This window comes from Streptomyces sp. NBC_01707 (genome assembly GCF_041438805.1).
Taxonomy (GTDB): Bacteria; Actinomycetota; Actinomycetes; order Streptomycetales; family Streptomycetaceae; genus Streptomyces.
Genome location: NZ_CP109190.1, coordinates 7112521 through 7168869, shown reverse-complemented (window position 1 = coordinate 7168869; position 56349 = coordinate 7112521). Strand labels below are relative to the sequence as shown.

Genomic DNA, 56349 nt, shown 5'->3' with positions numbered 1-56349 from the left:
GGGCTGGACAGCGGTCCTGGTGCAGCCCGGGGCCGATCTCGCCCAGTTGTGGCAGCTGGCGGGGCAGCAGAGCGCCGTGACGCAGTCCGCCCTGTCGGGCGGCTCCATGGGCGGTACGACAGGTTTCACCGGGGGATGGTCATGAGGGGACGGGCATGAGCGGTCGTGGTCGGCTGGCGCTGTGCGCCTTTGCGGCGACGCTGTTGGCAGCGGGTTCGATGCTGCCCTTGGTCGACCCGGCCTCCTGGATCGTGCAGGCCGCGTTCCTGCTGGCGATCCAGAGCGGAGTGGGCGCACTCGCCCGCCGGGTGCCGTTGCCCCGGCTGCTGATCATCACGGTGCAGTTCCTGCTCACTCTGGTGATGCTGACCGTGGTGTTCGCCCGGGGGCAGGCCCTGGTCGGTTTCCTCCCCGGTCCCGAGGCCGTCCAGCGGCTCGCCGACCTGCTCATCGCAGGTGCGGACGACGTCGGGAGGTACGCCATCCCGGCGCCCGCGACGGACGGCATCCGGCTGATGCTGGTCGGCGGTGTGCTGCTGATCGGTCTTGCCGTGGACACCCTCGCGGTGACGTTCCGCAGCGCGGCTCCGGCCGGCCTGCCCCTCCTCGCGCTCTACTCGGTCGCCGCGGGACTGTCCGGTGGTGCGGGGCGGCTGTGGTTCCTGCTGGCGGCCTCCGGCTATCTGATCCTGCTGCTGGCCGAGGGCCGGGACCGGATCTCCCAGTGGGGGCGGGTCTTCGGCGGCACGGGCCGGTCACCGAGCGGTCTGGCGGCCGGTCTCGAAATGTCGAGCGGGCGGCCGCTCGCACCGGTCCGCACCGGGCGGCGGATCGGTGCGCTGGCGCTGGGTATGGCCCTGGTCGTACCGACGTCCGCGCTCAGCGGTGGTTGGCTGACCGGTTCGGGGAGCGGCTCCGGCAAGGGCGGAGGCGGCGGCACGATCTCCGCGGTGAACCCGCTGGTCTCGCTGCAGAACGATCTGAACCAGCCCGAGAACCGGCAGGTGATGTCGTACCGCACCAATTCCGGCAGCCCGCAGGACTTCTACCTGCGGATCCTGGCGCTGGACCAGTTCACCGGGAGCGAGTGGCGGCCCTCGCGGCGAAGCCTGCAGGACGTGCCGAAGCGGCTCCCCGACCCGGACGGCCTGGCCGCGGACGTCGCCGTCACAGAGATCAGGTCGAACATCTCCGCGTCCCGTTCGTACCAGCAGACCTACCTGCCGCTCCCCTACCCCGCGACCGAGATCAAGATCGGCGGGAACTGGCGTTACGAGCGGACGGGACGCACCCTCGTCGGGGATCGCGGCCAGACGACCCGTGGGGCGCAGTACACGGTCTCCAGCCTGGTGGTGCAGCCGACCGCGGATCAGCTCGCCGCGGCGGGCCCGGCGTCGGCATCGATGCGGCGGGAGTACACCCAGGTACCCGGCTCGCTGCCGAAGGTCGTCAAGGAGACGGCGGAGCAGGTGACGAAGGGTGCCACCGACAACTACGAGCGAGCGGTGAAGCTGCAGAATTTCTTCGCCCTGGACGGCCGCTTCACCTACGACACCTCGGTGACCTCCGGCACCGGCTCGGCCGCGATCGGCCGGTTCCTGAAGGCCAAGCGGGGTTTCTGCGTCCATTTCTCGTTCACGATGGCCGCGATGGCGCGGACGCTGGGCATTCCGGCCCGGGTCGCGGTGGGCTTCACGCCCGGCACCGGGCAGTCGGACGGTTCGATGTCGGTGGGGCTGCGCGATGCGCACGCCTGGCCGGAGCTGTACTTCGAGGGCATCGGCTGGACCCGCTTCGAGCCGACCCCGACGCGGGGCAGCGCGCCCGAGTACACCCTGCCGGACGCCCCCGCGGGCGGCTCGGCCAACCCGAGCCGTCCGCAGGCGAGTGCTTCGGCCGCGCCGTCGGCCGCGCCGTCCGCGTCGGACAGCTGCCCGCCGCAGCTTCGCAGGCAGGGCGAGTGCGGCTCGTCGACGGCGCCGGGAGCAGCGGCTCCGCAGGACCCGGGCACGCCGGTGGGCACCGTCGTCCGGGTGGTTCTGGCGGCCCTGCTGGTGCTCGCACTGCTGCTGTTGCCGTTGTTCTGGCGGGTTCGGGTACGTACGCGCAGGCTGAACTGGTCCGCGGGGCGTACGCCGGCGGACGCGACAGCCAGAACGCTGGCGGCCTGGCGGGAGATCACCGACACGGCGTGGGACCACGGCATCGGCCCCGACGACTCGCTGACCCCGCGCAAGGCGGCAGCGCGGGTCGTACGGCTGGGGCGGCTGGACCCCGACGAGGCCGCAGCCGTGCACCGGGTGGCAGGCGCCGTGGAGCAGGTGCTCTACGCCCCGCAGCCCCGGGCGGCCACCGGGCTCGCCGAGGACGTGGAGACGGTGCGGGACGGGGTACGGGCCTCGGCCGACCGCTTCGCCCGGATCCGCGCGGTGGTGGCACCACGTTCGGCCGTTCGGGTGATATGGGCGGCGTCCGAAAGCTGGTCCGCGCTCATCGACCGGTGGGCGGCGCGGTGGCGCGGGTTGCCGCGGTGGCCGTCCCGCCAGCGGGGCTGAGCAGGGGGCGCGGTCACCGGCCGCGCCTCTTCCTCCTCACCGGACGTACGGGCTCGGTTCTCGGCCCGCCCCGGGGTTGGAGAACGCCGTGAGCGGCAGGGACCACTGCCCGGGGGAGTGCCTTCGCCTGCCCTTGGGCAGGGGGAAATCGAAGGACGGTACCGCCAGGGGCGGCAGGCGGTACACGGACATGGGTGAGGGGCGGCCGCGATGATGCGGCCGCCCCTCACCAGCACACGTTCAGAAGCGCTTACTGACCCTGCTCGTCACGGCGGCGCTGCCACCGCTGCTCGATCCGGTTCATCACGGTTCGGCGTTGCTTGGGGTGTCGGCGCTCGCCCTTGCCCCCGGACGCCTGCTGCTCGCCGGGCTTGGGAGCCTTGCGCCAACCGGTGACCGCAAGGACCGCGCAGCCCAGCATGACGAGGAACCCCACCACGCTGATCCAGATCTGCTGGGCGACCATTCCGGCCATGAGGAGCGCGATACCCACAAGGAAGCCTGCGACCGCCTGGTAAACCCGTCGCCGGGTGTACGTACGCAGCCCGCTTCCCTCGAGCGCTGTCGCGAACTTGGGATCTTCGGCGTACAGCGCTCGCTCCATCTGCTCGAGCATTCGCTGCTCGTGCTCCGAGAGCGGCACGGAGTCCTCCTCGTCGTCGGCCGCGGGGGGCGGCCGGTATGCGGCCCTTCCAGGATAGGCAGGGATTCGCCCCCGTGAAACCCGCCCTGTTCGCCAATCAGCCAGTCCGGGCCGCCACAACGGCTCAGCTGCTGAGGCGTAGATTCCCCAACATCCGATCCGTCATGCCGGATGGTGTCCCCCGATCATACGGTGACTGCGCCCCGATCGGGGGGCCTGTGGCGTACTCCATCTGCAGCTGCGTCGCTGATCAGCCGCGCTGCCGCCGCACTTCGGCCCGGCCCGCACCGCTCGCGGCCGGGCCCCGGCCGTGACTCAGGCGCGCTTCGTGCCCAGAACGTGCAGCTGGGTCGCGACCGAGCGGAACGCCGGGAGTTCCGCAACCGCGGTCTCCAGCTTCAGCAGTGCCTCCATCGCGCCGGGCTCGGTGTCCACCAGAACACCCGGTACGAGGTCGGCGAAGACCCGTACGCCGTGGACCGCGCCGACCTCGACGTCGGCCGCGGAGACCAGCTCGGTGAGCTGTTCCGCGGTGTACCGCCGGGGCACCGGGTCGCCCGCCCCCCAGCGGCCCGCCGGGTCGCTGAGCGCCTGCCGGGCCTCGGTGAAGTGACCCGCGAGCGCCCGGGCAAGGACGGCGCCGCCGAGGCCGGCGGCGAGCAGGCTGAGCTCACCGGACGGGCGGAGCGCGTCGACGGCGTTGCGTACGCCCTCGGCGGGGTCGTCGACGTACTCCAGGACGCCGTGGCACAGCACCGCGTCGTAGCCGCCGCGCTCGACCACCTCGAACAGGCCGAGGATGTCGCCCTGGACGCCTCGGACGCGATCGGCGACCCCGGCCTCGGCGGCGCGGCGCTCCAGCGCGAAGAGCGCGTTGGGGCTGGGGTCGACGACGGTGACCCGGTGGCCGAGGCGGGCGACCGGCACCGCGAAGTTTCCGGTGCCGCCGCCGGTGTCCAGGACGTCCAGGGCGTCCCTGCCGGTCGCCTTGACCTGACGGTCGAGAGCGTCCTTCAGGACCTCCCAGACCACGGCGGTACGGAGGGAGGCGCGGGGGCGCAGCTGATCCGACACGGCAGTTGACTCCTCGGCACGGTGCCGCCACTGACGGCGGAGCGTGAACGGTGCAGGTGATACAGGCGCTGTCCACCCTATTGCCTCGGGCCACCGCAGCCGTCATCCCGCGTCGGGCCGCCCCTGCCGGGCCTGAGGGAGCGTCGGTTGGAGCACCAGGAGCCGCTCCACCAGGCGCAGGAACATGGCCGCGTCACGCAGCAGGTCGTCGGCGTCGCGACTGCTGGCCGCCCCCGGTATGCCCGCTTCCGCCCGGGCCCTGCGGCGGGCCCCTGAAGCGAACAGGGCGCTCCATTCGGTGAGCTCGGGGGCGATCTCCGGGAGGACTTCCCAGGCGCTGCGGATCCTCTCCCTGCGTCGCCTGGTCGTTTCGGGCCGGCCGCGGGCGGCGAGCACGGCGGCGGCGGTGCGCAGCGCGGCGAGGTGAGCGGTGGCATAGCGCTCGTTCGGCACGGCGAGCACGGCGGCCTCTTCGAGGCCATCGCGGGCCTGGGCCAGCAGATCGAGGGCGGCGGGCGGCGCGGTGGCCCGGCGCAGCACCGGGTGGACGTCGTTCGCCGGTCCGCTCGAAGACGGGGCGGGGCCGGTCGGTGAGGGGGCAGGGCCGCCTGCGCGGCGCCGAGAGGCGGCAGCTGCGGACGAGTTGGCCATGACGAACCTCCTGTCGTCGTGTGACGGCTCCGTGGCCGTATGCATCCATCGTGGGGCCCACCACTGACAATCGACCTCGATCGCCCCCTGACCTGGCCTTTTGTGTCGCGCGCAAGTTCGAGCTATCTTTTTGTACTGACCAGTCAGTTCAAAAGAGGAGGGTCTGTGGACAGCCCGCACGGGGCAGCTGTCACCGCCGAGGACTTCGGGCTCAAGGGACCGCGCGGCTGGGCCTTCCGGGGCGTACGGCTCGACGCCCCGCCCGGCGCCCTGGTCGCGATCGAGGGTCCGTCCGGCTCCGGCCGCACCTGCCTGCTGCTGGCCCTGACGGGCCGGATGCGCCCGTCCGAGGGCCGGGCCGAGGTGGGCGGCTTGCGCCTGCCGCGCCAGATGGCCGCCGTACGCAGGATCAGCGCGCTCGGCCCGGTGCCGGGCGTCAGCGAACTCGACCCGGCCTTCACGGTCGCCGAGCACCTGCGCGAGCGCGCCCTGCTGCAGCGCCGGTACGACGGCTCGCTGCGCGCCCTGCTCCGCCCCCGCGCCGAGCGCGCCGCCACGGCCCGCAACCGGATCGAAGCCGCACTGGAGGCCGCAGGACTCGACTTGGCGACCCTGCCCAAGGCCGAGCGGACCTCCGTACGCGATCTGGAGCGGCTGGAGGCGCTGCGGCTGTCCGTCGCCCTCGCGCTGATCGGCCGGCCGCCGCTGCTCGCCGTGGACGACACCGATCTCAAGCTCTCCGACGCCGAGCGCGCCGAGGCCTGGCAGCTGCTGCGTTCCGTCGCCGACGGCGGCACGACCGTGCTCGCCGTGTGCAGCCAGGCGCCCGGGAACGCCATCACCGTCCGCACGGACAGCACGGGTACCGCGGACATCACGGCGGCGGACGCCACGGACGCGTCCGAGCCCGCAGAGGCCCCCGAGGCGACGGCCGAGAAGACCACCGACGAGAAGACCATCGATGAGGGGACGGCCGATGCGTTCGCCGAAACTGGCCGCGCTTGAGCTGAAGCGTTTCGGCAGGGGCAGGCTGCCCCGCGCCGCACTCGTCGCGCTCCTGCTCCTGCCCCTGCTCTACGGCGCCCTGTACCTGTGGTCCTTCTGGGACCCGTACAGCCGCCTCGACAAGATCCCTGTCGCCCTGGTCGACAACGACAAGGGTGCCACCGCCGCCGGAAAGCGCATCGAGGCCGGGGACGAGATCACCGGCGAGCTGCTCGACTCCAAGATCTTCGATTGGCACGAGGTCAGCTCCGCCCAGGCCGACCGGGGCGTCGAGGACGGCACGTACTACCTCTCGCTGACCGTGCCGACGGACTTCAGCGAGCGGATCGCGTCCAGTTCGGGTGACTCCCCCGAGACCGGTGCGCTCCAGGTGCGGACGAACGACGCCAACAACTACATCGTCGGGCAGATCTCCCGGACGGTGTTCTCCGAGGTCCGCACCGCCGCCTCGGTCCATGCCTCGCGCGGCTTCCTCGACCGGATCTTCATCTCCTTCTCCGACCTCCACGACGCGACGGCGAAGGCCGCCCAGGGCGCCGACGACCTCAAGGGCGGGATCGGCAAGGCGAAGAAGGGCTCGAAGGATCTCGCGGACGGGCTCAAGGACGCCAAGTCCGGCAGCGGTCGGCTGGAGAGCGGAATAGCCAAGCTGAACAAGGGCGCCGGTGACCTCGAGACCGGGTCCCGACAGGTCGCCGACGGCACCCAGCTGCTCGCCGACAAGGTCAACGGGGTGGCGGCCGACGTCCGCCCGTTCCTGAAGGACAACGGCAGGACGATCGGCGACACCGCCCGGCTGGTCGCCGATTCCTCGCAGGCCGTACGGGACAACCTCGACCTTCTGGTGAAGACGGCACCGACCGCCGCGACCGCCGCCCACGAGGCCTCCGACGATCTGGCCGACGTCTATCGCACCCGCTGCACCGAGCAGTTGCTCCCCGACCCCACCGTCTGTCCGCCGCTGAAGCGGGCCACGACTGCCGCGGCCGATGTCGCGAAGGTCGCCGACGATGTGAACGTACTGGTCAAGGACCAGAACGGGGATCTGAAGAAGCTGCGCGGACAGCTGGCGACCCTGCAGAAGCAGGCCGACGCCCTCGCCGAACGCTCCCCGCACCTGGACGAGGACCTGAAGTCCGCCGTCGCGAAGGTCAACGCGCTCAACACCGGTGCCCACAAGGTCGCCAAGGGCGCGGACGAGCTGCACACCGGCCTGGCCACCGCGAGGACCGGATCCGTCGACCTGAACACCGGCGTCGGCGAACTCAAGAAGGGGGCCACCAGTCTGGACGGCGGGCTGATCCGGCTCGGCGACGGTTCGGCCTCGCTCGCCCAGGGGCTGAACGACGGGGTCGGCAAGATCCCCGACTACGACAAGCAGGACCGCGACCGGCGCACCGATGTGATGGCCGACCCGGTGAAGCTCGCCTCCCAGTCGTTGCACAAGGCCCCCAACTACGGCACCGGGTTCGCCCCCTACTTCATCCCGCTCTCCCTCTGGGTGGGCGCGATGGTGGCGTACATGCTGATCCAGCCGCTCAACCGGCGGGCGCTCGCCGCCGGGGCCTCCGCCTGGCGGATCGCCCTCGCGGGCTGGCTGCCGGTGGCCGCGATCGGTCTGCTGCAGGTCGCCGCTCTGATGTCCGTGCTGCACTGGGGGCTGGGACTGCAAATGGCCCACGCCGCCGGAACGATCGGCTTCCTCGCGCTTGTGACCTGCTGCTTCGGCGCGATCGTGCAATGGCTGAACGCACGGTTCGGCGCGGCGGGACGGATTCTCGTACTTGCCGTGCTGATGCTGCAGCTGACCTCGGCCGGAGGTACGTATCCCGTCCAGACCAGCCCCGGCTTCTTCGGTGCGATCCACCCGTATCTGCCGATGAGCTACATCGTCGAGGGGCTGCGCCGGCTGATCACGGGCGGCGGGCTCGGTCCGGTCTGGCAAGGCTGTGCGGTGCTCCTGGCGTTCACCGCGGGGGCGCTGGCCCTGACCGCGGTCGCCGCGCGCCGCAAGCAGGTGTGGACGCTGGACCGGCTGCATCCGGAGCTGAGCCTGTGAGCGCGCCGGGACCTGTGAGAATCGACCGCATGGACAGCAGCAGCACCACGCGTCGCCAGGCCACCCGGCAGAAGCTCTACGAGGCGGCCGTCACGCTCATCGCGGAGAAGGGCTTCTCGGCGACCACGGTCGACGAGATCGCCGAGCGCGCCGGGGTCGCCAAGGGCACGGTCTACTACAACTTCAAGAGCAAGACCGAGCTGTTCGAGGAACTGCTGCGGCACGGCGTCGGCCTGCTGACCGCGTCACTGCGGTCCGCGGCCGAGCAGACCGAGGAGCGCGGCGGCACCCGGGTCGAGGCCCTGGACGCGATGATCAGGGCCGGTCTGGTCTTCATCGACCGCTATCCGGCCTTCACCCAGCTGTACGTCGCCGAGCTCTGGCGCACCAACCGTGCCTGGCAGGCGACCCTCCTGGTGGTGCGTCAGGAGGCCGTCGCCGTGGTCGAGGACGTGCTCCGGGAGGGCGTCGGGAACGGCGAGCTCAGCCAGGAGATCGACATCCCGCTGACGGCGGCCGCACTGGTCGGCATGGTGCTGGTGGCTGCGCTGGACTGGCAGGCGTTCCAGCCCGAGCGGTCCATCGACGATGTGCACTCGGCGCTGTCCCTGCTGCTGCACGGCCGGGTCAGCGGACGCTGATACGCGTTCCTCCCCGAGAGCGTCCGCACGCACAGAAGCGCCGGTCCCACGAGGCTCGATCCCCCCGAGCCTCGTCCGACCGGCGCTTCCCGTGCTGCCGGAGGGCCTTCCCTGACCCCCGTGTTCCCCCGTGGTCCCCGGGCCCTCCGTGGTGCACCCCCGTACCGGAGGGAGTGCCGTGCCTGTTCCGCCACCCCGTGTCGGCGGTACCGGCGCTGCGCCCTTCCGTGGTCCCCACTCTGCCGCCTGCGCAGGTGGCAGCCCATCCGCGTACCTACTCATCTCGTTCACTAGGTACGGATACTCAGAGCTGCGCACCCGACTCCATCCGCAGCGCCGCACCGCCTGGTTACGATCACGTCCGTGTCCGTACTCCCCCTGGTGTTCACAAGTGGCTGGGCGAGCGGGATCAACGCCTACGCGGTGGTCCTGCTGCTGGGCGTCTTCGGCGCGACCGGCGTCAGCGACGAGGTGCCCGCCTCGCTGCAGCGCACCGATGTGCTCGTGGTGGCCGGTGTGCTGTTCCTGTGTGAGGCGGTGGCGGACAAGATCCCTTACGTGGACTCGCTCTGGGACTCGGTGCACACCGTCATCAGACCGGTCGCCGGAGCCGTCGTGGCGGCGCTGCTGGCCGGTGAGAGCGGTTCGCTGCCGGAGCTCGCCGCCGGGGCCGTCGGCGGTTCCACCGCGCTGATGAGCCATCTGGTGAAGGCGGGCACCAGGATGGCGGTGAACACCTCACCCGAGCCGTTCAGCAACATCGCGGTGAGCACCGCCGAGGACCTGGGCGTCGCCGGAATCATCACGTTCGCGATATTCCATCCGCTGGCTGCCGCGATCATCGCTGCGACGCTGCTGGTGCTCGGCATCGTGATACTGGCCTTCCTGGCCTCCCGGATTCGCCGGTTCCTGCGCCGCAGGGCCCAGCGGCGCGAGGAGAAACGCCTGGCCGGGACGGGTTCGCACTGGCCTCCCGGCTGACTCGTCAGCGGTGGCCGTTAAGGTCACTGACATGGCACGTATTGCGGTGATCGGCGCCGGGATGGGCGCAATGGCGGCGGCTGCCCGGCTGGCCGTGGCAGGACACCGGGTGACGGTGTACGAGCGGTCCGGGACGTACGGCGGCTCGGTCGGCCGGTATGCGCGGGACGGCTTCGCGTTCGACACGGGTCCCTCGCTGCTGCATCTGCCCGCCGTCTACCGCGATCTGTTCGTCAAGACCGGCAAGGAGCCGCTGGAGCGGTGCGTCACGATGACGCAGGTCGATCCGGCGAGCCGCCATCTCTTCGCCGACGGCACGGCGGTCTCCCTGCCGAACGCCTCGCGGGCCGGGGTGGTAGCCGCCCTGGACGGCGCGCTGGGGGCCGGTGCGGGCAGCAGCTGGGGCGAGTTCCTCGACCGGGCCCGGGATGCGTGGGACCGGTCCCGTCGGCCGCTGCTGGAGGAGCCGTTGCGCGCCGACTGGCAGGTGCTGGGCCGCGATCCGTATCCGGCGCTCCGGCAGCGCCGGATGCTGCGGGCCGCCCGGCAGGCGGACACGGTCGCGGAGGTCGGTGCCTGGGAACTGACGGACCCCCGGCTGACCGCGCTGCTCGAGGGATACGCGCTGTCGTACGGCCTCGACCCGGTGCGCGCACCGGCGAGCGCGGCCCTGCTCCCGTACATGGAGGAGACATTCGGCAGCTGGTACGTGGCCGGCGGGATCCGGGCGCTGGCGCAGGCGGTGTACGAGCGGTGCCTGGCGCGGAAGGTGGAGTTCGTGTTCGGTGCCGAGGTGGCCCGGGTGGTGGAGAAGGACGGCCGGGCGTCCGGGGTCGAGCTGGCGGACGGGACGGTCGCCGGGGCCGACCACGTGGTGCTCGGGGCCTGGCCGCGCCCGGGACTGGTGCCGGGGCAGGGGCTCTGGCAGGACGGCGATGTGACGGCTCAGCCGCGGCCGGCGGACGGGGCGACGGTGCCGGGCCGGTTCCAGGTCCTCCTGTCGCTGAGCGGAGCCCGGCCCACGGGGACGGTGCACCGGACCGTGGTGCACGGCGCGGACGGCGCGGCGGAACGGGAGGCGGTGTTCGGTGGCCGGCTCGCCGAGCGTCCCACGGTGACGGTGATCCGCCCGGACGATCCGTCGACGCGCCCCGACGACGCGCACGAGGCCGTGACGGTGACGGCGACGGTCGCCCCGCAGGGCGCGGTGGACTGGACGGACGCGGCGCTGCGCGAGCGGTACGCGGACACCTTGATCGAAGCGGCCGGCGCCGCCGTCCCCGGCATACGCGAGCGGCTGCTCCACGCCGAAGTGCGGACGCCCGCCCGCACGGCGGCCGACACCGGCGCCGAGGGCGGCTCGGTGCCCGCACCGGCGCTGGCCGGGGCCAGGGGCGCGTATCTGCATCCGGGGAACCGCACGCGGCTGCCGGGTCTCTACCTCGCGGGCGGCTGGTCCCACCCGGGCGGCGGGCTCGCGCACGCCGGTATGTCGGGGACGCTCGTCGCCGGACTCATCGTGGAGGGGGACGGCTTCCGCGGCTCCCAGTGAGGCGGCCGGTATCGAGAAGGCAGGATTACGGGCCGCGCCGGTGCCGCCTCGCCCCCGGTCTCTCCCCCCTGACCTCGAGGGCCTGGGAGGGCAGGACCGGGTTCCGGGCGTCCGTCAGTAGCGGTACTGCTGTTCGTCGTAGCCGCCGTCGTAGGCGTTCGGGTACGGGGCGGGCTGTGCGGGCTGCTGCTCCGGCGGGTACTGATCGCCCTCGCGCTGCTGCGGCACCCAGACGCCGCCCGGAGGGGTCTCGGAGGTGTACTGCTGGGCGTAGGGGTCTGCCGCGTACTGCTGCTGGTTGCCGTAGCTGTCGTAGCTCGCGTAGGTGCCTTGCGCGCCGTACTGCGAGGGGCCGCCGGTGGTGCCGATGTACGGGTCGGAGTAAGCGGCGTACTGCTGCTGGCCCGTGCCGTAGTCGTACTGCCCGGCGTAGGCGCCCTGCCCGGCGTAACCGTCCTGACCGGCGTACGCGTTCTGGTCGGCGTACCCGCCCTGCCCGCCGTAGCTCTCCTGGCCGGGCACGCCACTGTACGTGGAGTAGTCGGTGTACGGGTCGTACGCGCCGTACTGGGGCTGCCCCTGCGCCTGCTGGGACTCCTGCTGCGGGACGGGATCGGTGTAGATGCCGTACTGCCCGGTGTCGTCCGGCAGCGGTTCCGGCTCGTAGACGGCGGCCGCGGGTGCGGGTGCGGCGTTCTCCGCCTCGTCCCCGCCCGACCGGTCGTACTCCACTTCCAGGTCCGACACCTCGAGCGTGGGCTCCCGGCGGGCGTCCCGGCCACCGCCGCTACGTCGGCGACGGCTCTCACCCGGGCTGCCCCCTATGGCCCAGCCGGTCGAGAAGCCGCGCCGGAAGGAGAGCGTGACGTACGTCTGGCCGATGGCGAACGCGATCGCGCCGACGGCGATGACCGGCACGGACGGCATCAGCACGCCGACGACCACGCCGGCGAAGCCGGTGAAGGCGAGCAGCCGCCAGCGCAGCCGCGCCTTGTACTGCAGGAGCACCTCGCCGAGCAGCCACAGCGCCACGATGCCGAACGCGATGTAGAGGACCGTCCAGCCCATGCCCGCCCCCATTTCTACGGCCGCCCCCCGGGATCATGGCGGGTACGGCCGGTCACGACTGCTTGTGCAGTCCGAGATTCTCGTAGATTTCGAGCGTTGCCGTCGAGTTGTTGAGCGTAATGAAGTGCAGCCCGGGCACACCCTCGGAACGCAGCCTCGCGCAGAACTCCGTCGCGAACTCGATGCCAATGGAGCGTACAGCGGCTGCGTCGTCCTTGACGGCGAGGATGCGGTCTTTCAGCGACGAGGGCAGCGTCGCGTTGCTGAGCTGCGGGAACCGCTCCAACTGCTTGACACTGGTGAGCGGCATGACCTCGGGGATGACGGGCGTGTCGCAACCTGCAGCAACCACACGGTCACGCATCCGCAAATAGTCGTCCGGATTGAAGAACATCTGCGTGATCGCATAGTCGGCACCCGCGCGGCACTTGTCCACGAAATGCCGGATGTCGGTGTCCCAGTCGGTCGAGCGCGGATGCATCTCGGGAAATGCCGCCACCCCGACGCAGAAATCGCCGGATTCCTTGATGAGTCGGACGAGGTCGGCCGCGTACCGCACACCCTCCGGATGCTCGACCCACTCGCCCATCGGGTCACCCGGCGGGTCTCCGCGCACGGCGAGGATGTTCCTGATCCCGGCGTCGGCGTACTGCCCGATCATGTTGCGCAGCTCGGCGACGGAGTGGTTGACGGCCGTGAGGTGCGCGACCGGGGTGAGCGTGGAATCGGCAGCGATCTGCTGGGTGGCCCTGACCGTCCCGGCCCGGGTGGAACCACCGGCCCCGTACGTCACGGAGACGAAGTTCGGGCCCACCGCCTCGACCCGGCGCAACGCATTCCAGAGATTGCGTTCGCCCTTCTCGGTCTTGGGCGCCCAGAACTCGAACGAATACGAAGTCTTACCGGTCGCCAGCAGCTCACGCACGGTGCGTGCGTGATCCGTCCTGGTAGAGGGAGTGCCAAGGGCCATACTGCAGGTTAACCAGGGCGCGACGGTCCCCCAACCGGGCCAGCGGCAATTGCCCGAATTGACTGGTGGTTTGTCCACCCTTCGGACAGTCCTCCGCGTTCTCCGGATGATCTGTGATTTCCGTGACGCGCCTGTCAGCCTTCGGCGCGCGCCCTGATCCGCTTCGCCAGCTCCGCGGTGGCCGCCGCCGGGTCGTCGGCCTCGGTGATCGCCCGTACGACGACGACCCTGCGCGCTCCGGCGTCCAGCACCTCGTCGAGGTTGCCCGCGTCGATCCCGCCGATGGCGAACCAGGGGCGCGGCTGGGCGAGCGAGGCGGCGTACCGCACGAGGTCGAGGCCGGGGGCGTGCCGGCCGGGCTTGGTCGGGGTGGGCCAGCAGGGTCCGGTGCAGAAGTAGTCCACGCCGGGCTCGGCGACGGCGGCGTCGACCTCGGGCTCCGCGTGCGTGGAGCGGCCGATCACCACGTCCTCGCCGATGATGGCGCGGGCGGCGGGGACCGGCAGATCTCCCTGGCCGAGGTGGAGCACGTCGGACCCGATGGCGTGGGCGACGTCGGCCCGGTCGTTCACGGCGAGGAGCTTGCCGTGGCGCCGGCAGGCGTCCGCGAGGACCGCCAGGTGTTCGAGCTCCTCGGCCGCCTCCATGCCCTTGTCGCGCAGTTGGACGATGTCCACTCCGGAGGAGAGCACGGCGTCGAGGAAGGCGGGCAGGTCGCCCTGGCGCCTGCGGGCATCCGTGCACAGATAGAGCCGGGCGTCGGACAGCAGCTCGCGAGGCGTGGGCATGGCGAGGTTCCCCCTTGATACAGCTGTACGGAATTCAGCGGTGCGACACGGTCGGGCCGGTAGAGCGGTGCGGCGTGATGCGAGGGTACGGGCCCGGGCCGTTCGGAACGGACCGTGCCCGTACCCCCGCGTGCGGTCGTCCCGGTCAGACGGCGAGCGCCTGGGCGCGGCGCTTCACCTCCGTGCCGCGATTCTCGCTCAGCGCCTGCGCGGGGGTACCCGGCAGGGTCGGGTCGGGGGTGAAGAGCCACTCCAGCATCTCTTCGTCGGTGTAGCCGTCGTCCCTCAGGAGGGTCAGGGTGCCGGAGAGGCCCTTGACCACCTTGTTGCCGTCGATGAAGGCAGCAGGCACCTGGAGCGTCCGGTTCTCACCACGTCGTACGGCGATGAGCTGGCCCTCCTTGACCAGCTGCCGCACGCGCGTCACCTCGACATCGAGCATTTCGGCGATGTCGGGAAGGTGGAGCCAGGCGGGGACGAGAGCATCAATCTTTGCGTCAATCTCGGTCACGGGGACAAGCGTGCCATCCCGGACCGACAGTCGGTACCCGGACCCGACCGGACGGGGGGCGACCCAGTGCCCGCAAGGGCTCCGGAGCCCCTCCGGGCGTGCCGCTACGGGGCGTCGGCCCTGGCCGACTTCAGCGGTACGGCGGGGTCGGCCGCCCGCACCGGATCCAGCCGTGCCCCCGCCTCGATGAGTTTGCGCCCCTGGGCCAGGTCGCGCGGCCGGCCGACGGCCAGCACGGCGACCAGTGCGCCGTCCCGCAGCCAGCACACGGACCAGGCGGGATCGGCCGGGTCACCGCGCCAGAGCAGGGTGTCCGCACCCCCGTGATGGCCCGCGTACTGGACGAACCGGTCGAACTGCTCGGACCAGAAGTACGGCACGGGGTCGTATTCCAGGAGCTGCGACGCCCCGTCCGCACCGGCACCGATGATGTTGGCGGCGGCGGTCCGCGGCCCCTGGAGGGCGTTGTCCCAGTGGTGGACGAGGAGCCGCGTGCCGTACCGCGCGGAGGGGAAGGACGCGCAGTCCCCGACCGCGTACACATCGGGCAGCGAGGTGCGCAGCGCGGCGTCGGCGGTCACCGATCCGTCCGGACCGAGGGCGATGCCGGAGCCGGCCAGCCAGCCGGTGGCGGGCCGGGCGCCGATGCCGACGACCACCGCTCCGGCGGCAATCGTGCGGCCGTCCGCGAGGACCACGCTGCCGGGCTCGATCCGGGCCACCGGGGCGCCGGTGAGGAGTTCGGCACCGCTCTGCGCGTACCAGCGGGCCATCGGGGCGGCGACCTCGGCGGGCAGGACGCCCGCGAGCGGCCGGTCGGCGGCCTCGACGACGGTGACCTCGCAGCCCGCGGCGCGGGCTGCGGTGGCGAATTCGGCGCCGATCCAGCCTGCGCCGACGACCACGACGGTGTGCTGCTCGTCGAGGACCGGTCGCAACCGTGCGGCGTCGTCGAGGGTGCGCAGCAGATGGACGCCGGGCACCCCCTCGGAGCCGGGCAGCACCACCGGTTCGGCGCCGGAGGCGATGACCAGGACGTCGTACGGGACGGGGCCTGCCAGGGTGTCCAGTTCGTGCGCGTCGGCCCGTACGCCGGTCACGTCACGGCCCAACTGCAGCTCGATGTCCAGCTCTTCGAAGTCGATGTCGAAGGCGGAGCCTTCGGCGGTGCCGAGCAGCACCGCCTTGGACAGCGGGGGCCGGTCGTACGGCTGGTGGGGTTCGGCACCGATCAGGGCGACCGGGCCGGTGAAGCCCTGTTCCCGCAGGGCCACCGCGGTCTGCACGCCTGCCATGCCCGCACCGACGATGACGACGCGGCGCTCTGTCCGCCGGCCCGACTGCTCTGTCTGCTGCTCGCTCACCTGTCCACCTTAAGCATCTGACCAACCGTCAGGTTGTGAGTTCCTCGACCACGCTCGTCCCGCTGCCCTCCTGCGACTCCCATTCCCAGCGCTCCTCCAGTCGCACCCGGCCGTCCGTGAGGTCGACGACGGTGGAGGCGCAATGTCCGGAGGAGGTCGTTCCGTCCTGCTTCAACTGGATGTAGCGGAAGTCGAGTCGATCGCCGGTTCGGGTACCGACGAGATGGCCCCGGACCACGTCCCCGCCCGCGTAATCGGCCCAGATCACACCCTGCCGCTCGTGGTACGTGAAGCGGGTCCGGGTGCCGACCTGACCCGGCGCCTGGTCGGCGACCGGCGAGAGGACAAGTCCGTCGAGCGAACGGGCCACGGTGGCTGCTCCCTTACTGGGGCCGGGTGACGGGGTTTAGGGTGGCCAACGTAAGACACTCGCGGGAGCCCGGACGCACCGGGCTGAGAGGGAGGCTGGCGGCCTCCGACCGTACGAACCTGATCCGGGTCATGCCGGCGAAGGGAGGGGCTGGACGCCCATGCGATCCTCCGGGAGCACATCAGCAGACGGATCCGACGTATCCGGATCCGACGTCCTCGTCATCGGGGGCGGGATCATCGGTCTGGTGACCGCGTGGCGGGCGGCGCAGCGCGGACTGCGCACCGCGGTCGTCGACCCCGAGCCGGGCGGCGGTGCCGCCCGGGTCGCGGCCGGAATGCTCGCCGCCGTCACCGAACTCCACTACGGCGAGCAGATGCTGCTCGGTCTCAATGTCGCCTCCGCCGCGCGGTACCCGGCCTTCGCGGCCGAGCTGGAGGCGGCGAGCGGCCAGGACATCGCCTTCCGGGCCTGCGGCACCCTCGCGGTCGCCCTGGACTCCGACGACCGCGCCCATCTACGGGAACTGCACGCGCTCCAGCACCGTTCGGGGCTCCAGTCGGAGTGGCTCACCGGCCGCGAGTGCCGCCGCCTGGAGCCGATGCTGGCGCCGGGTGTGCGCGGCGGTCTGCGGGTCGACGGCGACCACCAGGTCGACCCCCGCCGGCTGGCCGCCGCCCTGCTGACGGCCTGTGAACGGGCCGGGGTGGTCTTCCACCGCGACCGGGCGGAACGCCTGGTGGTGGTACGGGACCGGGCCGCCGGAGCCGTACTGGCAGCCGGCACGGAACTCGCAGCCGACCAGATCGTGCTCGCCGCGGGCAGCCTCAGCGGGCGGCTCGCGGGGCTGCCGGCCGAGGTCGTGCCGCCCGTCCGGCCGGTGAAGGGGCAGGTGTTGCGACTGACCGTGCCCGCCGCGTACGCGCCGTTCCTCACCCGGACCGTACGGGCCGTGGTCCGCGGCAGCCATGTCTATCTCGTCCCGCGCGAGAACGGCGAGCTGGTCGTCGGCGCCACCAGCGAGGAGATGGGCTGGGACACCACGGTCACGGCGGGCGGGGTGTACGAGCTGCTGCGCGACGCCCATGAGCTGGTGCCCGGCATCACCGAACTGCCGCTCACCGAGACCCGGGCCGGCCTGCGCCCGGCCTCCCCCGACAACGCCCCGCTGCTGGGCCCCACCGCCCTGCCCGGCCTGCACCTCGCCACCGGCCACCACCGCAACGGGGTACTGCTCACCCCCGTCACCGGTGACGCCATGGCCGAGCTGCTGACCACCGGCGAACTGCCCACCGTGGCCCGCCCCTTCGCCCCCGGGCGGTTCGCGCCCGCCGCCGTACCGCCGCCCGCCGCACCCCCCGCGACCCCCTCCGCACGTCAGGAGCAGCCCGCATGACCGACTCCGTCGCGCTCTCCGTGTCCGTGAACGGTGATCCCCGCTCGATCGCCGCCGGCACCACCCTGGAAGCCCTTGTCGCCACCCTCACCGCGGCGTCCTCCGGCGTCGCGGCCGCCGTCAACGAGAGCGTCGTCCCGCGCAGCCGGTGGTCCACCGCGGCGCTCGCCGACGGCGACCGGATCGAGGTCCTCACCGCGGTCCAGGGAGGCTGACCATGTCCGACGATCTCTTCGTCCTCGGCGACACGACGTTCGGCTCCCGGCTGATCATGGGCACGGGCGGGGCGCCCAGCCTCGACGTGCTGGAACGCTCGCTGTCCGCGTCCGGCACCGAGCTGACCACCGTCGCGATGCGCCGCCTCGACCCGACCGTGCAGGGTTCGGTGCTCTCCGTGCTGGAACGGCTGTCGATCCGCGTCCTGCCGAACACGGCGGGCTGCTTCACCGCAGGCGAGGCCGTACTGACCGCGCGGCTGGCCCGCGAGGCGCTGGGCACCGACTGGATCAAGCTGGAGGTGGTGGCCGACGAGCGGACCCTGCTGCCCGACCCGATCGAGCTGCTGGACGCCGCGGAGACGCTGGTGGACGACGGTTTCACCGTCCTCCCGTACACGAATGACGACCCGGTGCTGGCCCGGAGGCTGGAGGACGTGGGATGTGCGGCGATCATGCCGCTCGGCTCCCCGATCGGCTCCGGCCTCGGCATCCGCAACCCGCACAACTTCCAGCTGATCGTCGAGCACGCCCGGGTCCCGGTGATTCTCGACGCCGGCGCCGGGACCGCGTCGGACGCGGCGCTCGCGATGGAGCTGGGGTGCGCGGCGGTGATGCTGGCGTCGGCGGTGACCCGGGCGCAGGAACCCGAGCTGATGGCGGCGGCGATGCGGCACGCGGTGGACGGCGGGCGGCTGGCGTACCGCGCGGGCCGGATCCCCAGGCGCCACTTCGCCGAGGCGTCGTCACCGATGGAGGGGCGGGCTGCGCTGGACCCGGAGCGGCCCGCGTTCTGAGGACCCTTACGCACGCGGGGCAACCGTACGCACGCAGGGCACATGGCACCGCAGGTGTGTGACGCGCATGTCCCTGTCACGGCTCGGCTGCAGTACGGCCCCGGGATCGCCCGGCCCGTCAGCCACCTCCTCGGCGGCTCGTAGACTCGCTCGTGTGGATACGACCCTCCAGGACCCTTCCCCGGCGTTCGGCCAGGGAGACCCCATCGTCGGGCAGGTGCTCGACGGCCGCTACCGCGTCGATGCCCGCATCGCCGTGGGCGGGATGGCCACGGTCTACCGGGCCATGGACACCCGGCTCGACCGGGTGCTCGCCCTCAAGGTGATGCACCCGGCCCTCGCGGCCGACGCCTCGTTCGTCGAGCGTTTCATCCGCGAGGCCAAGTCCGTGGCCCGGCTCGCGCACCCCAATGTGGTCGCCGTCTTCGACCAGGGTGCCCAGGGGGCGTACGTCTACCTGGCCATGGAGTACGTGGCGGGCTGCACGCTGCGCGACGTGCTGCGTGAGCGCGGCGCCCTGCAGCCGAGAGCCGCGCTGGACATCCTGGAGCCGGTCCTCGCGGCGCTCGGCGCCGCACACCGGGCAGGCTTCGTGCACCGCGACATGAAGCCGGAGAACGTCCTCATAGGGGACGACGGCCGGGTGAAGGTCGCGGACTTCGGTCTCGTACGGGCCGTGGGTGCCGACACCAACACCACCGGAACGGTCCTCGGTACCGTCTCCTATCTCGCCCCCGAGCAGATCGAGCACGGTACGGCGGACACCCGCACCGATGTGTACGCCTGCGGGGTCGTGCTGTACGAGATGCTGACGGGCGCCAAGCCACACACCGGCGAGTCCCCCGCCCAGGTCATCTACCGGCACCTCAACGAGGACGTGCCGACGCCGTCGGCCGTCGTGCCGGGGCTCGCGACCGAGCTGGACGAACTGGTCGCGAGCGCCACCGCCCGCAACCCGGAGGCCCGTCCGTTCGACGCCGTGGCCCTGCTCGCCGAGTCCCGCACGGCGCGGGCCGCGCTCACCGACGGCCAGTTGGACGCCGCACCGCCGCAGGCTCTCGCCGAGGCACACGGCGACGCCGAGGACCGGACGAGCGTGATCCCCCGGGTGCTCCCGGCCGACCAGGGCACCGCCCATCACACCAGCCGGCTGGAGATGCCCCCTCCGCTGCCGCCCGAGCCGGCGAGGAGCGGGGCGCGGGGCGGCGGGCCGCGGCGCGGGATGCTCGCCGCGATCGTCGCCGTGCTGCTGGTGCTGGGGGTCGGCGCCGGTGTCTGGTACATCAACTCGGGACAGTTCACCCGGGTCCCCTCGCTGCTCGGCCAGACCGAGGAGGCCGCCCGCCGGCGGCTCTCGGACTCCGGTCTCGAGCTGAAGGGCGTCACGCGGGCCTACAGCGACAACGTCGACCGCGGCAAGGTCATCAGCAGCGACCCGAAGTCGGGCGCCCGTATCCGGGGCAACGGATCGGTGAAGATCGTCGTCTCGCGCGGGCCCGAGATCGTGAAGGTCCCCGACGTCCGGGGCACCGGGTCGGCCGAGGCCAGGCGCGCGCTGAAGAAGGCGGGCCTGGTACCCGGCATGGTCACCGAGGAGTTCAGCGAGGACATCGGACGGGGCCAGGTGATCCGTACGGATCCCGGAGCGGGCGCGGAGCGCCACCCCGACTCCGCGGTCGCCCTGGTCGTCAGCAAGGGCAGCCCGGTCGATGTCCCCGACCTGACCGGGCTGTCGGTCCAGGAGGCCACCGACGCGCTGGACGAGGAAGGACTGAAGGCGAAGGTGCTGCCGAGCCGGGTCAATTCGCCCGAGGCTGCGGGCGACATCGCGCGCCAGTCACCGGGCGGGAGCACCCAGGCAGCCGAGGGCGACACCATCACACTCACCGTCTCCAAGGGCCCGCGGATGATCGATGTCCCGGATGTCACGGGCAAGGACGTCGACGAGGCCACACGACTGCTGAAGGCCGCGGGCTTCGAGGTCGAGGTCGACCGCCCGTTCCTCTCCTTCAGCGACACGATCGCGTCCCAGTCCGTCGACGGCGGCGACCGCGCCCCCGAGGGCAGCACCATCACCATCAAGACCAAGGGGCTCTAGATCCGTATGCGCAACCCAGTCGGCGGCCATGTCCCGGTGGCCGGCGGCCTCGCCAAGGTCGGCCTGCCCTACGCCCGCGAGATGGGTGCGGAGGCCGTCCAGGTCTTCGTGGCCAACCCGCGCGGCTGGGCGACACCGGCCGGGAACCCGGCGCAGGACGAACAGTTCCGCGCGGAGTGCACCGCCGAGTCGATACCGGCGTACGTCCACGCTCCGTATCTGATCAACTTCGGCTCGCACACCGAGGCCACTGTCGAGAGGTCCGTGGAGTCGCTGCGCCACTCGCTGCGCCGGGCCCGGGAGATAGGTGCCCTGGGCGTCGTGGTGCACACGGGCTCCGCGACCGGCGGCCGGCCGCGCGCGGAGGCCCTGGCCCAGGTGCGTACGCACATGCGGCCGCTCCTCGACGAGCTGACCCACGACGACGACCCCTTTCTGCTGCTGGAGTCGACGGCCGGACAGGGGTTCTCACTCTGCTCACGGACCTGGGACTTCGGCCCGTACTTCGAGGCGCTGGACGCCCACCCGAAGCTCGGCATCTGTCTCGACACGTGCCACATCTACGCGGCGGGCCATGACCTGGCCGGCCCGGCAGGTATGAAGCAGACCCTGGATCTGCTGGTGGAGACGGTCGGTGAGGGCCGGCTGAAACTGATCCACGCCAATGACTCCAAGGACGTGGTGGGAGCCCATAAGGACCGGCACGAGAACATCGGCGCCGGACATATCGGCGAGGGGCCGTTCCAGGAGCTGTTCTCGCATCCGGCGACGGCCGGGGTGCCGCTGGTCATCGAGACACCGGGTGGCAAGGAAGGCCACGCGTCGGATGTGGCGCGGCTCAAGGAGCTTCGCGACCGGGGCTGAATTCGCGAAGGCAGGAATACCCCCAGGGGGTATACGGTTCCCGTGATGGAAGGGAACCGCTACCGGCATCGGGGGATCGCCATGCACCACGGCACGCGCGACGAACAGCACGAGCAGCAGGGCCCGCACGAGCACCGCGAGCACCGGGGCCACAGCAGCCGGCACGCAGACCACGCAGACCGTTCGGCTCACGCCGGCCACACGGCGCACGCTCCCGGCAAGGCCGGCTGGTCCATGGCGGCCCGCGCCACGCTGCACTGCCTCACCGGATGCGCCATCGGCGAGATCCTCGGCATGGTGATCGGTACGGCGCTCGGCTGGGGCAACGCGGAGACGATGGCCCTCGCGATCGTCCTGGCCTTCGCATTCGGCTACACGCTGACCCTGCGTTCCGTCCTCAAGGCCGGTGTCGACTTCCGTACGGCGTTCCGGATCGCCCTCGCCGCGGACACCCTCTCCATCGCGGTGATGGAGCTGATCGACAACGGTGTGATCGCGCTGTGGCCGGGCGCCATGGACGCGCAGCTCGCCGACGCGCTGTTCTGGGGAGCCCTCGCACTGTCGCTGGCCGTCGCCTTCATCGTCACCACACCGGTCAACAAGTGGATGATCGGCCGCGGCAAGGGGCACGCAGTGGTGCACCGGTACCACGGGTGAGGGCGGGCCCGCGGCGACCGGGCCCGACGGGTCAGAGCTCGGGGCCGTCCCCGGGCTCCTCCTGGTAGGAGTAGCGCTGTTCCTTCCAGGGGTCGCCGACGTTGTGATAGCCGCGCTCCTCCCAGAAGCCCCGGCGATCGGCGGTCATGTACTCGATGCCCCGGACCCACTTGGGCCCCTTCCAGGCGTACAGATGCGGTACGACGAGACGCAGCGGGAAGCCGTGCTCGGCGGTGAGCAGTTCACCGCCCTGGTGAGTGGCGAAAAGTGTTCGGTCCGAGGCGAAGTCGGCGAGCCGCAGGTTCGAGCTGAATCCGTACTCGGCCCAGACCATCACATGGGTGGCCTGGGGCGAGGGCGGCGCGAGTTCGAGGATCGTGCGGGCGAGGACCCCGCCCCATTCGGCGCCGAGCATGCTGAATTTGGTGACGCAGTGCAGATCGGCGACGACCGAGGAGAACGGCAGGGCCGAGAACTCCTCATGGTTCCAGCAGTGCTTCTCGCCGTCCGCCGTGGCTCCGAAGACCCGGAACTCCCAGCGGTCGGGCTTGAACTTGGGAACGGGCCCGTAGTGGGTAACCGGCCAGCCGCGCTGCAGTCGCTGTCCCGGCGGAAGCTCAGACTGCTCTGATTCGCGGTATTCCCGGCTTTCCGGCTGACCCATGACTCCATGGTGACAGACAGGCAGGGGTGGTCATGACCAGGGCAGGGGCGATACGGGGCAACCTGTACTAAGCGTGTACTTACTGGACGGTGGCTGGGTGCGGTGCGAGGATGCGGCCAACTTGCCCGGTTCACGGTTGGAAGGAGCCTCTGCGATGCAGGGCGACCCCGAGGTCCTCGAGTTCCTGAACGAACAGCTGACCGCCGAATTGACGGCCATCAACCAATACTTCCTGCACGCAAAGATGCAGGAGAACTTCGGCTGGACGAAGCTGGCGAAGTACACGCGCTCCGAGTCGTTCGACGAGATGAAGCACGCCGAGATGCTGACGGACCGCATTCTCCTTCTCGAAGGACTACCCAACTACCAGCGACTCTTCCATGTGCGGGTCGGCCAGACCGTCACGGAGATGTTCCAGGCCGACCGCCAGATCGAGGTGGAGGCGATCGACCGCCTCAGGCGCGGCGTCGAGTTGATGCGCGGCAAGAGTGACATCACGTCCGCAAACATCTTTGAGTCGATCCTCGAGGACGAGGAGCATCACATCGACTACCTCGACACCCAACTGGAGCTGATCGAGAAGATCGGCGAGCCGCACTACATCGCGCAGCAGATCGAGCAGCCGGACAGCTGAGGTCCGGGTCCTCCCGAGCCCTGGGTTCAGGCCGCGTCGGGAAGCCGGATGCCCGGGACTCTTCCGGGAGCGATGCCCGGCGTCCTGCCGGGGGCGATGCCCGGCGCCCTGCCCGGGTCGGCATCGGAGGGCGCGCCGGGCTCCAGCGGCCGCTCGGGAACACCACCGGGGGTCAGCTTCTGTTCGAGCAGCTCGCCACGTGCGCACGCGCCACGGCCCAGCATCGCCTGGATCCTGCGGACACAGCCGCCGCAGTCCGTGCCCGCCTTGCAGGCGGAGGCTATCTGGCGGGGGGTGCACGCCCCGGCGTCCGCATGCTCCTTGACCTGCTGCTCCGTAATGCCGAAGCACGAGCAGACGTACATGCGGTTCACCTCCCGACGGGATCGATCGTTGGCGCCGTCCCGACTGATCGGTGAGGCTAACCTAACCTTACCCGGCGCTCCACTCCCGTAAAGCCCCGGTACGACTGTGGGGCACGGATCACATCGATCCGTGCCCCACAGTCGTACATCGGTACCTGCGGTGACTGCCCTACTGGTCCCGGTACATCTCGGCGACCAGGAAGGCCAGGTCCAGCGACTGGCTGCGGTTGAGGCGCGGGTCGCAGGCCGTCTCGTAACGCTGGTGCAGATCGTCCACGAAGATCTCGTGGCCGCCGCCGACGCACTCGGTGACATCGTCACCGGTGAGCTCGACGTGGATGCCGCCCGGGTGCGTGCCGAGGCCCTTGTGCACCTCGAAGAAGCCCTTGACCTCGTCCAGGACGTCGTCGAAGCGACGGGTCTTGTGGCCGGAGGCCGCCTCGAAGGTGTTGCCGTGCATCGGGTCGGTGACCCAGGCGACGACCGCACCGGAGGCGGTGACCTTCTCGACCAGCGCGGGGAGCTTGTCGCGGACCTTGTCGGCGCCCATGCGGACGATGAAGGTCAGCCGACCGGGCTCGCGCTCCGGGTCGAGGCGTTCGACGTAGCCGAGCGCCTCGTCGACGGTGGTCGTCGGGCCGAGCTTGATGCCGATGGGGTTACGGATCTTCGAGGCGAACTCGATGTGCGCGCCGTCCATCTGACGGGTGCGCTCACCGATCCAGACCATGTGGCCGGAGGTGTCGTAGAGCCGGCCGGTGCGCGAGTCGGTACGGGTCAGCGCCGACTCGTAGTCCAGCAGCAGCCCCTCGTGCGAGGAGTAGAACTCGACCGCCTTGAACTCGGCCGGGTCCGTACCGCACGCCTTCATGAAGTTCAGCGCGTTGTCGATCTCGCGGGCGAGCGCCTCGTAACGCTGACCGGACGGGGACGACTTCACGAAGTCCTGGTTCCAGGCGTGCACCTGGCGCAGGTCGGCGTAACCGCCGGTGGTGAAGGCGCGGACGAGGTTCAGCGTAGAAGCGGATGCGTGGTACATCTGCTTCAGCCGCTCCGGGTCCGGGACCCGGGCCTCCTCGGTGAAGGCGAAGCCGTTGACGGAGTCGCCGCGGTAGGTCGGCAGGGTGACGCCGTCGCGGGTCTCGGTCGACTTGGAGCGCGGCTTGGAGTACTGGCCGGCGATCCGGCCCACCTTGACGACGGGCACGGAGGCCGCGTAGGTCAGGACGGCGCTCATCTGGAGCAGCGTCTTCAGCTTGGCCCGGATGTGGTCGGCGGACACGGCGTCGAAGGCCTCGGCGCAGTCGCCGCCCTGCAGCAGGAACGCCTCGCCCTTGGCGACGGCTCCCATGCGGGCGCGCAGCTGGTCGCACTCGCCCGCGAAGACGAGCGGCGGATACGACGCGAGGTCCGCGAGTACATCGCGCAGAGCCTCGGCATCGGGGTACTCGGGCTGCTGCGCCGCGGGAAGGTCTCGCCAGGTGTTGCCACCGGCGACGGAGGTATTGGCGTTCACGGTCACATCCACAACATTACGGGGTCTCGTGGGGCGCTCATCCGTAGGCTCAACAGATGAGACGCGCGTCCGCGCCGGTGGACGTCCGGTAAAGTGCGGAACATGTTCGCGCAGACGCATCAGAACTGGTGGTGGACCGCTCATCCGGCGGCCCACTGATTCATCGCGCGACAGACCACGCGAAGGCCGCCCGAGGGGCGGCCTTCTCTGCGTTTCGGGAGCCGTTCCTCCATCCGGAAGGAACACCTCATGCCCGACCCCACGGAGCTCGTCGTCCAGCGGCTCCTGACGGACGACTGCCCGCCGTTCGCGCTGCTGCGCAGGCGCACCCCCGGCCGTGATCACGACACCGTCGAGGTCCTGATCGGCCGGGTGCGGGAGGTGGACCGGCTCGCCGATCTGCCCGTCGGGCCGCGCCCGTCGCTCGCCCTGGTGCCGTTCCGGCAGATCGCCGAGCGCGGTTTCGACGTGCGCGACGACGGGACACCGCTGTCCGTGCTGGTCGCGGACGAGACGTACGAGCTGCCGCTCGCCACTGTGCTCGACGTGTTGCCCACCCACGACGTGCGGGTCGAGGGCGGGGCCTTCGACGTGCCGGACGAGGAGTACGCCGGGATCGTCCGGCGGGTCATCGAGGACGAGATCGGACAGGGCGAGGGCGCGAACTTCGTCGTCCGGCGCACCTTCCAGGGCGGGATCCCCGGCTTCGGGCGGGCCGACGCGCTGGCACTCTTCCGACGGCTGCTGGCCGGTGAGCGGGGCGCGTACTGGACGTTCGTCGTGCACACCGGCGACAGGACGCTGGTCGGCGCCAGTCCCGAGGTGCATGTGCGGATGTCCGGCGGGACGGTCGTGATGAACCCGATCAGCGGGACGTACCGCTACCCCGCCGAAGGGCCGACCGCCGAGAGTCTGCTGGCCTTCCTCGGTGACCGCAAGGAGACCGAGGAGCTCTCCATGGTGGTCGACGAGGAGCTGAAGATGATGTGCACCGTCGGTGACATGGGCGGGGTGGTGATCGGGCCACGGCTCACGGAGATGGCCCATCTCGCGCACACCGAGTACGAACTGCGCGGGCGCTCCTCGCTGGACGTGCGGGAGGTACTGAAGGAGACCATGTTCGCGGCGACGGTCACCGGCTCGCCCGTGCAGAACGCCTGCCGGGTCATCGAGCGGTACGAACCCGGCGGGCGCGGATACTACGCGGGCGCGCTGGCCCTGCTGGGGCAGGAGCCGGGCGGGGCGCAGACCCTCGACTCGCCGATCCTCATCCGTACCGCCGACATCGCGGCCGACGGGCGGCTGCGGGTGCCGGTCGGGGCGACGCTCGTACGCCACTCCGATCCGGCGAGCGAGGTCGCCGAGACCCATGCCAAGGCGGCCGGGGTGCTGGCCGCGCTGGGGGTGCGTCCCGGGCGGCCACGGGCCGAGAGCACGCGTCCGCGGCTGGCCGGCGATCCGCGGGTTCGGGCCGCGCTGGACGCCCGGCGGGACGGGCTCGCACCGTTCTGGCTGCGGATGCAGGAGCGTACGCAGGAGCTGTCCGGCCATGCGCTGGTGATCGACGGCGAGGACACCTTCACCGCGATGCTGGCGCATCTGCTGCGCGCCTCGGGCCTGGAGGTTTCGGTGCGGCGCTACGACGAGCCGGGGCTGCGCGACACCGTCCGGGCGCACCTGGGCCCGGTCGTGCTGGGTCCCGGGCCCGGGAATCCGGCCGACACCGGCGATCCGAAGATGCGGCTGCTGCGCGAGTTCGCCGCCGAGCTGGTCCGGGACCACCGGCACGGGCTTCTCGGGGTCTGCCTGGGGCATGAGCTGATCGCGGCGGAGCTGGGCCTGGAGATCGTCCGCAAGACCGTGCCGTACCAGGGCGCGCAGACCCGGATCGAGCTGTTCGGACGCCCGGAGACCGTCGGCTTCTACAACAGCTTCACCGCACGCTGCGACGACGAGACGGTCACCGAGCTGGCCGCGCACTCCATCGAGGTGAGCCGGGACGCGGCCACCGGCGAGCTGCACGCGCTGCGCGGGGACGGGTTCGCGTCGGTGCAGTTCCACCCGGAGTCGGTGCTGACGCTGCGCGGGGCGTCGATCGTCGCCGAGCTGCTGGCGGGGCTGCCCGTGCACAGCTGACGGCGGACACGGGCGGGGCCCCGGAGGGGATCCGGGGCTCAGTCCTCGCGGAGCGCGGGTACGAGGACGTTGTCGCTGCGGCGGCGGGCCAGGTAGTCGGCGACATTCTGCACGGTGGCCTCGATGATCTGTGCCACGGCGTCCTCGGTGTAGTACGCCTGGTGCGAGGTGACGACGACGTTCGGGAAGGTGACGAGCCGGGCCAGGGTGTCGTCGTCGATGCCCTCCAGGGACTTGTCGAGGAAGAAGAGCCCGGCCTCCGCCTCGTACACATCGAGTCCGACGCCGGTGAAGCGGCCCGCCCGCAGTTCGGCGACCAGAGCGGTGCTGTCGATCAGTCCGCCGCGACTGGAGTTGATCAGGATCGCGTCGTCCTTCATCAGGGACAGCGCGTCCTTGCCGATGATGCGACGGGTCGCCGGCAGCAGCGGGACGTGGAGGCTGATCAGATCGGACTCGGCGAAGAGTTGTTCCTTCTCGACGTACGTCATGCCGAGCTCGACGCAGGCCGGGTTCTCGACCACGTCCCAGCCGAGCAGCTTCATCCCGAAGCCATGAGCGATACGGGTGAAGGCCTCGCCGATCTTGCCCGTCCCGACCACGCCGACCGTACGGCCGTGCATGTCCCGGCCGAGGAGGCCGTCGAGGCGGAAGTCGAAGTCGCGGGTTCGGCTCGCGGCTCGGATGATCCGTCGGTTGACCGCCATGGCGAGCGTCCAGGCGAATTCGGCGACCGCGTACGGCGAGTAGAAGGAGACCCGGGCGACCCGCAGTGCAAGGCGTTCGGCGACGTCCAGGTCGATGTTGTTGAAGCCGGTGGAACGCTGGGCGATCATCTGCGTGCCGCCCGCGGCGAGGGTCTGCAGCACGCTGCCGCCCAGATCGGCGTTGACACTGGTGGAGATGATCTCGTAGCCCGCCGCGATGGGCGCGGTGTCCTTGCTGAGGAAGACGTCCAGGCAACGGACCTCGTGCTGTCCGGCGAAGGCCTTCTCGATCAGCGGCTTCTCATCGGACTGCACACCGAATGCCAGGATTTCCACGACTTCTCCCGATAGGCAGAGTACGGGCCGGATAGCCGCGAATATACGGCCCGTACCCCTGCCGCGCTCAGCCGAAGAAGACACCGACCTCCGCGTAGAGCGCCGGGTCGACGGTCTTGAGCCGGGCGGTCGCCTCCGCGATCGGCACCCGCGCGATGTCCGTACCACGCAGCGCGACCATCACACCGAAGTCGCCGTCCCGGACGGCTTCGATGGCGTGCAGCCCGAAGCGGGTGGCCAGCCAGCGGTCGAACGCGCTGGGGGTGCCGCCGCGCTGGACATGGCCGAGCACCGTGGTCCTGGCCTCCTTCCCGGTGCGCCGCTCGATCTCCTTGGCCAGCCATTCGCCGACGCCGGACAGCCGGACATGGCCGAAGGAGTCGTGGGATCCGTCCTTGAGGATCATCTCCCCCTCGGCGGGCATGGCGCCCTCGGCGACGACGACGATCGGGGCGTAGCTCGCCCGGAAGCGGGAGGTCACCCAGGCGCATACCTGCTCGATGTCGAAGCGCTGCTCGGGGATGAGAATGACGTTGGCGCCGCCTGCCAGCCCGGAGTGGAGCGCGATCCAGCCCGCGTGGCGGCCCATCACCTCGACGACGAGGACCCGCATATGGGACTCGGCGGTGGTGTGCAGCCGGTCGATGGCCTCGGTCGCGATGCCGACCGCCGTGTCGAAGCCGAAGGTGTAGTCGGTGGCCGAGAGGTCGTTGTCGATGGTCTTGGGAACGCCGACGCACGGGATGCCGTACTCGTCGGACAGGGTCGCTGCCACGCCGAGCGTGTCCTCGCCGCCGATGGTGACGAGCGCGTCGACCTCGTACTTGGCGAGGTTGTCCCTGATCCGGCGGACACCGTGCTCGGCATTGAGGGGGTTGGTGCGCGAGGAACCGAGGATGGTGCCGCCGCGCGGCAGGATGCCGCGCACCGCCGGGATGGACAGCGGGACGGTCTCCCCCTCCAGCGGGCCGCGCCAGCCGTCCCGGAAGCCGATGAAGTCGTAGCCGTACTCCTGCACGCCTTTGCGGACGATGGCGCGGATGACCGCGTTGAGCCCGGGGCAGTCGCCGCCCCCGGTCAGTACTCCGACCCGCATGGAAGCATCCCTTCGCCGAAGTGAGCTCGCTACGACCACGCTAATGGTGATCCAGGTCACTCAGGGATGGGTCGGAAGGTCAATTCCCGCGCAATAAACCGGAGTTGATCTAGGGCGTCACCGAGGCGCAGCCGGCCCCGGCGTCCCTGGTTCTCAGGCGTCGTCGAGGCCGCGTTCGATCGCGTACCGCACGAGCTCCACCCGATTGTGCAGCTGGAGCTTGCCCAGGGTGTTCTGGACGTGGTTCTGGACGGTGCGGTGCGAGATGACGAGCCGCTCCGCGATCTGCTTGTACGAGAGTCCCTTGGCGACGAGCCGCAGCACCTCGGTCTCCCGGTCGGTCAGCTGCGGGGCCTTCGGCTCGTCGGAGGCGACGGGCGCCGGCTCGGAGGCCAGCCTGCGGTACTCGCCGAGCACCAGCCCGGCGAGGCCCGGGGTGAAGACCGGGTCGCCGACCGCGGTGCTCCGCACGGCCTCGGTCAGCTCCTGTGTACTGGCCGACTTGAGCAGATAGCCGGTGGCGCCGGACTTCACCGCCTCCAGTACGTCGGCGTGCTCGCCGCTCGCGGAGAGCACCAGGACCCGCAGGCCGGGGTGGGAGGCGACGAGCTCCTTGCAGACCTGGACGCCGGGCATCCCCGGCAGATTGAGGTCGAGCACCAGGACATCAGGGGTGACGGCCCTCGCCCGGCGTACGGCCTGCGGGCCGTCACCGGCGGTCGCCACCACGTCGAAGCCCGACTCGGCGAGATCGCGGGCGACGGCGTCGCGCCACATCGGGTGGTCGTCGACCACCATCACCCTGGTCGCCCGCTGCGTGGCGCCCTGCCCGCCCGCCGCGCCGCTCGCGTTCGTCACGTTGTCCGCGCTCATCGGCCGGAACCTGCCTTCCCCCGTGAATCGTTCGGAGTCCCCGAAACCTTCGGAACCTTCAACTCGACCTCGGTGCCCTGGCCGGGCACCGAGATCAGCTCTGCCGTGCCGCCCAGATCACGCAGCCGCCCCCGGATCGACAGGGCGACCCCCATCCGCCCCTCCCCCTCCGCCTGCGCCAGCCGCCCCTCCGCAATGCCCGGGCCGTCGTCCCGGACCGTCACGATCACCTCGTCCGGCCAGTCCTCGACGAGGATCCAGGCCTGTGCGTCCTGCCCCGCGTGCACCCGCACATTGTCCAGGGCGGCGCTGACAGCGGCCGCGAGTTCCTTCGCCGCCCCCGGAGCGAGCAGTACCGGGGCGCCGGGCTCCGCGAAACTGACCCGGGAGCCGGCGTACGGGGCGAGCAGGGAGCGCAGATCGCACGCCGCCCCGCCGGCCGGGCCGTCGTCCTCGTCGTCGACCTCGACGGTACGGACCACCGCGCCCTCGGCGGCGTCCTCGGAGACCCGGGTGGTGGGCACCAGTCCGCTGGAGACCAGGGTGCGCAGGGCGACTTCCTGTTCCCCGGCCATCCGGCCCAGCTCGGCCGCCTCGCCGCCCAGCGCCGTGCCACGGCGCTGCACCATGGCGAGGACCTGGAGCACGCTGTCGTGGATGCCGCGGGCCAGCCGCTCGCGTTCCCGGGTCGCCGCCTCGATCTCCAGGGCGCGGGCCAGGGTGCGCTCACTGGCCCTGGCCACCTCGACGACGTAACCGATGGCGATGGCGGCGACCCAGACCAGCAGGACGTTGTGGAAGGTGTCGCGGCTGGGTTCGCCGCGCTCGACGATGTTGGCTGCGGCGACGAAGGTGGAGGCGAAGGCCGCCCACCGCCAGCCCCCCTTGATCGCGAACGCAAGGACGGAACCCGCGGTCCAGATGGACGGCAGGGTCGAGCCGTCCATGTGCTGGGCGTCGAAGTCGGCGAGCGGGGTCAGCAGAATGCCGACCAGAGCAAGCGCGAGGTCGGCACCGAGGAAACGTTTGGTGCAGCTCACCGCGCCCGCGACCTTGGGGAGCGTGGCGAGGGTCCAGGCCGCCATGACGACCAGGTAGGCGAAGGCCACCCACGGCCGCTCGTACTCGTCCCGGCCGAAGACGGCGAGCAGACTCGCGTAGACCATCGTCAGAATCCGGTACGCGGTCAGCGCACGCCACAGCGGCTGCTCGACCGACATGCGTACGACCCGCTCGCGCTTGGCCATGCCCCCACCCCCGACGGACGCCGGCGCGGTGACGCGCCGGACCGATTCGTCACCCTTGCGTTCCGGGCTTTCCGCCCGCGTGCTTCTCCTCCTCGGCCCGGCGCTTCGCCTCGTCCGCGATCTGCCGCTTTGCCGCGGTCGCGTAGATGTCGACGTACTCCTGGCCGGAGAGTTTCATGATCTCGTACATCACCTCGTCGGTGACCGAGCGCAGAATGAAACGGTCGCCATCCATGCCGTGGTACCGGCTGAAGTCGAGCGGCTTGCCGATCCTGATACCGGGGCGCATCAGCTTGGGCATCAGCTGCCCGGGCGGCTGGATCTTCTCCGTGTCGATCATCGCCACGGGGATGACGGGCGCTCCGGTGGCGAGGGCCACGCGGGCCAGCCCGCCGGGCTTGCCGCGGTAGAGCCGGCCGTCGGGCGACCGGGTGCCCTCGGGGTAGATGCCGAAGAGTCCACCGCTCTCGATGACCTCGATACCCGCCTTGATGGCCGCCTCACCGGCACCGCGGGCACCGGAGCGGTCCACCGGGACCTGGCCGACGCCCTTGAAGAAGGCGGCCGTGAGCCTGCCCTTCACACCGGGTGCGGTGAAGTACTCGGACTTGGCGATGAAGGTGACCTTACGGTCCAGGACGGCCGGCAGGAAGAAGGAGTCGGAGAACGAGAGATGGTTGCTCGCGAGGATCGCCGGCCCCTGAGCGGGGATGTTCTCCAGGCCCTCCACCCACGGCCTGAAGGCGAGCTTCAATGACCCGCCGATGGAGAACTTCATTGCGCCGTAGATCAACTCGGATGCCTCCTGTGTGCTGTCGCACTGACCTTAACCCGTGGTGCAGCCGCCGTTCCTGCCCGGCACGGGGCCGAAGCACGGCTGTGACCGGTGACGACCCTGGTCGGTGTCAGCCCGGTCGCGTACGGTGAAGTAATCCTCTTGCACTCCCCCCTTTCGCTCCCCCTCGAGCCTCACGAACAGGAGACCCCGGTGCCGGTCCTTCCTGGAGCCGAGCCGTTCCGCCACGAGGGCGGAGAGGTCGGCGTCCTCCTCTGTCACGGATTCACCGGTTCACCGCAGTCGCTGCGTCCCTGGGCCGACCATCTGGTGGAGCACGGCCTCACGGTCTCGCTGCCGCTGCTGCCCGGGCACGGCACACGCTGGCAGGACATGCAGGTCACGGGCTGGCAGGACTGGTACGCGGAAGTGGACCGGGAGCTGCGGGCCCTGTCGGAGCGGTGCAGTCAGGTCTTCGTCTTCGGGCTGTCGATGGGCGGTGCGCTGGCGCTGCGGCTGGCGGCGAAGCACGGGGACGCGATCAGCGGTCTGGTGCTCGTCAATCCGGGGAACAAGGTGCACGGCCTGGCGGCGTACGCACTGCCGGTCGCCCGTCATCTGGTGCCGTCGACGAAGGGCGTGGCCAACGACATCGCGCGGGACGGCTCCGTGGAGATCGGCTACGACCGGGTGCCGCTGCACGCCGCGCATTCGCTGCGGAATTTCTTCCGGCTGGTCGACACCGATCTGCCGCAGGTCACCCAGCCGCTCCTGCTGCTGCACAGCCCGCAGGACCATGTGGTGCCGCCGGCCGACTCGGCGCGGATCCTCAGCCGGGTGTCGTCGACGGATGTCGAGGAGATCCTGCTGGAACAGAGCTACCACGTGGCGACGTTGGACCACGATGCGGAGCGGATCTTCGACGAGAGCATTTCGTTCATCGGCCGCCTCGCTCCGAGCGTGGGAAAGAAGGGGAGCACATCCGGTGGCTGAGCACGACGCGGAGCGCGCGGGCAGCGAGGAGGAGCGCGAACCGCGCCCCACCGAGGGAGCGGCCGTGCCCGACGGGGGCGCGGGTGCGCAGGATGCCCCGGCAAGGCCTGGCGGCGAGGGCGACCCGATCGACGAGGCGGCCGCCTGGGAGGCGATCGTCGCCGGGTACGGCGAGGAGCCGCCGGACCCGCCGGGTGCCAAGCCGTTCAAGTCGATCGACGACCTCGCGCAACTGGACGACGGTCAGCGCAATGTCCTGGACCCCGACAAGGGTGCCGGGAAGCAGGGGCCCCCGAAGCCGCCGGAGAAGCCGCTCGGCAGCTCGGTCGTCTTCGCACCGGGTGTCAACGGTCCGCGTGACTACGAGGTGACGGAGCCGGCCGACGCGGACGACCACGACGAGGGGCATTTCGTCCCGCCGGAGCCGCCGCCGCTGCCGGAGGCCGACGTCCCGGCGAAGTTCGCCTGGCTCGCGGTCGTCGGCGGGCCGGTGCTGCTGCTGATCGCGGTGCTGCTGCAGTGGGACATGACGTGGTGGCTGACCACGCTCTGCATCGGCGGCTTCCTGGGCGGCTTCGTCACCCTGGTCGCGCGGATGCAGGACGCCGACGAGGACGACGACGATCCGGGGCGCGGCGCGGTCGTCTGACACGACTCCCGGGGCAGTGCGGTGCACCGCCCCCGGGATCAGGCCGGTTCGGCGAGCGAGGCAAGGGCGGGCACCCGCAGTGCCGCCAGTACCGGCAGATGGTCCGTGGCCGCCCGCAGATCCGGCTCGGTGATGCCGGGCAGCCCCGACGGGACTCCGCAACCGAGGACCTCGATCCCGGAGGTCGCGAAGATCGCGTCGATGCGCAGGCGCGGATCGTGCGCCGGGAAGGTCTGGTCGGCGCCCCACGGCCGGACCGACCGGCAGTCCTGGAGGCGCCCGGCCAGTAGCCGGAAGGCCTTCCCCTCCGGGCCGTCGTTGAGGTCGCCGGCCGCGATGGCGTGCTCTACCTGCATGGCGTCCAGCCGGTCCAGCAGCAGATCCGCCTGGGCCAGGCGTTCGTCGTGCCGCAGGCTGAGATGGCAGCTCAGCAGGCCGATCCGGGTGCCCGCGATCCGTACCACCGCCGTGGCGAACCCCCTGCGGTGCAGTCCAGGGGTGCGCGGCAGCAGCAGATCCTCCGTGCGTTCCACGGCGGCGCGCAGCGAACACAGCAGCAGGGGCCCGGCCGCGGTGGCGCCGCCGGAGAGGAGCACCAGGTCGGTGTGGGCCGCCAGCCAGGCGGCGCGCTTGCGCCAGCGGAAGAAGCGCGGGGCTTCCTGGATGAAGACCAGATCGGGTGCGCAGGCGCGGATGACGCGGGCCAGGGCCTCACGGTCGTCCCGCATCGACCGGATGTTGTAGCTGAGCACTCTGATGACAGCCGAACCATCCGGCTCGGTACGGGAGTCGGGCAGCGGCGTCAGGACCATACCGCTCACGATACGACGGACGCCCGCCGCTCCCACAAGGGCGCGACGGGCGTCCGGTGATGTCCGTGACCGGGTGGTTCAGCCCTGCCGGGCCAGGTCCGCCGCGCCCACCAGTCCGGCCTTGCCGCCCAGTTGGGCCGCGAGCACCTGGGCGTGCGGGCGCCATTCGCCGCCGATCAGCCAGCGCCGGAACGACTTGCGGATCGGGTCGAGCACGAGCTCGCCCTCGTCGGAGACGCCGCCGCCGACGATGAACGCGGACGGGTCGAAGAGCGAGGCGAGGTCGGCGAGTCCGGCGCCGGCCCAGCGGGCCAGCTCACGGAACGAGTCGATCGCCACCGCGTCGCCCTGCCGGGCGGCCTGGCTGATGTGCTTGCCCTCGATGCCGTCCACCGTGCCGTCGCCGAGGCTGAGCAGGATCGTGGCGTTCTCCGGGGTGGCGTTGGCGCGCTGCTTCGCATAGCGGACGAGCGCACGCCCGGAGGCGTACTGCTCCCAGCAGCCCTGGCTGCCGCAGCCGCAGAGCAGCCCGTCCGGAACGACCCGGATGTGGCCGAATTCGGCGGCCACACCGAAGCGTCCGCGGCGCAGCTTGTTGCCGATGATGATGCCGCCGCCCAGGCCGGTGCCGAGCGTGATGCAGATGACGTCGTCGTGGCCCTGGCCGGCGCCGAAGCGGTACTCGCCCCAGGCCGCGGCGTTGGCGTCGTTCTCGACGACGACCGGGAGGCCGACGCGCTGCTCGACCTTGTCCTTGAGCGGCTCGTGCCGCCAGTCGATGTTCGGCGCGAACAGCACCGTGGCGCGCTTGTCGTCGACGTATCCGGCAGCGCCGATGCCGACTGCTTCGACCTCGTGTCCCTCGCTCGCGCCGGCTACCGCCGACGCGATCGCGTCCACGATGCCTTCAGCCGTCGGAGGGGTCGGCACCTTGAACATCGAGAGGATCCGGCCCTCTTCGTCGACCACTCCAGCCGCGATCTTCGTGCCGCCGATATCGACGCCGATGGTGAGTCCCATGAATCCCTCAGTTTCGGTCGAGCCCCGCTATGGGCAACCGTACCCGAGCGCCGGTCCCCGCCCTATCGGTGCCGGTCAGTCCAGGTCGATGTGTTCGCCCCCGCCGGTGCCGCCGTCGCGCGGGTCGGTGGGGTCGTCGGCCTTCTTCGAGGGGCTGCCGGGGTCGGAGGCGCCCTGGGTCCAGCGACGCTCCTGGCCCTCGACGGCGGAGCGGTAGGCGGCGAGGAGTTCGCTGCCGGCCGCGGCGATGTGGTCGAAGACATCGGGGTTGCGTTCGATGACGGGCTCGACGACGGATTTCGCCTGCTTGATCACCTGCTGTACGGCGCCCTGGGCGGCCACGCCGAACAGCGGGGACTGGAGGCCGGCGACCTTGTCGGCCACGGCATCGACCAGTTTGCGCAGTTCTTCGGCGGCGGAGCCGGGCGGCGGGCCGTGCTGGGCACGACGGCGGGCCTTCTCCGCTTCGAGATCCTCGGCGCAGGCCTTCGCCCACGCGTCGTCGTCGACGGGACGATCGGTGGCTTCGCTCATGGCGGACTCCTGCGGCATGGTTGCGGACGGTGACACGTACGGTGGCGCATAAGGGACACGCACTACCGACGTTACCCGAACGGTGGTACGCCGTTCAGGATGTCCGCGGCCACAGGCCCGGGTCCGGGGTGAAGCGGACGCGCAGCACACCGTCGGTGAGCGCCGCGCCGGAGACCGTGCAGCGGCGCAGCCCGGACTCCAGCTCCACGATCCGCCGGAACGGGCCGACGGTCAGCAGCAATTCGTCGCCGCGCCGCACCAGCTGGAGCTCCTCCTTGACGGCTCCGGGCAGCGGCAGGCACCAGACCAGGACCCCATCGGGGCCGTCCGGGGCGCTCGGGCCCTCGATCCACCAGGGGTTGTCGGCACGCCCGGCCGTCCGGTCGGCGGGTTCGACGGCGAGCCCGTCGCCCTCGAAGCGGCCTCCCCCGGTGCCCGCCGCCTCGAAGGCGGTGCGGTTCGCCCCGGTGTCGAGAAGAGTGAGGTCGTCGAGTCCCTGCGGGTCCCGGCCGAGGTGGGGCACCTCGCACAGGGAGGTGGCGGGCGCCCACTCCTCGTACCAGTGGTCGACGCACTTCTCCTGCTGTGCGGCGAGCGCGGCGAACCACGGGTCGGACGAGTGACGGGGCAGCACCCGGTTGACGGTGAGGGTGTCGACGCGCAGCCCGTGCAGGGCGAGTGCGGTGCGGGCTGCGCGCAGGGCGTCCTCGGCGGCGGGTCCGGGTTCGGCGACGAGACGGACCGTGGTGCCCCGGTCCTCGATCAGCGTCTGGACGGCGGCCAGCTCGGCGTCGCGTCGGGCGGCGGTCTCGTAAAGCCACTGGGCGGGCATCGGAACGCCGGCGAGCTGTGCCAGCATCGGGCGCAGAGCGCGGGCGGCCTGGCGCTCCGGGGGCAGCAGGCGACGCAGATAGCGGCGCAGCTGCTCGGGCAGGGCGAGGACGGCGAGGGCTTCGCGCAGCGGCGGGAGGTCGACGACGAGAAGCTCGTGGCCGTCGTGCGACCAGTCGCCCTCGGCGGCGCGGCGCAGGGTGTGCAGCAGGGCGAGTTGGCCGCTGCCGGGGAGTTCGGTCAGCTCCTCGGCGTCGAGCCGGTTGCCGCCGAGGAGGTCCAGTACCGGGGACGCCTGGTCCTGGAGGGCCAGGAGTTCGGCGCGGAAGTGCTCGCCGGAGTCGACGCGGGCGAACCGGAGTCCTTCGGTGACCTCGGTGGGTTCCGTGGCGTCGGGGAAGCCGGGTATGGCGTCGGCGGACAGCAGCAGCGTGCGGCTGCCGCGGCGGGCGGCGGCCAGCGCGGTCGCCGCCGCGACGGTGGTACGGCCGGCGCCGCCGGGGCCGGTGACGAGGACCGTACGCACCGGGTCAGCCCTGCGGAACGGACTCGACGCGCTTCTTCAGACCGGCCAGTGCGCGGTCGATGATGACCTTCTCGGCCTTGCGCTTGATCATGCCGAGCATCGGGATCTTGACGTCGACGGTCAGCCGGTAGGTGACCTCGGTTCGGCTGCCGTCACCGATCGGGGCCAGCGCGTAGGAGCCGTCGATGGCGCGCAGCATCTGGGACTTGACCAGGGTCCAGCTGACCTCGTGCTCCCCGATCCAGGTGTACGCGAGGGTGTGGTCGTCCTTGATCGCACCGGCATCGAGGACGAGGCGCACCTTCTCGGCGCGGCCGTTGTCGTCCTTGGCAAGGATTTCGGCCTCCTTGACCTCGCCGGTCCACTCCGGGTAACGGTCGAAGTCGGCGATCACGCCCATGACGTCGGCCGGTGCCGCCTCGATCGTGATGCTCGAGCTGGTGTGTTCAGCCATCGCTGTGGCTCCTCCAGTGCGGGGTACCGGTCGGTCGGCAGAGGCCTGCCGCCAGAAGGCTATCGCGTGCGCGGGGCGCATCGTCCCAGGGTCCGGTCGGCACGGCCCACCGGTCCCGGCCGCCGCTCCTGGTCACCACTCCAGGGCCCACGGCCGGCCGGTCGAGGCGAAGTGCCCGACGTTCACACATTCGGTGGCACCGATCCGCATCCGGCGGACCAGCGGCTGGTGGACATGGCCGAAAAGCGCGTACCGGGGGCGGGACCGGCGGATCGCGTCGAGCAGGGCCCGGCTGCCGCGCTCGAAGCGGCGCGCCACCGTGTCGTACGTCAGTTCCGGCACGTCGGGCGGGATGTGCGTGCACAGGACGTCCACCTCGCCGATCGCCTCGACCTTGGCGGCGTACGCCTCGTCACTGATCTCGTACGGGGTGCGCATCGGGGTCTGCAGTCCGCCGCCGACGAAGCCGAAGACCCGGCCTCCGATCTCGACGCGTTCACCGTCCAGGACGGTGGTGCCGGGGCGGGCGTACTCGGGCCAGAGACCGGGGATGTCGACATTGCCGTAGGTGGCGTACGTGGGAGTGGGCAGCGCGTCGAACAACTCGGCGTACTGCTTGCGCACCGCGCCGACGATGGCGGCATTGCGGTCCAGGCCCGCCCAGAGACGACGCCCGAAGTCCCGGGCCTCCTCGAAGCGGCGGGCGGTGCGCAGTTCGACGATCCGGTCGGCGTTCTCGACACCGAAGAGATCGGGGAAGATACCGCGTGAGTGGTCGGCGTAGTCGAGGAAGAGCACCAGGTCACCGAGACAGATGAGCGCGTCCGCACCGTCCCCGGCGCGGGCCAGCGCTTCGGTGTTCCCATGCACGTCACTGACCACGTGGATGCGGGTACGACGTGCGGTGGCAACATCACGGCTGTTCGGTCCGGCTCGCATGGCGATCACCCTAGGACGACGCCCGCAGCATGGGTAGAGCCGCCGGACCTGCGGTTACTTCCTGGTCGTAACCCGGGTGCACTACTGTGCGCGCAAGGACGACCAATATGTGTGACGCATAAAACATCTGGCCGGAACCCCCTATCCGGAACCTAGTACTGATGGGTAACGTCCGGGCAGTCCAGTCGTGCTCACCCCACTGAGTACCCGCCAATCTTGGACCGCATCCGGTGCGTCACACAGTGCCGTGGCACCGGAGCCCGATGAGGAGCAGCAGTCTTGCGCGAGTTCAGCCTTCCGGCCCTGTACGAGGTCCCCTCGGACGGCAACCTGACGGATCTCATCCGCCGCAATGCCGCGCAGCATCCCGACGTCGCGGTGATGAGCCGCAAAGTGGCAGGCGTCTGGACCGATGTGACCGCCACCCAGTTCCTGGCCGAGGTCAGAGCCGCCGCCAAAGGCCTGATCGCCGCGGGCATCGAGCCCGGTGACCGGGTCGCGCTCATGTCCCGTACCCGTTTCGAATGGGTCCTGCTCGACTTCGCGATCTGGAGCGCCGGGGCGGTCACCGTCCCGGTGTACGAGACGAGTTCCGCCGAGCAGGTCCAGTGGATCCTCGGCGACTCGGGAGCGGTCGCGGCCCTCGTCGAGAGCGACGCGCACGCCGAGTCCGTCAGCTCCGTGCGTGACCGGCTGCCCGGCCTGCGCAACGTCTGGCAGATCGACAAGGGCGCGGTCGACGAGCTGACCACGGCGGGCATCCAGGTCTCGGAGGAGACCGTCGACCTGCGCAGCGCGAGCGCCAGGGCCGACGACCCGGCGACCATCGTCTACACCTCGGGCACCACCGGCCGCCCCAAGGGCTGTGTGCTCACGCACCGCAGCTTCTTCGCGGAGTGCGGCAATGTGGTGGAGCGGCTCAGGCCTCTCTTCCGCACCGGCGAGTGTTCCGTTCTGCTCTTCCTGCCCGCGGCCCATGTGTTCGGGCGGCTGGTCGAGGTGGCGTCGGTGATGGCGCCCATCAAGCTCGGCTGCGTCCCCGACATCAAGAACCTCACCGATGAGCTGGCCTCGTTCCGGCCGACGCTGATCCTCGGTGTGCCGCGGGTCTTCGAGAAGGTCTACAACTCGGCGCGCGCCAAGGCGCAGGCCGACGGCAAGGGCAAGATCTTCGACAAGGCCGCGAACACGGCGATCGCGTACAGCCGCGCGCTGGGCACCCCCGAGGGCCCGTCCATCGGCCTGAAGTTCAAGCACAAGGTGTTCGACCGGCTGGTCTTCAGCAAGCTGCGGGCCGTGCTCGGTGGCCGCGGCGAGTACGCGATCTCCGGCGGCGCGCCGCTGGGCGAGCGGCTCGGCCACTTCTACCGCGGCATCGGCTTCACGGTGCTGGAGGGCTACGGCCTCACCGAGACGTGCGCGGCCACCGCCTTCAACCCGTGGGACCGGCAGAAGATCGGTACGGTCGGCCAGCCGCTGCCCGGATCGGTCGTCCGGATCGCCGACGACGGCGAGGTGCTGCTGCACGGCGAGCACCTGTTCGCGGGCTACTGGAACAACGAGGCGGCGACGGCCGAGGCGCTGGCCGACGGCTGGTTCCACACGGGCGACATCGGCACCCTCGACGAGGACGGTTATCTCGCGATCACCGGCCGCAAGAAGGAGATCATCGTCACGGCGGGAGGCAAGAACGTCGCACCCGCGGTGATCGAGGACCGGATCCGCAGCCACGCCCTCGTCGCCGAGTGCATGGTGGTCGGCGACGGACGGCCGTTCGTCGGTGCGCTGATCACCCTGGACGAGGAGTTCCTCGGCCACTGGGCCGATGAGCACGGCAAGCCGGCCGGCTCGACGGCGGTGTCGCTGCGTGAGGACCCGGAGCTGCTGGCCGAGGTGCAGCGGGCGGTGGACGACGGCAACGCGGCGGTGTCCAAGGCGGAGTCCGTGCGTAAGTTCCGCATCCTCGCCTCGCAGTTCACCGAGGAGGCGGGCCACATCACGCCGTCGCTGAAGCTGAAGCGGAATGTGGTGGCGAAGGACTTCGCGGACGAGGTCGAGTCCATCTACCAGCGCTGACCGGGGCGTTGGCCGGAACCTGGTCTTGTCCCCCGTCCGGCGGGCGGTGCAAGGGTCGCGATCACTCGAACTGATCCGCTTCCCTGGGGAGACCCCTGTGCGTACCGCCTTTCAGCGGGCCGGTCTGGTCGTGGCCGTGGCAGCCTCCGTCTTCGTGGCGGTGCCCGCCACGGCCGACGCGGCAGCGGCCGCGGCCAGTCCGACCGCGGTCTGCGGGGCCGACGGTCACAGCTACTCCGTCGTCGCCTCGTCCCCCGTGAAGTTCAGCAGCGGCACGATCTCCGGCACCGTCCACCTGCTGTACAGCAGCGGCAGCGGCAAGAACTGCGTCGTGACGGTCAAGACCTCGTACACGGGCACGCCCACCTTCACCACGGCCCAGCTCATCATCCAGAACGGCAACACGTACGTCGACCAGGGCAACTACACCAGCTACGCCGAGCCGGTCCGGGGCAGCGCCGCGGGCAAGTGCGTGAAGTACTGGGGCTCGATCAACACCGGGCCGGACGGACAGGCCGGGGCCAACGCCGGCGGCGGTCGCATGAGCTGGGGCAACTGCGGCTGAGAACACAGAGAAACGATGCCCGGCGCAGGACGCGCCGGGCATCGCCGTATGTCTCACAGCAGCGTTCTGAGCCGCTCCGCCAGCAGGTCCCAGCGCCACTTCTCCTCGACCCAGGCCCGGCCCCGCTCCCCCATCCGCTGCCGCAGCTCGGGGTCACCGAGCAGGGTGGCGATCCGGTCGGCGGACTCCTCCACGGAGCCGCCCCGCACCACCCAGCCGGTCTCGCCGTCCAGTACGGCGTCGGGAGCGCCGCCCGAGTCGCCCGCCACCACCGGCAGTCCGGTCGCGGACGCCTCCAGGTAGACGATGCCGAGGCCCTCGACGTCGAGGCCGCCGCGGCGGGTGCGGCACGGCATGGCGAAGACGTCACCCGCGCCGTAGTGGGCGGGCAGCTCCTCCCACGGCACCGGTCCGGTGAACCGTACGGAGTCGCTGACGCCCGTCTCCTCGGCCAGCTTCTTCAGCTCCTTGGCGTACGGTCCGCCACCGACGATCAGCAGTACGGCGTCCGGCTCGCGTGCCAGGATCGCGGGCATCGCGAGGATCAGGGTGTCCTGTCCCTTGCGGGGCACGAGCCGCGACACGCAGACCACGACGGGCCGGTCGGTGAGCCCGAGCCGGGCCCGGACCCGGTCCCCGCCGGAGTTCGGATGGAAGATCTTCTCGTCGACGCCGGGCGGCAGTTGGACCATGCGGCCCGCGGCCTCGGGGGTGAGCGCGGCCGCGATCCTGGAGCGGGTGTACTCGCCGAGGTACGTGATGGTGTCCGTGCCCTCCCCGATCCGGCGCAACAGCTGCCGGGACGCGGGCAGTTGGGCCCAGGCCGCCTCGTGCCCGTGCGCCGTCGCGACCAGCCGCCGGGCGCCGGCCTTCCGCAGCGCCGGTGCCATCAGCCCCAGGGGGGCGGCGGCGCCGAACCAGACGGATGTGCAGTCGTGTGCGCGCAGCAACTCGACCGCGCGCCGGGTCACCCGGGGGGTCGGCAGCAGCATCGTCGTACGGTCACGGACGACGGTGAACGGCTGCTCGGCATCGAACGCGGCGGTGGCCGCGACGCCCTCGGGGCTCCGCTTCCAGGTGGAGGCGTAGACGACAACTTGTCCGGGGTCCAGGCGTAGCGCCATATTGTGCAGAAATGCCTGGATACCGCCGGGTCGGGGCGGAAAGTCATTGGTGACGATCAGGGTCTTGTCCATCGCCGCTGACAGTACCGAACAGCTGGGCCTGATGGCTCCCGCACACAGACGCCGTGCATCATGGCTCATCGAGCCACCGGCGAAGGGAATGAGTGCGGCCATGACGGCAGCAGGCGGCACCGGCAGATTTCTCGCACCCGTGGCGGTGTGGACCCTCACCAGGGCCGTGTTGCTGCTCTGTGTCCTGAAGGTCATCACGGTGCCGGGCCCGGACGTGACGAGCGACGTCTCGATGATCTACCACGGCTGGTCCGAGGTGCTGAAGAGCGGTACGTACCCGCAGTCCGACGTCACCTGGCAGTACCCGCCCGTCGCGGCGCTCGCCATCCTCTCCCCCGCGCTGCTGCCGTTCCTGGACTACACCTCGGCCTTCTTCGTCCTCGTGTGCCTGTGCGACGCGCTGGTGCTGGGCCTGCTGCTGTACGCGGGCCGGCAGGCCGGCGGACGGACGGCGGGCGGCTGGGTCTGGGTGGCGGGGGTGCCGCTGCTCGGCACGACCGCGTACGCCCGCTACGACGTGATGGTGACGGCGGTCGCGGTGGCGGCGCTGCTGGCGGGGGCGCGGCATCCGCGGGTGCTGGGGGCGCTGGCCGCCTTCGGTGCGTTGCTGAAGGTGTGGCCGGTGCTGCTGCTCGTCGGCACGGCGCGCGGGGAACACACCCGCCGCTCGTGGACGGCGGCCGCGGTGACGGCGGCCGGTCTGCTGGTGGCGAGTGCGGCGGCGATGCCGGGCGCGCTGGCCTTTCTGGGCTTCCAGCGCGACCGGGGCACCGAGGTCGAGTCGCTGGGCGCGTTGGTGTTCCATGTGGCGCGGCAGTTCGGCTGGCAGGGCCGGGTGGAGCTGAACTACGGATCGCTGGAGTTCCTCGGTCCGCACGTACCGCTGGTGAGCACGCTGGCCCTCGGTCTGAGCCTGATCGCCTGCGGCTGGCTGGTGGTGTGGCGGCTGCGGGCCCGCACGACCGGGGCGAGCACCACGGCCGACGCGGCGTTCACCGCGGTCCTGCTGTTCACGACCACCAGCCGGGTGATCAGCCCCCAGTACATGCTGTGGCTGGTCGGTCTCGCTGCGGTCTGCCTGGTCTTCCGGTCCGGCCGGATGGGATTGCCGGCCGGATTGGTGCTGGCGGCGACGGGCGTCACGCAGCTGGAGTTCCCGCTCGGGTTCATCCACGTGGTGACCAGCGACGCAACGGGCGTGACGCTGATGTTCGTACGCAACGGCCTGCTGGTCGCGGCGACCCTGGTCGCCGCGAGGCGGCTGTGGCGGCGGACGGTGACCGAGCCGGGGAGGCCGGAGCAGCCGGTGCCGGTCCGGCCCGTCCCCGGTCGCGGGTCCGCACCGGCCGACGACGTCAGCCGAGACGGGACCGCAGATACTCCCGCCAGCGCGCCGTGAAGTCCTGCTCGGTCGTGCCGAGCACCTCGTGCAGGGCCTGCTCCACCGCTGCGCCCCGCCCCGAGTGCCCCCCGACGGCCCGGTAGAGGGCGAACAGCTTCTTCTCGCCCCAGTGGTCGGCAATCAGCTCGCAGGCCAGCCAGCCGCCCTCGTACGCCCTCGCGAGGCGTCCGGAGTCACCACCGAACCGGAAGTCGTCGTCCGTGGGGAGTGCGGCGGGCAGCTCGCCGCTCCGGACGGCTTCGGCCAGTTCCGGCGCGACCTGTGCGGGGGTCCGGCCCTCGGCACGGTAGGCCGCCCAGTCGGCGAAGCCCTCGGAGAGCCAGGTCGGGGTGGCGGCGGAGGTGCGGGCGCGGGTGGCGACATGGGTGGTCTCGTGGGTGAGGACCACCCGCTGTCCGAACGTGCCGAGCATCGCGTACGCCTGCGGGTTGACGATCACCCGGTCCGCGGGCGCCCGGCCCGGGCCGCCGGTCTCCCCGGTGGTGACGGCCGCGATGCCCCGGTAGTTCGCCACCGGTGCCCCCAGCAGCCCGGCCATGTCGTCGACCGTCCTCGGCACGACCACCACCACGCGAGCGGCCCAGCGCTCCGGCCAGGCGGCAGAGACGGCGGGCACGGCGCGGTCCTCGGTGTCCGCGATCCGGCGCAGCTCCTCCTGGGTGCGGCCGACGCCCAGGACCAGGCTGTGAGCGCCGCGTACGACCCGCACGTCGCCCTGCTGCCAGAGCTGCCGGCCGCCGTTCTTCCCTGCGCGGTCGGCGGTGATGTACCAGCGGCCGTCCACCCCGTGCCGCTCCAGGTCGAGCACCCGGTCGGTGGTGACCGGGGCGCTGTCGTAGCCCGCTATCCGGTACCGCAGTTCGACGTCGGCGGTGGCGCCGGCGGCGCCGTGCTCGTGCACGTCGGTCACTTCGTACGTCCACGAGCTCAACGGCACGTCCGCGAGATTGGCCAGTTCGCGGCGCTGGGCCGTCCGCAGCCCGGTGGCGCCGGGGGCGACCGTGGCCACATACGCGTCCGGGTCGTGACCCAGGACGGCGGCGGCTCGGCGGTCCAGGGTGGCGCGGATGTCGCGGACCGTGGTGTCGCGGACCGTGGTGTCGGGGGAGGTGGCAGCGGGGGCCGTGCAGGCGGACGCGAGCAGCAGAGCGGCGAGTGCCGCGCCCGCCGCGCCCCACCGTCCGTCACGTCCCCGGCCTGCCGTACGCCCCTGATCAGCCACCCGACCGAGGGTACGGGTCAGATACGGGTGACCGACGAGACGGGCATCATGCCGACCGGGTCGTAGCGGACCGGGGCGCCCGGGTACGGGGCGTGGATCACCTGGCCGTCGCCGACGTACATCCCGATGTGACTGGCGTCCGACCGGTACGCGACCAGGTCGCCCGGGCGGGCCATGGAGAGCGGCACCATGCGTCCGGCGTACCGCTGGGCCTGGGAGGTGCGCGGCAGGCTGACACCGGCCTGGGCGTACGCCCACTGCATCAGCCCGGAGCAGTCGAACCCCCCAGGCCCGTTGGCACCCCAGATGTACGGGCGTCCGACGGCATGCCGGGCCGCCATCACGGCGGCGGCTGCCCGGGACGAACCCGGCGGGAGATCCGTCATGCTCGGGAAGACGTCGTCACGGCCGGTGCGCGAGGCCCGGCCGAAGGCCGCGCGGTCCGCGCCGGGCAGTGAGCTCAGCAGCTGCCGGGCCCGCTCGAGCTTCTGCTCGACGGTCCGTTTGTGGCGGACGGCGGCGGCCCGGTCACGCCCCAGGCCGGCCAGCGAGCGGGCAGCCTCCGCACGGGCCTGTGCGAGCCCGCGCCGGGCGTGCTGGAGCTTCTGCAGAGTGCCCGCCCGACGGACGTTCAGCCGGTCGAGGGTGGCCGCCCGGTCGAGGTAGCTGTCCGGGTCCGAAGAGAGCAGCAGGGCGAGCGAGGGATCGATGGAGCCTGCGCGGTACTGCGCGGCGGCAGCCGAACCGACCACGGTGCGGAGCCGGTTGATCTGTTCCTGGTCGCGCGCCGCCCGCTCCTGGGCCCGGATCACCTCCCCGCGCAGCCGCTCGGCGTCCTCCCCGGCCCTGTTGAACTGCTCGGTGGCGCGCTCGGCCTCGCCGTACAACCGGTCGATCTCGGCCTTCGCGGTCCGGGGGGTGTCCTGCGGTTCGGCGCTCGCGGTGGCCGCCCCGAGTGCGGCGGCAGCGGTCGCCGCCGACAGGACTGTGATCCGGACGCTCCGGTTGACGCCAGGCTGTGTGGAACGGCGATGGGACACCACAGGACGCCGCACTCCCTTCCGCTGTACGCAGAGGTGCGCAGCCCCCTGCCACCCGGGGCGGGCGGACCGACGTACAGGAGCTGCACAGCAGGCAGACAGTAGCCGCGCGGCTACGGAGCGCCCAACGGCCGCGACGGTCGGGTGAGGGGTGCAAAAGCCGCCGCCCCGCCGGTGACCTGTGGTCTCCGGCGGGGCGGGCAGTCGGTAGGGGCGTGGGAATTCGCCCGTTCGGGCGTCGTCAGATGCGCACGCCGACCTGGAAGCTGCCGATGGTGTTCATCGACTCGTAGCGGACCACCGCGCCCGGCTTCGGGGCGTGCAGGACGGTGTTGTTGCCCGCGTACAGGCCCACGTGCGCCGTGTTGTTGAAGAAGACCAGGTCGCCCGGCTTGAGGGCGCTGCGGCCTATCTGGGTGCCCTGGTTGATCTGGGTGTACGTGGTGCGGGTGATCTGCGCACCGGCCTGGGCGTAGGCCCACTGGGTCAGGCCCGAGCAGTCGTACGAGCTGGGGCCGGTACCGCCGGAGACGTACGGCTTGTTGAGCTGGGTGGCGGCGGCCTGGAGGGCGGCGGCGCCGAGGGCGGAGGCGGGGACCTCGTTGCCGAGGTCGACCCGGTCACCGGCGGCGCGGCTCGCCCGCAGGTCGTCCTGGCGCATCTTCTCGCGCTCGGCGGCCGTCAGGGTGTTGAGCAGGCTCCGCGCCTCGGCGAGCTTGCCCTGGAACTTCTTCTTGTTCTCACCGAGCGTCTTGCGGACGTCCGCGAGGTCGGCCAGCTTGTCCTGGGCCTCCTTGCGCTGCTGCGCGAGGGAGCGCTGCTTCTCCTGGATCTTCTCCAGGGACTCGGTCTGCTTGGCCGTCAGCTGGTCGAGGGCCGAGGCCTCGTCGAGGAAGCTGTCCGGGTCCGAGGCGAGGAAGAGCTGCACGGACGGGTCGATGCCACCGGAGCGGTACTGCGCGGCGGCGAGCGAACCGAGGCCACCGCGGAGCGTGTTGAGCTCCTGCTGACCGCGGGCCACCTTGTCCTGCAGCGCGCCGATCTGCTTCTCGAGCTTCTCCTGCTGCTCCTTGGCCCCGCTGTACTTCTCGGTGGCCGTCTCCGCCTCGTGGTAGAGCTTGTCGACCTTCGCCTTGACCTCACTCTTGGTCGGCTTGGGGTCGGCGTGGGCGGCCTGGGAGGTCAGGGCAACGGCCGCGGCGGCGGTCGCGGTGAGCACGGTCACGCGGGTGCGGCTCGGCTGCTTGGGACGACGGTGGGACGCCACGAAGGCGAGCTCCTTCTTCCTCGAGCCGCCTACCGGGTTGTGGGGGATCGGATCCCCGGCTCCGTGCACGTCACGGACTCGGCGGTTCCTCCGCTGCCACCCCGGATGGGTGATCAACCGTGCGAAGGTTCGAGGCCCGACCTTAGTGACCATCTTGTGATCAGTTCAAATCCTCACAAGCAAAATCTCGCCCCAACGGTCACTTCTTTACTCACATCACACCGCGTGTAGCGGCAGCTTGACGGTCCGTTCCAAAGAAACCGGCAAGTCACCACAACTGGCGCTAGACGCGCGAAAGCCGCTTCAGGAGCAAGACGGACGCGACGGGCCTGGCCCCCGCCTTCGCGACGCCGTCCGCAACCTCCCGGTCGGTGGAGACCACGACGACGGGCCTGCCCGGCGGTTCGGCGCGGGCCAGTTGACGGATGAGCTCGTCGGCGGTGACACCCGGCTTGCTGAAGAGCACCCGCACCCCGCGTGGCGGTGCGAGCAGTACCGGAGCGGCCAGTTCGGCCCCGTCGAAGACGCAGGTCATCTCGGCGCCCGACTGTGCCGCGAGCACCGCGAGACCGCCCAGCAGCCGCAGCCGCTGCTTCTCCAGCGGCAGTTGCGGATAGCCGGTCTTGGTGACGTTGTAGCCGTCCACGATCAGATGCGCCTGCGGCAGTGCGAGCAGTTGGTCGAGCAGGGCCGGATCGGTGTCCGAAAGCGCCCTGGCGGCAATGTCCTTGGGCGACATCGCACCGGGCTCGACCGCGTCGACGCTGTCCGCGGGACGGATCGAGGAGGGTGGCAGGGCCAATTCGCGGCGCAGACCTCGGGCCGCGTCGAGCACCGTGTCGAGCAGCAGCCGCAGCCGCATGTCCTCGACCGAGCGGCCCTCTCTGGCCGCCCTGCGGCTCGCCTCGACGGACGCCTCCGCCTCTCCGAGCCGGGCCCGCAGCCGCCGGGTCTCGCTCTCGGCCGCGGAGATCCGGGCGGCCGCCTCGGTCCGTACGGTCTCGGTCTCGGCCTTGCCGCGGCGCACCGCGGCCTCACCGCGCTTGACCTCGTTCAGGGCGGAGCGCAGTTTGCGCTGCAGCGCGTCGGCTTCCTTGCGGGCCGCGTCCAGCTCACCGCGGAGCCGTTCGGTCTCGCTCCTGGTCTGGGTCCGGGCCTGGGCGAGTTCCTCGCGCAGCCGTTCCAGTTCGCGCCGGCTCTCCTCGTCGGCCCGTTCGGCATCGGCCCGCTGGACCTCCTCGCCGGCCGCGGCGACCAGCTTCACCCAGCCGACCGGGCGCAGCACATAGGCTGCCGCGGCCACATCGACGGGGTCGGCGGCAGCGGGCGGCGCCCCTGCCTCCACGGCCGCGGTCAGCTCGGGCTGGGACTCCCGGAGCCGTTCTCCGATGCGCTGGCGGAACAGTGTGTCGCTCTCCAGGGCGGCCGCCATCGCGTTCCCTGCGAACTTGGCGCGCCGACTCGGGGTGAAGCGGGCGTACTGCCTCAGCTGGGCCGGGAGTTCGGTGACCGTGAGGCCACCGAACGCGTCAGCGACCAGCGCGACGACCCGCCGCCGTACGCCTTCGGGCAGCGGGCGGTCGAGCGCCTCGACGGCGTCGCCGGCTCCAGCTGCCGGTTCGGCGCCGCTTGCGGGCTGCTCCACGATCCGTCACCCCAAATGTCTGTCCGCACGGCCCCGTCAGGAGTCGGCACCCGGCCTGTCGACTAGTTCGATCTGGTCCACCGCGTTGCACCAACGACACCGGACCGACTCGATGGTCTCACTGACCACCTCGCGCTCCTCGACGGTCGCCTCTCCTGCGAGGTCGAGATGCACGTATTCGACAACCTTGGACGAACGCGTCACGTCGAAGCGCGTGAGATTCCCGCAGAGCGTGCAGCGCCAGCGGGTCCCGTCGGTCGGCTGGGGAACCGTCGTCATCGTTGCGTCCTCTTTCGTCGAGCGTCGTGCTGCCTGCCAAGGATCTCGCGGTGCGCCGTCGAACTGCGGATGTCCTGCTGTAACCCTACGGCCTTGTGCATACCCATCGACACGGCGAGGCGGTCTGCCCCGTTCCATCACCTTGCGTCATGCTCTGTTCATGATCGAACGGCGGGCTGTGACGGGCGGACTGACCGGCAGGCTCCTGCGCGCCGCCACCGCGGGCGGTGCCCCGGTGACGTATGCCCTGATCGGCCTGTGCTGTGCCATTTTCCTGATCAGCCCGCTCTCCGGGTTCAATCCCTCGTACGGCACCGCCGACACCCTGCTCGCCGCCCAGGCCGGGTACTTCGAGCGCTGGGGGGTGATCCCCACCGAGCTGTGGGGCGGCTCGGCACATGCCCTGCTCACCCCGCTGACCGCGCTCTTCGTGCACGGCAGCTGGCTGCATCTGCTCGGCAACATGCTCTTCCTGTACGTCTTCGGGGCGATGGCCGAGGAGCGGATGGGCCGTGCCGAGTTCGCCTTCTTCTACCTCGGCTGCGGCTACCTCGCCCTGCTCGCGTACGCGGCGGCGCACGCCGACTCCGACCAGACCCTCGTCGGCGCCTCGGGGGCGATCTCCGCGGTGCTCGGGGCGTTCCTGTACCTGTTCCCCCGGGCGCGGGTCACCAGCCTCTTCCCGTTCCTGCTCTTCCTGCCGCTGCGCTTTCCCGCCTGGATCGTGCTGATCTTCTGGTTCGCCCTGCAGTGGATGGCGGCGCAGGGCGCGGGCAGCGGACCGGGGGTGGCCTATCTCGCCCATGTGGTCGGCTTCGCCACCGGCTTCCTCTACGCCTGGGGGCGCTACCGCCGTGGGGCTAGAGTGAAGACTCCAGCCACGGCCACCGAGGGAGAAAGCCAGCCGTGATCACCGCGATCGTGCTCATCAAAACCAGCGTGGACCGGATTCCCGAGATCGCCGAGTCCATCGCGGCGCTGGACAGCGTCAGCGAGGTCTTCTCGGTCACCGGTACGTACGACCTGATCGCCATGGTCCGGGTGGCCAAGCACGACGATCTGGCGGATGTCATCCCCGGCCGGATCAGCAAGATCCCCGGTGTCGAGGGCACCGACACGCATGTCGCGTTCCGTACGTACTCGCAGCACGACCTGGAAGCCGCCTTCGCCATCGGTCTCGACGCGTAGGTACGCCGCATCACGGCGTAATACTTCGGCCGGGGACGGGCAGCTGCCCGTCCCCGGCCGAAGTATTACGGCCTCGGCCACCGGCCGGTCAGACCTGGGCGGTGCCCCGGTCCGGGACGCAGCGGCCGTCCTCGGTGCGGTACTTCCACTGGGCACCCTCGCTCACCAGCTCCTTGACCGCGCGGACGAAGCGCTCGATGTGCTCGTCCGGCGTGCCGGCGCCGAAGCTGACCCGGATCGCGTTCAGCGAGCGCTCACCCGGCTCCGCCTCCGGCGCGCCGCACTCACCCGGGTCCTGCGGGTCGCTGCCGAGCAGGGTGCGCACCAGCGGGTGGGCGCAGAACAGTCCGTCGCGTACCCCGATGCCGTACTCGGCGGAGAGCGCCGCGGCGAAGTGCGAGCTGTTCCAGCCCTCCACCACGAAGGAGATGACGCCGACCCGCGGGGCGTCGTCGCCGAACAGCGACAGCACCTTGACCTGGGGGACCTCGGCGAGGCCCTCCCGGACACGGGTGACGAGCTGCTGCTCGCGGGCGACGAGGCGGTCGAAGCCGGCCTCGGTGAGCGCCTTGCAGGCGGAGGCGATGGAGTAGACACCGATGACATTGGGCGAGCCGGCCTCGTGCCGGGCGGCGGTGGAGTGCCACTCCACGTCCACACCTCCGTCGGTGCGCCGGGCGACCTTCCGGGAGGCGCCACCACCGGCGAGGTACGGCTCGGCGTCCTGCAGCCAGTCGGCGCGGCCCGCGAGGACGCCGGAGCCGAACGGCGCGTACAGCTTGTGCCCGGAGAAGGCGACCCAGTCGACGTCGAGCTCGTCGATGTCGACCGGGTGGTGCGGCGCGAGCTGTGCGGCGTCGAGCACGATCCGGGCACCGTGGGCGTGGGCGGCGGCGGCCAGCTCCTTCACCGGCCACAGCTCACCGGTGACGTTCGAGGCGCCGGTGACGCAGACCAGCGCAGGGCCGTAGGGGTCACGGCCGGCGAGCGCCCGCTCCAGCGTCTCGACGGCCTGGGCCGGGGTGCGCGGGGCGTCGAGGTAGGTGACACGGGCGTCGCGCCAGGGCAGCAGCGAGGCATGGTGCTCGGTCTCGAACACGAAGACCTGACAGTCGGCGGGGACCGCCGCGGCCAGCAGGTTCAGCGAGTCCGTCGTCGACCGGGTGAAGATCACCTGGTCCCCGGCGCGGCAGCCGAGAAACTCCGCAACCGTCTTGCGGCTGTTCTCGAACAGGTCCGTGGAGAGCTGCGAGAGGTAGCCGGCGCCGCGGTGGACGCTGCCGTAGTACGGGGCGTACGCGGCGACGTCGTCCCACACCCGCTGCAGGGCCGGGGCACTGGCCGCGTAGTCCAGGGCGGCATAGGCGACTTCTCCGCCGGTAACGAGTGGAACAGTCACGTCCTTGCCCAGAACAGGCAGCGGGGAACAAATGGACCGGTCAGCGGCAGCGGTGACAACAGACATGGCGAACTCCCGTACGAGGCAGGCGAATTCACTGCGCCGGCGGGTACGCGGCAGCGCAGGAGGAAGAAAAAAGGGGTGTGCGGAGAGGGGCCGGACCGGGCCCTATCGCATTCGCTTGCTCACAAGAGGCTCCTTGAGGACCAGGACCCCAGGGATGTGACATTCACAGATGTCGAGGGGTCCGCGCTTGCCGCAGACCTCGCTGCCTACGGCCTGGTCTTCACCCGGGGCACCCCGCCACGGACGGAGGGTTGCCGGACAGCGGGCCGGGGCCGTAGTCGCTGTCACTCATGACCTGCGCAGCATCTTGCCATACGTGCGTCGACGCGCAAGGCGCAGTCCAAGATCTGGACTGCGCCCCGGTCGGCATTTCCCGTTCGGTCAGGCGTTGCTGACCGTCACCCAGCGCTCGAGTGCCGCCCGGGCCGCACCCGAGTCGATGGACTCGGCGGCCTTGGCGATCCCGGCGGCCAGCTGCTCGTTCAACGTGCCCTCACCCGGGTCCAGCGCCACCAGCGCCGCCGCCGAGTTCAGCAGCACCGCTTCGCGTACCGGACCGGTCTCACCGGCCAGCAGCCGGCGGGCCACATCCGCGTTGTACGACGCGTCGGCGCCGCGCAGCGCCTCGACGGGGACCAGCTCGAGGCCGACGTCGCGCGGGTCGAAGGCCTCCTCGCGCACCTCGCCGTCCCGGACCACCCAGATCCGGGAGGTCGCCGTGGTCGTCAGCTCGTCCAGACCGTCGTCGCCGCGGAAGACCAGTGCCGAGTTGCCGCGCGCCGCGAGCACGCCCGCGACGATGGGGGCCATCTTCAGATCGGCGACACCGATGGCCTGGGAGCGCACCTGGGCCGGGTTGGTGAGCGGACCGAGGATGTTGAACGTGGTCTGCGCGCCGAGCTCCTTACGGGCCCGCGCCGCGTACCGCAGGGCGGGGTGGAACTTCACCGCGAAGCAGAAGGTGATACCCGCCTCCTCCGCCACCTCGACGACGCGCTGCGGGGCCAGCTCCAGATTGACGCCGAGCTTCTCCAGGACGTCGGAGGCGCCACTGGCCGAGGAGGAGGCGCGGTTGCCGTGCTTGACGACCTTGGCGCCGGTGCCCGCGACGACGATCGCGGACATCGTGGAGATGTTGACCGTCTTGGCGAGGTCGCCGCCAGTGCCGACGATGTCGACCGTGCGGCCCGGCACCTGGATCGTGGTGGCGTGCTCGTACATGGCGCGGACGAGTCCGGTGACCTCGTCGACGGTCTCGCCCTTGGCCCGCAGGGCGACGGCGAAACCGGCGATCTGCACGTCGGTCGCCTCGCCGCTCATGATGTTGTCCATCGCCCACGCGGTGTCGTCTGCGGTCAGGTCCTGGCCGCGCAGCAGGGCGTTCAGTACGCCGGGCCAGGAACGAGCCGCCACGCTGTCGCCGCCGACCGGGGTCACAACGTTCATGGTCCGCTCCTGGGGGTCCACAGCCGATAAGGGTATGGACCCCACCCTATCGAGCGCCCGGGACGGCAAAGAGCCCCGTCCATCGAATGGACGGGGCTCCCGCTGTGGCGATCAGTTGAGGCGATCAGTGGTGGCCGTGGCCGCTGGTGATCTCCTTGTACTCCTCGGCAGTGGGCTTCTCGATCTGGTTGTGCTCGCCGAAGTAACCCTTGCTGAGCTTGGCCCGCAGCTTCTGCATCGCGGGCACCTTGCGCTCGACACCGTTCTCGTCGACCGTCGGGCCGATCTCGACCGGCTTGTACTGCTCGTGCGCGGTGAGCGTGTGCAGCTGCGCCGGGTTGAGCGGCTCGTGGATCTCGACGAACTCACCGTGCGGCAGGCGCTTGATGATGCCGGACTCGCGTCCGTGCAGCACCTTCTCCCGGTCGCGGCGCTGAAGGCCGAGACAGATCCGCTTGGTGACGAGGAACGCCAGGACCGGTCCCACGAAGATGAAGATCCGGACGAACCACGAGATGGAGTTCAGCGAGAGCTGGAAGTGCGTGGCCCACAGGTCGTTACCACCGCCGATGAAGACGATGATGTACTCCGTGATCCAGGCGACGCCGAAGGCCGTCCGGGTCGGGGCGTTGCGCGGGCGGTCCAGGATGTGGTGCTCGCGCTTGTCCCCGGTGACCCAGGACTCGACGAACGGGTAGACCGCGATCACGGCCAGCACCAGGCCGAAGGCCATCAGCGGGATGAACACACCCAGGACGAGCGTGTGACCCCAGAGGTTGATCTCCCAGCCCGGCATCACTCGGATCAGACCCTCGGCGAAGCCCATGTACCAGTCGGGCTGGGCGCCGGTGGACACCTGGTCCGGACGGTACGGACCGATGGCCCAGATCGGGTTGATCGAGGCGATCGCCGCGATGACCGCGATGACACCGAAGACCAGGAAGAAGAAGCCTCCGGCCTTCGCCATGTAGATCGGCAGCAGCGGCATACCGACGACGTTCTTGTTGGTGCGGCCGGGACCCGCGAACTGCGTGTGCTTGTGGAAGAAGACCAGGATCAGATGGCCGACCACGAGGCCGAGCATGATGCCCGGCAGCAGCAGGATGTGGATCGAGTAGAACCGGGCGACGAAGTCGCCGCCGGGGAACTCTCCGCCGAACAGGAACATCGAGATGTACGTGCCGACGATCGGCGTGGACAGGATCGCGCCCTGGGTGAAGCGGACACCCGTACCCGAGAGCAGGTCGTCCGGGAGCGAGTAGCCCGTGAAGCCGGTGAACATACCCAGCACGAACAGCAGGAAGCCGAACAGCCAGTTGATCTCACGCGGCTTGCGGAACGCACCCGTGAAGAAGACGCGCATCATGTGCACGAACATGGCGGCGAGGAAGATCAGCGCGGCCCAGTGGTGGATCTGGCGGACCAGCAGACCACCGCGGATGTCGAAGCTGATGTCCAGCGTCGAGGCGTAGGCCTCGGACATCCGGATGCCCTGCATCGGCTCGTACGAGCCGTGATACACGACCTCGTTCATGCTCGGGTGGAAGAACAGCGTCAGATACACACCCGTGAGGATGATGATGATGAAGCTGTAGAGGGCGACTTCACCGAGCATGAAGGACCAGTGGTCCGGGAAGATCTTGCGCATGTTGGCCTTGGCCAGGGAGTAGATCCCGAGCCGGCCGTCCGCCCAGTCGGCCACCCGCTCGCCGGCGGGCGCCTTACGCTTCGTGTCGGTCGCAGTACTCATCCGCGCTCCCAGAATGCAGGACCGACGGGCTCTTCGAAGTCACCGAGCGCCTCGAGGTTGCCCTCGCTGTTCACACCGATCCGCAGCTGCGGAAGGGAGTGACCGGCCGGACCGAAGATGACGCGGGCGCCGTCGGAGAGGTCGAAGGTGGACTGGTGGCACGGGCAGAGCACGTGGTGCGTCTGCTGCTCGTACAGGCTGATCGGGCAGCCGACGTGGGTGCAGATCTTCGAGAAGGCCACGATGCCCTCGTGGGCCCACTCGCGCTCGCGCTTGTCCTTGATGTTCTCCGGCTGGATACGGATGATCATCAGCGCAGCCTTGGCGATCTGCGTCTGGAAGTCGTGAGCGTCCTCCGTCAGGCCCTCGGGCATGGCGAAGGTCAGCGAACCGACGGCGACGTCCTCGGGACGCAGCGGCTCCATCGTGTTCATGTTGATGA

At 70.8% G+C, this 56349-nt stretch carries 56 protein-coding genes and 2 riboswitches (2 of these 58 cut by a window edge); of the genes, 23 read left to right on the top strand and 33 right to left on the bottom strand.

Annotation, left to right across the window (positions count from 1 at the left end; all coding sequences use genetic code 11):
* Nucleotides 1-145: the final stretch of a DUF58 domain-containing protein gene (locus OG963_RS32125; protein WP_093771609.1), read on the top strand. 1244 nt of this gene lie to the left of the window's left edge; the window shows 145 of its 1389 coding nt (coding positions 1245-1389); its start codon lies off the left edge, out of view; it ends in the stop codon at nucleotides 143-145.
* A 10-nt stretch (nucleotides 146-155) separates the two neighbouring features.
* Nucleotides 156-2555 (top strand): DUF3488 and DUF4129 domain-containing transglutaminase family protein, encoded by a 2400-nt coding sequence (locus OG963_RS32120; RefSeq protein WP_371799727.1) that lies wholly within the window; start codon nucleotides 156-158, stop codon nucleotides 2553-2555.
* Nucleotides 2556-2805: 250 nt separating this feature from the next.
* Here OG963_RS32120 and OG963_RS32115 read toward each other — a convergent pair whose 3' ends face one another.
* The 3 genes from OG963_RS32115 to OG963_RS32105 all read right to left on the bottom strand — a co-directional run bounded on the left by OG963_RS32115 (nucleotide 2806) and on the right by OG963_RS32105 (nucleotide 4923).
* Nucleotides 2806-3198: a DUF3040 domain-containing protein gene (locus OG963_RS32115; protein ID WP_030919300.1), complete on the bottom strand. Its 393-nt coding sequence runs from the start codon at nucleotides 3196-3198 to the stop codon at nucleotides 2806-2808.
* Between the two features lie 315 nt (nucleotides 3199-3513).
* Nucleotides 3514-4272: a methyltransferase gene (locus tag OG963_RS32110; protein WP_030919297.1), complete on the bottom strand. Its 759-nt coding sequence runs from the start codon at nucleotides 4270-4272 to the stop codon at nucleotides 3514-3516.
* Nucleotides 4273-4374: 102 nt separating this feature from the next.
* On the bottom strand, nucleotides 4375-4923 hold the full coding sequence (locus OG963_RS32105) for an SAV_6107 family HEPN domain-containing protein (RefSeq protein ID WP_030919295.1): 549 nt from the start codon (nucleotides 4921-4923) through the stop codon (nucleotides 4375-4377).
* A gap of 165 nt (nucleotides 4924-5088) precedes the next feature.
* Between OG963_RS32105 and OG963_RS32100 the strand changes: the two genes are divergently transcribed.
* The 5 genes from OG963_RS32100 (at nucleotide 5089) to OG963_RS32080 (ending at nucleotide 11161) form a co-directional block, all read left to right on the top strand.
* Nucleotides 5089-5928: an ATP-binding cassette domain-containing protein gene (locus OG963_RS32100; protein ID WP_093929625.1), complete on the top strand. Its 840-nt coding sequence runs from the start codon at nucleotides 5089-5091 to the stop codon at nucleotides 5926-5928.
* The gene (locus tag OG963_RS32095; protein WP_093929624.1) at nucleotides 5900-7987 is read left to right on the top strand and encodes a YhgE/Pip family protein; all 2088 of its coding nucleotides are present in this window, start codon (nucleotides 5900-5902) and stop codon (nucleotides 7985-7987) included. Before OG963_RS32100 ends, OG963_RS32095 begins: the two co-directional genes overlap by 29 nt.
* Nucleotides 7988-8016: 29 nt before the next feature.
* Complete coding sequence (locus OG963_RS32090; RefSeq protein ID WP_030919287.1) at nucleotides 8017-8628, top strand: TetR/AcrR family transcriptional regulator; 612 nt, start codon at nucleotides 8017-8019, stop codon at nucleotides 8626-8628.
* A 363-nt stretch (nucleotides 8629-8991) separates the two neighbouring features.
* The gene (locus OG963_RS32085) at nucleotides 8992-9609 is read left to right on the top strand and encodes a DUF4126 domain-containing protein (RefSeq protein ID WP_093771601.1); all 618 of its coding nucleotides are present in this window, start codon (nucleotides 8992-8994) and stop codon (nucleotides 9607-9609) included.
* Between the two features lie 31 nt (nucleotides 9610-9640).
* Nucleotides 9641-11161: an NAD(P)/FAD-dependent oxidoreductase gene (locus OG963_RS32080; RefSeq protein WP_093771599.1), complete on the top strand. Its 1521-nt coding sequence runs from the start codon at nucleotides 9641-9643 to the stop codon at nucleotides 11159-11161.
* 114 nt (nucleotides 11162-11275) lie between these two features.
* Here the strand turns inward: OG963_RS32080 and OG963_RS32075 are convergent, their stop codons facing one another.
* From OG963_RS32075 to OG963_RS32050, 6 genes are all read right to left on the bottom strand, one after another.
* A complete protein-coding gene (locus tag OG963_RS32075) occupies nucleotides 11276-12229 on the bottom strand; it encodes a hypothetical protein (protein ID WP_371799726.1) in 954 nt (317 codons plus the stop codon).
* Nucleotides 12230-12281: 52 nt separating this feature from the next.
* Nucleotides 12282-13199, bottom strand: a complete 918-nt coding sequence (gene metF / locus OG963_RS32070) for a methylenetetrahydrofolate reductase [NAD(P)H] (protein ID WP_093771595.1) — start codon at nucleotides 13197-13199, stop codon at nucleotides 12282-12284.
* Nucleotides 13200-13333: 134 nt separating this feature from the next.
* Nucleotides 13334-13987, bottom strand: coding sequence for a thiamine phosphate synthase (gene thiE / locus OG963_RS32065; RefSeq protein ID WP_030919274.1), 654 nt, complete (start codon nucleotides 13985-13987; stop codon nucleotides 13334-13336).
* 145 nt (nucleotides 13988-14132) lie between these two features.
* Nucleotides 14133-14498 (bottom strand): Rv2175c family DNA-binding protein, encoded by a 366-nt coding sequence (locus tag OG963_RS32060; RefSeq protein WP_030919271.1) that lies wholly within the window; start codon nucleotides 14496-14498, stop codon nucleotides 14133-14135.
* Between the two features lie 104 nt (nucleotides 14499-14602).
* Nucleotides 14603-15793, bottom strand: a complete 1191-nt coding sequence (locus OG963_RS32055) for an NAD(P)/FAD-dependent oxidoreductase (protein WP_371800336.1) — start codon at nucleotides 15791-15793, stop codon at nucleotides 14603-14605.
* A 97-nt stretch (nucleotides 15794-15890) separates the two neighbouring features.
* Nucleotides 15891-16232 (bottom strand): hypothetical protein, encoded by a 342-nt coding sequence (locus OG963_RS32050; protein WP_030919265.1) that lies wholly within the window; start codon nucleotides 16230-16232, stop codon nucleotides 15891-15893.
* A gap of 51 nt (nucleotides 16233-16283) precedes the next feature.
* Nucleotides 16284-16395: riboswitch (TPP riboswitch) on the top strand.
* On the opposite strand from OG963_RS32050, the gene thiO reads away from it, so the two are divergent.
* From thiO to OG963_RS32020, 6 genes are all read left to right on the top strand, one after another.
* Nucleotides 16393-17628, top strand: coding sequence for a glycine oxidase ThiO (gene thiO, locus OG963_RS32045; RefSeq protein WP_093771591.1), 1236 nt, complete (start codon nucleotides 16393-16395; stop codon nucleotides 17626-17628). (Overlaps the previous riboswitch by 3 nt.)
* A complete protein-coding gene (gene thiS / locus OG963_RS32040) occupies nucleotides 17625-17843 on the top strand; it encodes a sulfur carrier protein ThiS (RefSeq protein ID WP_093771589.1) in 219 nt (72 codons plus the stop codon). The genes thiO and thiS overlap by 4 nt, the downstream gene beginning before the upstream one ends.
* Nucleotides 17844-17845: 2 nt before the next feature.
* Complete coding sequence (locus OG963_RS32035; protein ID WP_093771587.1) at nucleotides 17846-18640, top strand: thiazole synthase; 795 nt, start codon at nucleotides 17846-17848, stop codon at nucleotides 18638-18640.
* 154 nt (nucleotides 18641-18794) lie between these two features.
* Nucleotides 18795-20738, top strand: a complete 1944-nt coding sequence (pknB, locus tag OG963_RS32030; RefSeq protein ID WP_371799725.1) for a Stk1 family PASTA domain-containing Ser/Thr kinase — start codon at nucleotides 18795-18797, stop codon at nucleotides 20736-20738.
* 6 nt (nucleotides 20739-20744) lie between these two features.
* Nucleotides 20745-21602, top strand: a complete 858-nt coding sequence (locus OG963_RS32025; protein ID WP_093771583.1) for a deoxyribonuclease IV — start codon at nucleotides 20745-20747, stop codon at nucleotides 21600-21602.
* Nucleotides 21603-21647: 45 nt separating this feature from the next.
* A complete protein-coding gene (locus tag OG963_RS32020) occupies nucleotides 21648-22259 on the top strand; it encodes a DUF4396 domain-containing protein (protein WP_256223496.1) in 612 nt (203 codons plus the stop codon).
* Nucleotides 22260-22290: 31 nt separating this feature from the next.
* Here OG963_RS32020 and OG963_RS32015 read toward each other — a convergent pair whose 3' ends face one another.
* A complete protein-coding gene (locus OG963_RS32015) occupies nucleotides 22291-22923 on the bottom strand; it encodes a sulfite oxidase-like oxidoreductase (protein ID WP_093771581.1) in 633 nt (210 codons plus the stop codon).
* A gap of 154 nt (nucleotides 22924-23077) precedes the next feature.
* Here OG963_RS32015 and bfr point away from each other — a divergent pair, with 154 nt between their 5' ends.
* On the top strand, nucleotides 23078-23557 hold the full coding sequence (bfr, locus tag OG963_RS32010) for a bacterioferritin (RefSeq protein ID WP_030919241.1): 480 nt from the start codon (nucleotides 23078-23080) through the stop codon (nucleotides 23555-23557).
* A gap of 26 nt (nucleotides 23558-23583) precedes the next feature.
* Here bfr and OG963_RS32005 read toward each other — a convergent pair whose 3' ends face one another.
* Together OG963_RS32005 and OG963_RS32000 are read right to left on the bottom strand one after the other, a co-directional pair.
* Entirely contained in the window at nucleotides 23584-23922 is a 339-nt protein-coding gene (locus OG963_RS32005) for a bacterioferritin-associated ferredoxin (protein ID WP_256223495.1), read from the bottom strand.
* A 169-nt stretch (nucleotides 23923-24091) separates the two neighbouring features.
* On the bottom strand, nucleotides 24092-25438 hold the full coding sequence (locus tag OG963_RS32000; RefSeq protein WP_176902082.1) for a class II 3-deoxy-7-phosphoheptulonate synthase: 1347 nt from the start codon (nucleotides 25436-25438) through the stop codon (nucleotides 24092-24094).
* A gap of 102 nt (nucleotides 25439-25540) precedes the next feature.
* On the opposite strand from OG963_RS32000, the gene OG963_RS31995 reads away from it, so the two are divergent.
* Together OG963_RS31995 and OG963_RS31990 are read left to right on the top strand one after the other, a co-directional pair.
* On the top strand, nucleotides 25541-25597 hold the full coding sequence (locus OG963_RS31995; RefSeq protein ID WP_107063558.1) for a trp operon leader peptide: 57 nt from the start codon (nucleotides 25541-25543) through the stop codon (nucleotides 25595-25597).
* A 90-nt stretch (nucleotides 25598-25687) separates the two neighbouring features.
* Nucleotides 25688-27574, top strand: a complete 1887-nt coding sequence (locus tag OG963_RS31990; RefSeq protein WP_371799724.1) for an anthranilate synthase family protein — start codon at nucleotides 25688-25690, stop codon at nucleotides 27572-27574.
* A 38-nt stretch (nucleotides 27575-27612) separates the two neighbouring features.
* On the opposite strand, the gene OG963_RS31985 is transcribed toward OG963_RS31990, so the two are convergent.
* The 5 genes from OG963_RS31985 to OG963_RS31965 form a co-directional block, all read right to left on the bottom strand.
* Entirely contained in the window at nucleotides 27613-28617 is a 1005-nt protein-coding gene (locus OG963_RS31985; protein ID WP_030919229.1) for a 2-hydroxyacid dehydrogenase, read from the bottom strand.
* 67 nt (nucleotides 28618-28684) lie between these two features.
* Complete coding sequence (locus tag OG963_RS31980) at nucleotides 28685-29713, bottom strand: 6-phosphofructokinase (protein WP_371799723.1); 1029 nt, start codon at nucleotides 29711-29713, stop codon at nucleotides 28685-28687.
* Between the two features lie 153 nt (nucleotides 29714-29866).
* On the bottom strand, nucleotides 29867-30511 hold the full coding sequence (locus tag OG963_RS31975; protein ID WP_371800335.1) for a response regulator: 645 nt from the start codon (nucleotides 30509-30511) through the stop codon (nucleotides 29867-29869).
* 71 nt (nucleotides 30512-30582) lie between these two features.
* Nucleotides 30583-31833 (bottom strand): MacS family sensor histidine kinase, encoded by a 1251-nt coding sequence (macS, locus tag OG963_RS31970; protein WP_093771575.1) that lies wholly within the window; start codon nucleotides 31831-31833, stop codon nucleotides 30583-30585.
* A gap of 49 nt (nucleotides 31834-31882) precedes the next feature.
* Nucleotides 31883-32611, bottom strand: coding sequence for a lysophospholipid acyltransferase family protein (locus OG963_RS31965; protein ID WP_371800334.1), 729 nt, complete (start codon nucleotides 32609-32611; stop codon nucleotides 31883-31885).
* Nucleotides 32612-32821: 210 nt separating this feature from the next.
* Here OG963_RS31965 and OG963_RS31960 point away from each other — a divergent pair, with 210 nt between their 5' ends.
* Both OG963_RS31960 and OG963_RS31955 read left to right on the top strand, forming a co-directional pair.
* The gene (locus OG963_RS31960) at nucleotides 32822-33601 is read left to right on the top strand and encodes a carboxylesterase (RefSeq protein ID WP_030919220.1); all 780 of its coding nucleotides are present in this window, start codon (nucleotides 32822-32824) and stop codon (nucleotides 33599-33601) included.
* On the top strand, nucleotides 33594-34250 hold the full coding sequence (locus tag OG963_RS31955) for a hypothetical protein (protein WP_093771571.1): 657 nt from the start codon (nucleotides 33594-33596) through the stop codon (nucleotides 34248-34250). The genes OG963_RS31960 and OG963_RS31955 overlap by 8 nt, the downstream gene beginning before the upstream one ends.
* Before the next feature lie 38 nt (nucleotides 34251-34288).
* Here OG963_RS31955 and OG963_RS31950 read toward each other — a convergent pair whose 3' ends face one another.
* The 6 genes from OG963_RS31950 to OG963_RS31925 form a co-directional block, all read right to left on the bottom strand.
* Nucleotides 34289-35062 (bottom strand): endonuclease/exonuclease/phosphatase family protein, encoded by a 774-nt coding sequence (locus OG963_RS31950; protein WP_093771569.1) that lies wholly within the window; start codon nucleotides 35060-35062, stop codon nucleotides 34289-34291.
* A gap of 78 nt (nucleotides 35063-35140) precedes the next feature.
* Nucleotides 35141-36082 carry an ROK family glucokinase gene (locus OG963_RS31945; protein ID WP_093771567.1) on the bottom strand — a complete coding sequence of 314 codons (942 nt, stop codon included), beginning with the start codon at nucleotides 36080-36082 and terminating at the stop codon, nucleotides 35141-35143.
* A 75-nt stretch (nucleotides 36083-36157) separates the two neighbouring features.
* Nucleotides 36158-36616, bottom strand: coding sequence for a DUF5304 domain-containing protein (locus tag OG963_RS31940; protein ID WP_030919216.1), 459 nt, complete (start codon nucleotides 36614-36616; stop codon nucleotides 36158-36160).
* A gap of 94 nt (nucleotides 36617-36710) precedes the next feature.
* Nucleotides 36711-37973 (bottom strand): ArsA family ATPase, encoded by a 1263-nt coding sequence (locus OG963_RS31935; RefSeq protein ID WP_093929617.1) that lies wholly within the window; start codon nucleotides 37971-37973, stop codon nucleotides 36711-36713.
* Between the two features lie 4 nt (nucleotides 37974-37977).
* Nucleotides 37978-38427 carry an SRPBCC family protein gene (locus OG963_RS31930; RefSeq protein WP_093771563.1) on the bottom strand — a complete coding sequence of 150 codons (450 nt, stop codon included), beginning with the start codon at nucleotides 38425-38427 and terminating at the stop codon, nucleotides 37978-37980.
* Nucleotides 38428-38559: 132 nt separating this feature from the next.
* Nucleotides 38560-39366 (bottom strand): metallophosphoesterase, encoded by an 807-nt coding sequence (locus OG963_RS31925; protein ID WP_093771561.1) that lies wholly within the window; start codon nucleotides 39364-39366, stop codon nucleotides 38560-38562.
* A gap of 279 nt (nucleotides 39367-39645) precedes the next feature.
* Between OG963_RS31925 and OG963_RS31920 the strand changes: the two genes are divergently transcribed.
* The gene (locus OG963_RS31920; protein ID WP_093929616.1) at nucleotides 39646-41442 is read left to right on the top strand and encodes a long-chain fatty acid--CoA ligase; all 1797 of its coding nucleotides are present in this window, start codon (nucleotides 39646-39648) and stop codon (nucleotides 41440-41442) included.
* Nucleotides 41443-41539: 97 nt separating this feature from the next.
* Nucleotides 41540-42007, top strand: a complete 468-nt coding sequence (locus tag OG963_RS31915; RefSeq protein WP_093771557.1) for a hypothetical protein — start codon at nucleotides 41540-41542, stop codon at nucleotides 42005-42007.
* Between the two features lie 53 nt (nucleotides 42008-42060).
* Here the strand turns inward: OG963_RS31915 and OG963_RS31910 are convergent, their stop codons facing one another.
* Entirely contained in the window at nucleotides 42061-43203 is a 1143-nt protein-coding gene (locus OG963_RS31910) for a glycosyltransferase family 4 protein (protein ID WP_030919202.1), read from the bottom strand.
* Nucleotides 43204-43303: 100 nt separating this feature from the next.
* On the opposite strand from OG963_RS31910, the gene OG963_RS31905 reads away from it, so the two are divergent.
* Entirely contained in the window at nucleotides 43304-44602 is a 1299-nt protein-coding gene (locus OG963_RS31905) for a glycosyltransferase family 87 protein (protein ID WP_093771555.1), read from the top strand.
* Here the strand turns inward: OG963_RS31905 and OG963_RS31900 are convergent.
* The 5 genes from OG963_RS31900 to OG963_RS31880 all read right to left on the bottom strand — a co-directional run bounded on the left by OG963_RS31900 (nucleotide 44559) and on the right by OG963_RS31880 (nucleotide 50058).
* Nucleotides 44559-45827: a hypothetical protein gene (locus OG963_RS31900; protein ID WP_093771553.1), complete on the bottom strand. Its 1269-nt coding sequence runs from the start codon at nucleotides 45825-45827 to the stop codon at nucleotides 44559-44561. The genes OG963_RS31905 and OG963_RS31900 overlap by 44 nt on opposite strands.
* A 17-nt stretch (nucleotides 45828-45844) precedes the next feature.
* The gene (locus OG963_RS31895; RefSeq protein WP_093771551.1) at nucleotides 45845-46870 is read right to left on the bottom strand and encodes an NlpC/P60 family protein; all 1026 of its coding nucleotides are present in this window, start codon (nucleotides 46868-46870) and stop codon (nucleotides 45845-45847) included.
* A gap of 238 nt (nucleotides 46871-47108) precedes the next feature.
* The gene (locus OG963_RS31890) at nucleotides 47109-48134 is read right to left on the bottom strand and encodes an NlpC/P60 family protein (RefSeq protein ID WP_093929713.1); all 1026 of its coding nucleotides are present in this window, start codon (nucleotides 48132-48134) and stop codon (nucleotides 47109-47111) included.
* A 283-nt stretch (nucleotides 48135-48417) separates the two neighbouring features.
* The gene (locus tag OG963_RS31885) at nucleotides 48418-49779 is read right to left on the bottom strand and encodes an NYN domain-containing protein (protein WP_030933557.1); all 1362 of its coding nucleotides are present in this window, start codon (nucleotides 49777-49779) and stop codon (nucleotides 48418-48420) included.
* Nucleotides 49780-49815: 36 nt separating this feature from the next.
* A complete protein-coding gene (locus tag OG963_RS31880) occupies nucleotides 49816-50058 on the bottom strand; it encodes a hypothetical protein (protein WP_030933560.1) in 243 nt (80 codons plus the stop codon).
* 160 nt (nucleotides 50059-50218) lie between these two features.
* Between OG963_RS31880 and OG963_RS31875 the strand changes: the two genes are divergently transcribed.
* A complete protein-coding gene (locus OG963_RS31875; RefSeq protein ID WP_030933563.1) occupies nucleotides 50219-50968 on the top strand; it encodes a rhomboid family intramembrane serine protease in 750 nt (249 codons plus the stop codon).
* A complete protein-coding gene (locus tag OG963_RS31870; RefSeq protein ID WP_005318592.1) occupies nucleotides 50965-51246 on the top strand; it encodes an Lrp/AsnC family transcriptional regulator in 282 nt (93 codons plus the stop codon). The genes OG963_RS31875 and OG963_RS31870 overlap by 4 nt, the downstream gene beginning before the upstream one ends.
* Before the next feature lie 88 nt (nucleotides 51247-51334).
* On the opposite strand, the gene OG963_RS31865 is transcribed toward OG963_RS31870, so the two are convergent.
* The 4 genes from OG963_RS31865 to OG963_RS31850 all read right to left on the bottom strand — a co-directional run.
* A complete protein-coding gene (locus tag OG963_RS31865) occupies nucleotides 51335-52711 on the bottom strand; it encodes an aminotransferase class V-fold PLP-dependent enzyme (protein WP_371799722.1) in 1377 nt (458 codons plus the stop codon).
* Between the two features lie 178 nt (nucleotides 52712-52889).
* A riboswitch (SAM riboswitch) is annotated at nucleotides 52890-53007 on the bottom strand.
* Between the two features lie 85 nt (nucleotides 53008-53092).
* Nucleotides 53093-54157: an anthranilate phosphoribosyltransferase gene (gene trpD, locus OG963_RS31860; protein ID WP_093771525.1), complete on the bottom strand. Its 1065-nt coding sequence runs from the start codon at nucleotides 54155-54157 to the stop codon at nucleotides 53093-53095.
* A gap of 124 nt (nucleotides 54158-54281) precedes the next feature.
* Nucleotides 54282-55907 (bottom strand): ubiquinol-cytochrome c reductase cytochrome b subunit, encoded by a 1626-nt coding sequence (locus tag OG963_RS31855; protein WP_093771523.1) that lies wholly within the window; start codon nucleotides 55905-55907, stop codon nucleotides 54282-54284.
* Nucleotides 55904-56349 carry the 3' portion of a ubiquinol-cytochrome c reductase iron-sulfur subunit gene (locus OG963_RS31850; protein ID WP_030933578.1) on the bottom strand. 610 nt of this gene lie beyond the right edge of the window, so the window shows 446 of its 1056 coding nt (coding positions 611-1056); its start codon lies off the right edge, out of view; its stop codon occupies nucleotides 55904-55906. The genes OG963_RS31855 and OG963_RS31850 overlap by 4 nt, the downstream gene beginning before the upstream one ends.

Bases quoted from the DNA above. Each gene is read 5' to 3' on its own strand.
- trpD (WP_093771525.1), bottom strand. From the start codon at position 54,157: ATGAACGTTGTGACCCCGGTCGGCGGCGACAGCGTGGCGGCTCGTTCC.
- OG963_RS31880 (WP_030933560.1), bottom strand. From the start codon at position 50,058: ATGACGACGGTTCCCCAGCCGACCGACGGGACCCGCTGGCGCTGCACG.
- macS (WP_093771575.1), bottom strand. From the start codon at position 31,833: ATGGCCAAGCGCGAGCGGGTCGTACGCATGTCGGTCGAGCAGCCGCTG.
- OG963_RS32095 (WP_093929624.1), top strand. From the start codon at position 5,900: ATGCGTTCGCCGAAACTGGCCGCGCTTGAGCTGAAGCGTTTCGGCAGG.
- OG963_RS32105 (WP_030919295.1), bottom strand. From the start codon at position 4,923: ATGGCCAACTCGTCCGCAGCTGCCGCCTCTCGGCGCCGCGCAGGCGGC.
- bfr (WP_030919241.1), top strand. From the start codon at position 23,078: ATGCAGGGCGACCCCGAGGTCCTCGAGTTCCTGAACGAACAGCTGACC.
- thiS (WP_093771589.1), top strand. From the start codon at position 17,625: ATGACCGACTCCGTCGCGCTCTCCGTGTCCGTGAACGGTGATCCCCGC.
- OG963_RS32035 (WP_093771587.1), top strand. From the start codon at position 17,846: ATGTCCGACGATCTCTTCGTCCTCGGCGACACGACGTTCGGCTCCCGG.
- OG963_RS31975 (WP_371800335.1), bottom strand. From the start codon at position 30,511: ATGGTGGTCGACGACCACCCGATGTGGCGCGACGCCGTCGCCCGCGAT.
- OG963_RS32080 (WP_093771599.1), top strand. From the start codon at position 9,641: ATGGCACGTATTGCGGTGATCGGCGCCGGGATGGGCGCAATGGCGGCG.
- OG963_RS31930 (WP_093771563.1), bottom strand. From the start codon at position 38,427: ATGGCTGAACACACCAGCTCGAGCATCACGATCGAGGCGGCACCGGCC.
- OG963_RS31905 (WP_093771555.1), top strand. From the start codon at position 43,304: ATGACGGCAGCAGGCGGCACCGGCAGATTTCTCGCACCCGTGGCGGTG.
- OG963_RS31875 (WP_030933563.1), top strand. From the start codon at position 50,219: ATGATCGAACGGCGGGCTGTGACGGGCGGACTGACCGGCAGGCTCCTG.
- OG963_RS31925 (WP_093771561.1), bottom strand. From the start codon at position 39,366: ATGCGAGCCGGACCGAACAGCCGTGATGTTGCCACCGCACGTCGTACC.
- OG963_RS32075 (WP_371799726.1), bottom strand. From the start codon at position 12,229: ATGGGCTGGACGGTCCTCTACATCGCGTTCGGCATCGTGGCGCTGTGG.
- OG963_RS31990 (WP_371799724.1), top strand. From the start codon at position 25,688: ATGCCCGACCCCACGGAGCTCGTCGTCCAGCGGCTCCTGACGGACGAC.
- OG963_RS31910 (WP_030919202.1), bottom strand. From the start codon at position 43,203: ATGGACAAGACCCTGATCGTCACCAATGACTTTCCGCCCCGACCCGGC.
- OG963_RS32025 (WP_093771583.1), top strand. From the start codon at position 20,745: ATGCGCAACCCAGTCGGCGGCCATGTCCCGGTGGCCGGCGGCCTCGCC.
- OG963_RS31865 (WP_371799722.1), bottom strand. From the start codon at position 52,711: ATGTCTGTTGTCACCGCTGCCGCTGACCGGTCCATTTGTTCCCCGCTG.
- OG963_RS31965 (WP_371800334.1), bottom strand. From the start codon at position 32,611: ATGAAGTTCTCCATCGGCGGGTCATTGAAGCTCGCCTTCAGGCCGTGG.
- thiO (WP_093771591.1), top strand. From the start codon at position 16,393: ATGCGATCCTCCGGGAGCACATCAGCAGACGGATCCGACGTATCCGGA.
- OG963_RS32055 (WP_371800336.1), bottom strand. From the start codon at position 15,793: ATGGCAGGCGTGCAGACCGCGGTGGCCCTGCGGGAACAGGGCTTCACC.
- OG963_RS31950 (WP_093771569.1), bottom strand. From the start codon at position 35,062: ATGGTCCTGACGCCGCTGCCCGACTCCCGTACCGAGCCGGATGGTTCG.
- OG963_RS31980 (WP_371799723.1), bottom strand. From the start codon at position 29,713: ATGCGGGTCGGAGTACTGACCGGGGGCGGCGACTGCCCCGGGCTCAAC.
- OG963_RS31940 (WP_030919216.1), bottom strand. From the start codon at position 36,616: ATGAGCGAAGCCACCGATCGTCCCGTCGACGACGACGCGTGGGCGAAG.
- metF (WP_093771595.1), bottom strand. From the start codon at position 13,199: ATGGCCCTTGGCACTCCCTCTACCAGGACGGATCACGCACGCACCGTG.
- OG963_RS31945 (WP_093771567.1), bottom strand. From the start codon at position 36,082: ATGGGACTCACCATCGGCGTCGATATCGGCGGCACGAAGATCGCGGCT.
- thiE (WP_030919274.1), bottom strand. From the start codon at position 13,987: ATGCCCACGCCTCGCGAGCTGCTGTCCGACGCCCGGCTCTATCTGTGC.
- OG963_RS31855 (WP_093771523.1), bottom strand. From the start codon at position 55,907: ATGAGTACTGCGACCGACACGAAGCGTAAGGCGCCCGCCGGCGAGCGG.
- OG963_RS32005 (WP_256223495.1), bottom strand. From the start codon at position 23,922: ATGTACGTCTGCTCGTGCTTCGGCATTACGGAGCAGCAGGTCAAGGAG.
- OG963_RS32020 (WP_256223496.1), top strand. From the start codon at position 21,648: ATGGAAGGGAACCGCTACCGGCATCGGGGGATCGCCATGCACCACGGC.
- OG963_RS32120 (WP_371799727.1), top strand. From the start codon at position 156: ATGAGCGGTCGTGGTCGGCTGGCGCTGTGCGCCTTTGCGGCGACGCTG.
- OG963_RS32015 (WP_093771581.1), bottom strand. From the start codon at position 22,923: ATGGGTCAGCCGGAAAGCCGGGAATACCGCGAATCAGAGCAGTCTGAG.
- OG963_RS32090 (WP_030919287.1), top strand. From the start codon at position 8,017: ATGGACAGCAGCAGCACCACGCGTCGCCAGGCCACCCGGCAGAAGCTC.